This window comes from Psychromonas antarctica (assembly GCF_022267535.1).
In the GTDB taxonomy this organism is placed as follows: Bacteria; Pseudomonadota; Gammaproteobacteria; order Enterobacterales; family Psychromonadaceae; genus Psychromonas; species Psychromonas antarctica.
In genome coordinates this window covers 115,344-173,014 of record NZ_JAHNZV010000001.1, presented here as the reverse complement: position 1 = coordinate 173,014, position 57,671 = coordinate 115,344, and the positions used below count along the sequence as shown (strand labels likewise).

Here is a 57,671-nt window from a genome sequence, read left to right as displayed (position 1 = left end):
GGAGCAGGGACAAAATTACGACGCACTGGTTTAGGCAGGGTTTTAATCAAGGCAATTAATAACTCCTCACGCAACGCAGGTATCTGCCAGTCGAATCCACTGCCTTGTATCTGATTAAGCAGCGCCAGTGGCAAGTCTACGGTCACTCCATCTTGTTTGCTACCGGGTTCAAAGGCATAACTAAGTTTAAGCTTAAACGGCCCCTGCTGCCAAAAATCGGGATGAGCCATTGCTGTTACTACATCTGCGTCATGACTCATTAAATCTGAGCGTCGATAATTGAGTAGATCGGGCTGTATTTTGCGCTGCTTATTCCACCAGCTATCAAACTGCTGACCACTTGCTACATTTTCTGGGATCAGTTGATCGTAAAAATAAAAGAGGGTTTCATCGTCGACTAAAATATCGCGACGACGGGATTTATGTTCCAATTCTTCAATATCATTTAATAATGCCTGATTATCTTTAAAGAACTGATGACGAGTTATAAATTCCCCTTCCACTAGCGCATGGCGAATGAACAGCTCGCGACATAATGGCGGATCAATATGCGTATAGGTGACATTACGTTTGACAACGACAGGCAGGCCATACAAAGTCTGATTCTCAAAAGCACCAACCACAGCCGTTTTTTTCTGCCAATGTGGCTCGCTATAACTGCGTTTAATAAGATGCTGCGCCTGTGCTTCCACCCATTCCGGTTGAATACGCGCGGCAACACGGCCAAACAGTTTAGAGGTTTCCACGAGCTCAGCAACCATGGTCCATTTAGGCTGTTTTTTAAATAAACCCGATCCTGGGAATATAAAGAACTTACTATTACGCGCCCCTAAATACTCTTCTTTATCTTTACAACCAATATGCGATAACAGCCCTGCTAACAAGGCTTGATGAATAGCATCAAACTCAGAAGCCTGGTGATTGATTTTAAGGCCTAATTCATCGGTAACCTGTTTAATCTGAGCGTAAATATCTTGCCATTCACGCACACGCATATAGGCCAAAAAATCTTTTTGGCACATTTTTCTAAAGTGGCTACTGGAGAGATCATTACGCTGCTCTTTAAGATAATTCCAAAGATTAAGATAGCTTATAAAGTCAGAGTTTTTATCTAAAAATCGACGATGTTTTTCATCAGAAGCTTGCTGCTTATCAAGCGGACGTTCACGTGGGTCCTGAATACTTAATGCCGCGCAGATAACCATCACTTCATGCACACAGCCAAACTGACTAGCCGCTAAAATCATGCAGGCCAAACGCGGATCAACGGGCAATTTCGCCAATTGTTTGCCTAATGGCGTGAGTTTTTGACGAGTACTTTTAGCATTGAGGTTAACCGCACCTAATTCTTCTAACAACAACAAACCATCTTTAATATTACGATCTTCAGGCGGCTGCACAAAGGGGAATTTATTTAACTCGCCCAATCCGAGTGATAACATCTGCAGGATAACCGAAGATAAATTAGTACGCAGGATCTCAGGATCAGTAAACTCAGGGCGAGATTGTAGATCATCTTGATCATATAAGCGGATACACACCCCGTCACTGACACGACCACAACGTCCCATGCGCTGATTGGCACTGGCTTGAGAGATAGGCTCAATCGGTAAGCGTTGCACTTTGGTACGGAAACTGTAGCGGCTTATACGCACCGTCCCCGTATCAATTACATATTTAATACCCGGGATAGTCAGTGAGGTTTCCGCCACATTGGTCGCTAAGACAATACGCAAGCCACGATGCGACTGAAAAATACGATTTTGTTCTGCAACACTTAAACGCGCAAACAGAGGTAACACTTCCGTATCTCGCAAGTTACGTCGATTGAGCGCTTCTGCAGTATCGCGAATTTCCCGTTCGCCATTCATAAAGATAAGAATATCGCCTCGACCTAAGCGCTGCAGTTCATCGACCGCATTAAATATCCCTTCTATTTGATCACCGCCCGCGTATTCTTCCAATGGACGATACAGCGTTTCAACGGGAAAAGTACGTCCGGAGACTTCAATAATGGGCGCTTTTTTCCCATGACGATCGCAAAAATGGGTAGCAAAACGTTCCGGATCGATAGTAGCCGAGGTAATAATGACTTTTAAGTCAGGACGACGTGGCAATAATTGTTTAAGGTAACCTAATAAGAAATCGATATTGAGGCTACGTTCATGGGCTTCATCAATAATAATGGTATCGTACTGACTTAAAAAACGATCGTTTTGAATTTCTGCTAATAAAATACCATCGGTCATAAGCTTAATATAAGACTGTTCGCTGACTTTATCCGTAAAACGGACCCGATAGCCAACTGTTTCGCCGAGCTCTGAATTTAACTCTTCGGCAATCCTTGTCGCAACGGTGCGCGCCGCTAACCGCCTTGGTTGTGTATGACCGATCAGCCCACTGACACCACGACCTAACTCTAAACAAATTTTAGGGATCTGCGTGGTTTTGCCGGATCCTGTTTCACCGGCAATAATAACCACTTGGTTATCGCGAATCGCTTCCGCTATTTCATCTTTTTTCTGACTGACCGGTAGATCGGGATAACTGATTTCCGGTAAGTTATCCAAACGGCGTTTACGTAAATCGGCAGAAGCTTGAATATCGCAGGCAATTTTAGTTAAGCTCAGATCTACCTTTTCGGGCGTACTTTGCTTTAGTGCGCCATCAATACGGCGCGCTAAACGGAATTGGTCTTTATATAAAACATGAGCAAGATGTTTTTTTAGAGTAGAAGCGGAAATGGACAAAAGCGATACCTGCAAAAATCAAAAAAACGATCCTAACAAGGCAAACCCCAAAAAGACAGAAGCAGTTCATATTAAAATCAATCAATACCTAAATATTTATGTAGCTGTACAGATAAACGCCAATTGCGCTCAATACACACGCGACTGCACAGTTGCGTTGCATAGGCCTTTTGTGAGATAGGCTGCAGACAGATAGTTTTATTTTCCAGTGAGTTTAGCTGCGCCAACAATGCATCTAATTGTTCAATGTCTTTTTCTCTTGCAACCGGATGCTTGATCTCGTTGGCGCGTTCAAGTGCGCTTTGTAAAATCACTTTGCCGCCACGCATTTCAACTTTAGGCGACAGCGTTACCCAGCTTTTATCATCCACTAAAACAGGATAGGTTCCGCTGGTTTCAATTTGAGTTTGAAATCCAAGAGAGTGCAACAGAGAAGTCAGTTCGCGCAGATCGACCATACACGGCTCACCGCCAGTGATAACTACCAGATTCGCGCTATAACGCAAACGTTTAATTTCATCTACAATCTCAGCGGCGCTAACCTCTGCCCAGTGGCTGGATTGATCGCTATGATCTGAAAGCGCACGCAACGGACTCTGTTTATCAGGATCAATAGTCCACGTATTTTTAGTATCACACCAAGCACAACCTACATCACAGCCTTGCAGACGGATAAAAATGGCGGGTACGCCCGTATAAAATCCTTCTCCTTGAATAGTCTGAAACAGCTCATTTACTTTATAGTTTTGTTGCATTGGCGTATTATACTCTTTGGTAATGGACTTCGGTTTATAAGTGAATAGAGTAGGAAACACAAGTATTATGAGTAAAAAAGTCGTTGTTATATATTCAGGTGGAATGGACTCTTACACAGTTCTGCATAAAGCCTTAGAAGAAGGTTTAATACCTTATGCATTAACATTTGATTATGGACAGCGTCATATCAAAGAGATAGACGTCGCACGCAGCGTTTGCAAATCACTCGGTGTTAATCATAAGGTCATTGATATTTCTGCTATTAATCAATTAATTGGCGGCTCCTCGTTAACCGATAATTCAATTGAAGTAGCACTAGGTCATTACCATAACGAGAATATGAAATCGACTATGGTGCCTAACCGTAATATGATTTTATTATCCTTAGCGATTGGTTATGCAGTTTCAATCAAAGCTGAAAAAGTGTATTACGGTGCCCATTCCGGTGATCACGAGATTTACCCCGATTGTCGCCCTATTTTCGTTGAAAAACTCAACGCAGTCGCTGCTGTGGCGAATTATGAAAAAACCGAAATCGTTTCACCTTATTTACACACAAATAAAATCGGTATTCTAAAAGATGGCATTAGAATGGGGCTGGATTACAGCCAAACTTGGACCTGTTACAACGGCCGTGAAAAAGCCTGTGGTGAATGTGGTTCATGTGTTGAACGCTTGGAAGCCTTTGCGGAAAATGGTGTCGTTGACCCTATTCCTTACGAAGATTGATTTTTAATTTTCATCGACTTTATGAAGCGCTAATTATTTAAATAGTTATCGCTTCTTAAAGTCGATGAAAAGAAATGAGGAATATAAGAAAAAAAGTCGCCCCACCCTACCTTTATTTATAAGGCTAGCAATTCAGCAGACATATTACTTTATCTAAATAAGTGATAGCCTTATAACAGTTCAATTAACAATCTATTTTAATTTTATCTATATGGAGTAATACCCATGGCGAAATGGTTAAACGCAAAAATAGTGAAGCGCACCGATTGGAATGATCACTTATTCAGCCTGTCTTTTGAGTGTGCAGATTTTCCCGATTTTAAAGCTGGGCAATTTACTAAAGTCGGTATAGAGCAAAATGGGCAAATTATATCGCGGCCTTATTCGCTGGTGAATCCCCCACTGGCTAATCATTTAGAAATAATCGCCGTACCGGTACAAGAAGGTCTTCTTTCTACTCAATTACATCAGCTAAACCACGGTGATAATATTAAAGTGATGGCCCCTGCCACTGGTTTTTTAACCCTCGATGAAGTTCCTGCCAGTAACAATCTTTGGTTGCTTGCTACCGGTACTGGAGTCGGCCCATTTATATCCATCTTAGCGGACCCGCTGGTATGGCAGAAATACCAACATATCACCCTCGTTTATGGCGTGCGATATGAGCATGATTTAGCCTATTTACCACTGATTAATAATTGCATGAAGGATAAGGGTAACCAATTTAATTTTGTGCCGGTGGTGAGCCGCGAAAATTCACCGGGGGGACTGAGAGGACGGATTCCTGAGCTACTAGCATCGGGGGTAATTCAGGCCCAAGTTAAACAAAGTTTAAACGCGCAAGACAGCCAAGTGATGTTATGTGGTAACCCGGATATGATCCAAAGCTCGGTTAATGTTTTAACAGCAATGGGGCTACGAAAACATCTGCGCCGTTCACCTGGGAATATTTCTATGGAGCGTTATTGGTAAAATATTCCTTGAAAAAATGCAAAGAAAACATCGAATTAAAAGACCATCAGCGGGACAGCTTGAGCCTGTCCGCTATACGCGCTTCATTAGCTAAATTTTAAAAGCAGAAAAACAAGCAAGAATAAAAAAGCTCATTAACAGAATAGTCAGGCCATGTTTATTAGCACTTTTTTTCTTCGAAACCCAAAACTTCCCCTCACCTGTCGATATTTTTCTAGACTCTAAAATCAGTTTATCAGCTATTGAGCCGGGACAAATAAAACCTTCACGACAAAATATCAAGTGCATTGAATTAGGGGAGATCCCTTTATCCAACATACTAATTGCCATTTTCTTCGCACGAATAAGACCTTCCTCGGTAAAATTTTCAGAATGTTGCAGGCTTAATTTTACTTCTCTATAGATATAACTTTTCATTTTTACAACCGATTCTAATAGCAAATCATCTAATGACTAAAATTGCTATAACGCAAAAGTGAATAACCGCTCCTATGAACTTTTTTGTTAGAAAAAGGGGGGGATAAGAAACAGTTAACTTAATAACGCTTTGTAAGCTTATTTATTTTCTGAATTTTATATGAGCCGAGATCATAAAATCCATTAGAATATTCTTTTTGAGGCAGTTAATGGCATTTAAATCATCACTACCATCAACGCTGTTTGTAATTCAAACATATTTAGAGCAATTAATAAGCACTGCGTTTTTGTATCGCTACGCAATAAAAAATGGGTGTTTTTTGGGGGGATGATATTTTTCAGTGGGAGTTGCACACAGATGCAACTTTATAGAAAGGGCAAGCTATATCCTGATGATACCCAAGACTCAAGATCGAAGACCTGGATAAGACGCAGCATGAGGAATTTTCGAACCCCCTCCCGCTGAACAAACAAACGACTCAACTAATAATCGATCTTTTTACTGCGCATATTTTTGGTCTGTCCATGCTGCGTTTTTTGATCCATACGGCGACGTTGCGAGCCTTTGGTTGGTTTAGTATCACGGCGCGCTTTTTGTACCACCACGGCAGAGAGTATTAACGCTTTTAAACGCGCCAGTGCATCTTCACGATTTTTTTCCTGAGTGCGGTGATTTTGTGCCTTAATAATAATGACCCCGTCGCTGGTGATACGGCTATCCGCTGTTTTTAGCAAGCGCTCTTTATAAAAGGGAGGCAGTGTTGATGCATTGACATCAAAACGCAGGTGAATCGCACTCGACACTTTATTGACGTTCTGTCCACCAGCCCCCTGCGCACGAATTGCACTGAGTTCGATTTGCCAATCGGCAATCTCGACACCGCTTGAAATGGTTAATGCCACATTTAATCCTTTTGTTTATCTAAATTTTCTTTAGCGAGGTAATGATGCTCATAAATTTCAGCTGGCATACTCGCTATTTGATAATTAATCATATGTGAAAAACTATTTAGTAAAGGTTTGAATTTTTCACTGTTATTTTCTAATTGTGAAAGCAGATAATAACCCGCTTCAACGCTTGATAATCCATCGACGCGTGGTGATTTACGAATACGATAGTCGCTTTTCTTATTTATATTAATGGATATCTTCGGCAATGCTTGCAGAAAAGGGTTTATCATTAGTAACTTGTAAGCTTTTTTCCAGCTACCATCGAGTAAGATAAACTGGCTCTTTTGATTGATTTTCCCAGAAGCCAAGAGACTATCGACCGGCATGGCCGATTCATCGGGATACAATAGATAACTATTATTGAGATCAAATAACGAGGCCTCAAACAACTCCCCGACGGTTATTTTTGCCGCAGTTAATGATAAACCGAGAATACGCGCCGTGCCGATCGCTTTTTTTTCTTCACTGGGATCTTGCAATATATGCAAAAAGTGTTGATTATCAATCGATTTAATCGTTGCACAGATGCAAGCAGCTTGTGCTTTTAGGCAGCGCTGACAAACCACTCTTTTTCCCATAAAGCAGACCTTATCCCAAAAGGAAATATATGCGTTCTCTTACTGTCGAAACCGCTGTGATAATATTCATAACACTGGTGATTTACCTATTGCAACCACAAGCGAGTCAATTACTTGGCTATTATCACACAGGTATCAGACAATTTGAACTTTGGCGGCTAATAAGTGCCACTTTCTGCCACACCAATTTTAATCATTTAGCGGTCAATATTGCCGGACTCATCATTACCTTAGGGTTGTTTATTGACACTTTTAAAGGAATTAGAATTTGGCCTATTATTGTCTTTAATAGCCTATTCATTGGTGTGGCGCTGTTTTTATTGCAACCGCAAACAATCTGGTATGTAGGCCTCTCAGGCGTATTACACGGCTTATTTAGTTATGGCATTGCAGCAGATATCCGCAATAAGGATCGCTGGGGATATCTACTCGGGGGCGGTTTTATGGTAAAAATCATACATGAACAAATTTATGGCGCAGCACAAAGTACCATTGATTTGATTGGCGCACCGGTATTGGTAAATGCACACTTATATGGCGCGCTCGCCGGGGTGGTTTTTTATATCGCAAAAATGCAACTAAAAAAACAGCACTTTAGTCTATGAGTTTAAAAACGATTAAAATGAAAAAGACAGCCTAAGCTGTCTTTAAATGGGTGATCCATCGGTGAAAATGAGAGTAAAAACCAAAGAAACTTTCACCCATTTTACCTGCAACAGTCACGCTTTAAAAGCGAACCGTTATCTAATACTTTACTAACCCTGTAGTAAAGATAAGACGTTTTGCGTACTTGCGTTAGCTTGTGCAAGCATAGAGGTACCCGCTTGTTGTAAGATTTGCGCTTTACTCATTTTCGATGTTTCTGCGGCAAAATCGGCATCATAAATACGTGATTTAGCGCCCGATAAGTTTTGTGAAACGTTTTCTAAGTTAGAAATCGTAGAGCCCAAACGGTTTTGAATTGCACCGAGATTGGCACGTGAATCTGATATTTTGTCCAGTGCATCATCGATACGGTCAATCGAGTTACTGGCATTGGCGGCGGTATTAACACTGAGCCCTTTACCGACTGCGCCACTGTTACCACCCATATCGGTGAGGCCGAGTTTTGCAAAGGCAGCTGCTTGATCAGATTGCAAGCTCGCAGTGCTGGTAATAACCACATCGGCACCATTCTCACCCGTTAAGGTGATTTCACCACGGGTTGTAACCCCTGCAGAAGTGTCAACATTAAATGCAGCAGTTCCACCTGTTTTAACCGTTACATCATTACCTGATTGAGAAGTTAACACTAACTTACCTGTTTCTGTGTTTGCCGAGGCAACCACCCCCTGAATACCAGAGCCATTAATGGCGGCAACAACATCATCAAGGCTTGCCGCGGGCGCTGATAATGCAGCGTTACCAGCTGTCATATCGACTGCGGCGCCATTGATGGTAAAATTAGCAGTGCTTTCAGATGCCATATTAGCAATATTGACTGAATATTCAACTATGGTTGTTGCCGATGCTTTTACACCAGATTGGTCTGATATTTCATTAATCGCAAAGGCTTTATCGGCAGCTGATGTGCCGGTTACCGCACCTAATTCAATGCCGTTGATCACAATGCCGTCATTTGCATCAATCGCGTTAGAATCAACACTGCCACCTTTAATCACATCTGAGCCTGTGGATATATTAAACCCCATATTTTGCACATCTGCCGCCGTTGCACCCGAGGTAGAGCCTAAGCCCACTTCAGCAGGAGAACCATCGGCACTGGTTAAGGAAACATATCCTTGATAAGTATCATTAACCAAACCAACTTGTGCACCACCAGCTGCAATTTGAATTGATTTGCCCGTATCATTGCTTAAGACTAGGCCACCTTTGCTATTGAGTGATGCGGTTACGCCACCGACATCGCGGTTAATGGTATCAACAAGATCTTGTGCACTGGCCGTTGCCCCAATAGTGACTGCAGTTCCGCCGTCGACTGCAATTTGCAAGTTACCGTCTGTCGTACCATCAATTCCCGCAGCACCTTCCACAATATTATAAGCTGAGGCAGTCACCCCAGTTAAACCTTGTTGATCATTAATGGCAGTGGCTATAACATCTGCACTGGCAATTGCACCAGCCGTTGCTGCGACCACGTCAATATCCACACCATTTATTGCCACGGTACCAGCAGGGATGGCAGCCGCAGTTCCTGCAACTGCGCCTGCAACACGACCACCATTTAAGTCACCTAAGCCAGAAACAGCATTTAGGTTAAGGTCGGTTGTAGTGACCGCATCAATAGAAAAACTCAGCGTTTCACCTGAATTGGCGCCGATTTGCAGGGTGGTGCTGCCGCCACTGCCATCTAATAAATTCACACCATTAAACTGGGTAACATTGGCAATTCGGTCTAATTCTTCATAAAGTTGGTCAACCTCTTTTTGGATTGACGCTCTGTTTGACGATGAATTAGTATCATTGGATGCTTGAATAGAAAGTTCACGCATACGCTGCAGTATATTGGTCATCTCGTCCATCGCACCCTCTGCAGTTTGCGCCATCGAGATACCATCATTAGAGTTACGTACCGCTTGGTTGATACCACGAATTTGTGATTCCATACCAGTAGCTATCGCCAGACCGGCTGCATCATCTTTTGCACTGTTGATACGCAAGCCGCTGGATAGGCGTTCCATCGCTTCATTTGACGTGAGCTGACTTTTATTTAATTGACGCTGTGCATTTAGCGACATTATATTGGTATTTATCATTTGTGGCATAATTTGCTCCTTTGTTCCTTTTATCCCTTTAGTGGGAAAAATCGGCAATGACTGTTTATTTTGCCGTCAATTTTTACTCTCAACGTTTATAATGCGATTTACATGCCAACTTTCAAAAATTAATATAATCCATTAAATATCAGCAAGTTGAAATCATAATGCGGTTATTCACAGGAGCAGTAAGGTGTTTTTTTTCGTCAAAAAAAATTAGGTAAAAAAAAAGAGGCAATAAATTGCCTCTTTTTTGTCACTTTAAATGGGGAGAAAATAATCTTGCTAGAGTAATTTAAACAGACTTAAGTTTTGCATCTGTACAAAAGTTTGCTGGGTCACTTCTAATAAACTCATTTGCATTTTAAACTCGCTGATTGCCGATGCCATATCCAGATCTTCCATATTTGATAAGGTTTTTTGACTGGTAAGATTAAAATCTTGTGTCGATTCATTCTGATTGTCTATGGTACGCATACGCGCACCGACTGATGTCCTAATACCGGATACATTGGTCATTGCATTGTCAATTTGATGACGGGCCATATCCAGACGCATTTCACGCTGCGCTTTGGAAACATCATCCTCCCCTTGCATGCGTAAGGTATCGATAGTGTCTTGCATCGTGGCAAAAACATCCTTTTTACCACTTTGACGCAAGGTGAAGTTATCTAAATCATCAAGCTTACCTTTCAGTTCCGTTCTGATGCCATTGAATTCAATTGATTGCCCTTCTGTATATAAGGTTGGCTCAATGTATTTACTTAAGCCATATTGATCACCATCACTCGGTATGCCATCAATTTCAACCGAAATGCCATCGATAGTGATTTCTTGCATTTGCGTATTATTTGCATCATAAGTAGTGGGTGATGAGGATTGACCATTAATTTGAATAAAAAACTCGCCCGCCGTGGCTGTTTCCACAAAGTCAATACTGACCTCACTATTGCTTTCTGGATAAGTATTTAACGGATTAACATTGGTAATATTGGCATCGTTTAAATCAATTTTTGAAATTTTAACATTAGCATTGCCAGTCACCGAGGTCTCTTTCAAACCATACACTGAGTATTCAGGAGCGGCACCAGCTGCAGGTGTCGTGACAGAAACGGTATAATCTTCGCTTAAAAAACCATTCGCCTTTTTACTATCAACTACAGATGCTTCATTGATGACACCGGATCCCGTGTTGTTAATGTTGCCCTCAGAAACAAATGTGCCGTTACCTTCGGCAATATCAGTGAAGATCGCATTCCCCGAATCATTGCCCTGTACTAAAACACCCGCGCCAACTTTATAGGATCGATCACCACCGTCACCGTAGTAATCAATAGAGCCAAACTCATTTTGTTGAAAAGGCTTGGTATCGACCTCATAACCAGCAAAAATATACTGGCTATTACCGTCTTTGGTATTCGCAACGCCCATTAGTTCTTCACGTAGTCCTTCTAATTCTTTAGCAATCGCTTCACGGTTTTCAGCATTGTAAGTATCATTACCCGAAGTCACCAGCAACTCACGGGTACGTTGTAATATATTTGTTACCTGAGAAAGAGAGGTTTCTTCCAATGCGTTGGCTGTTTCTGCCATTTCACCATTCTTAATATATTGCGCCCCAACAGAAAGATCCTGTTTTAATCGCTGAATGGTTGAAATAGCAACCGCGTCATCAGATCCATGGATTACCCGTTTTTGAGTAGACAAATGAATATTTTGCTGACTCAATTTTGTTTGTTGGGACATCACACTTTCTGTATTACGCTGATAAAAAACTTGGGTGGAAATGCGCATAGCGACCTCTCTTTTTCTTTTAATGAGTCTATTAACTCAACTAAAGGGATTAATGCAAAAATCATGCCCAATAAAAAAAAAAGAGGGAGCGCACTAACTCAGTTGCCTATAGTGCACTTTTTCATTACGCTCTAGATGCTTGCAGGATAGTATCGAAAAGCTCATTAGCGATTGATATCACACGCGCAGCCGCACTGTAATGTTGTTGGAATTGCAGTAAATTTGCAGCTTCTTCATCCATATTAACACCGCTACTGCTTTGGATCCGTTCATAGGATTGTGTCTGTAAAATAAGGGTCGACTGCATGGAGACATCTGCATTGGCTGTTTTTGCACCAATTTCAGATAACATGCCGCTGTATACGTCCTGGAAAGTTGCTTTGCTATTATTCATAATTTTCTGACTCTGTAAGTCAGCTATTTTCATCATGTTACGGTTATCACCGTCACCCGTTTCATTATAATTCAGCGTAAAGGTGTCTCCTTGATATGCAGGCGGACCAGGAAGTGCACCTTGGAGTGATCCACTGATCATTTCAACTTCAATACCCGCCAGATCAAAAGTCACTTTTCCAGTTAAAAGATCCGGCGTGACGGTTAAACCGGTTAATAGGTCACCAGGTAGTTTTGCTGGTGTATAATTATTGGTTGAGTCAGGGGGAGCGGGTAAAGTAACCGGATTGCCATTTTTGTCTACAATATCAAAAGTAATATCACCACCATCAACAACCCCGGTAATAACAATCTGCAACGGATTATCGGCATCCATATATAACTTATCAAGTGGCTTATTTATCGCGTTTGTACGTAATACTGCGTCACCTTTATTGCTCTCACTCGCAACCGTTTTTATTTCCGCATCGGCAGCGGCAATTTTAGCCGGATCTTGATGTTGTAAACTAACCTGCTGTGCCGCTAATCGCGTAGGCCGCAAGGTAAACTCTTTACCTGCGAGTAGTGGATCGCTAGCAATAATGGCATCTATCCCCAAGCTCAATCCTGAATTAGGGATATCAACACGTTTACTTTTATTTAAATCAATCGGATCCAAATCTTGTGTCACACCTGTTGTTGTATTAGTCACAGTAAACTCTAACGTACCAGCAGGCCCTGGTACAGTTGGCGTGTAGCTCTTGACAACTAATTTATACTCATCAGGTTTCAGCTGGCTAAGATCATCAACACGTAAACTTAGCTGTGCACTGCCCAGCCCGTCGTTATGAGCCAACACACGTCCTTTCATCGTTGCGTCAGAATTAATATCATTAAATAGATCTTCGCCAATTTTTCCCTCGAGGGTTTGCCCTTCTTTTTGCAGTTCATTAATCGAATGCGTTATACCGATAATATTTTGCCCAAGCTGATTAAATGCACGTTCGATATCATTATTACGAGTGTCAAACATAGCGGCTACTTTACCGCCTAATCGACTCGCATCCATTTTAACAATCATGCCGTTGACATTGATTGCCATCTCTTTACGAGAAGGATCTGGATCACCATTAACTGCAACAACATTTAATGACTCCCCGCCCATCACTAATGACTGACCGCTACCAATGTAAATATTGACCATACCGTTATCAGCAGGTACCACAGACACATTTACTAATTCACTGAGCTTAGTGATCGCCTGATCACGTTGATCCATTAAATCATTGGCATTATTTTGGCCGCCACTGCCTAAAATAGAGGAAATTTGTTTATTAATATTACTCAGATTATCTGCAAGCGTGGTGATGGTTTGTGCCGTGTTACTAATATCGTTATTAATACCGTTATATTGAATATCAAGGCTGTCATAAAGGCGATTATACTGATTAACCATATTTGCCGATGATTGCAGAAATACTTGTCGTGACTCAAGCATATTAGGGTGGTCGGAAACACCATTGATAGCTTCAAAGACAGCCAGTACCGGCTTAGTTGCTGCCGTACTTTCATCTGAAAGTAACATATCCAACTGGCTTGATTGCGCGTAGGTTTCTTTGGCGTAAGCATACTGTGACGTGTTCATAATATTTTCAGTGAAAGCGAATTTATCGTACGCGCGTTCAATACCTGATACAACGGCACCGCGTCCAATAAAATAACTACCATAGCGGTCTGCGCCAGCCGTTGCTACTTCAACTGTTTGCCGAGAATAACCAGCAGTATTGACATTGGCAATATTATGTCCGGTCGTTGCCAGGCTCGCTTGTGATGAATAGATGCCCGACAAACCAATTTGAAATAGATCAGCCATTGAAATCTCCCGCTAACACGGCTTTAAATTCTGCGTGCTGCATAATTGCTTTAATTTTATCTGCGTATTGAGGATCCGTTGCATAACCTGCCTGCTGTAATTCTTCAATATAACGATCGTCATCGGTGCCTTGTTGCAGGGCACTCTCATAACGTTTGTTAGATGTGATAAAATCACGGTAATCGTCAAAGCTTTGCGCTAGACTGTTATAACTTCTAAAATTAGAACGACGCTTAACCCCAACGCCCTCTTCCACTTCCAAGCTATCTTTTGCAACTCTATCGCCCTGCCAGCTATTATTTGCTTTGATATTAAAAAGATTAAAACTACTTTTTTGATCTGCTGTCTGTATGATCTTTTTACCCCAACCGGTTTCTAGAGCTGATTGTGCGATTAATACAGCTGGTGAAACCCCTAACAACTGCGCCACTTTTTTGGCGTAGGGCAACACGGTTGTGATAAAGGATTCTTTATCCGTAAATTCAGGCTGTTTATCGAGCACTTCAAGCGGGATTACTGCGGACGTTTTATCGGGTTTATTTAACGTAATGGCGGGCAGCGCTTTTTCTAAATCGAACAGCGATTGTGGTTTATTATTGGCCATCGTTAACTCTTCCATCGGCACCGATTTGGGCGCCGCAATCGAGCTGGGGTCAAGCTGCCTAACCAATGCGTCGGCCAGCCCTAATGAACCATGGCGACTGATGTCTAGTGCGAGCTGCTTATCTTGCATATCGGTATAAAATTTAGTTTGTTTATTATTAAACGGGCTGTCAGTTTCAAAAGCTTCATTGGCTTGGCGCATCGATTTAATCAACATAGTCGCGAACATCGATTCAAATTGGTTGGCCACCTCACGAAGCGATTCTTTACCATTACTTTGAGCTTTTTGACGCAACTGATCCAGACCTTGTAAATCAAAGTAATTACTTGCTTGTGTTACTGTCTGATTAGCCATTGTCAGCCCCGTTTATTATCTATTACAAGTAATAAAGCAAAAACAGTGCCATTACTTCAATAAGCGCGTATTAATATATTACTTAATTGTCTTTATAAAAATGGTCAGTCACGTAAAATGCCCTTTTTTTCCAACAAGGACTCTCTATGATCAACCCCGTTTTACTTTCGGTTTGCGTGATGCTTGCGCTCTCTTTAATACGCATTAATGTGGTGGTGGCCTTAACGCTCAGTGCCTTAATTGGCGGTTTAAGCGCCGGTATGTCGATGAGTGATACGATCAGCGCATTTGAAGGCGGGCTCGGTGGTGGCGCAACTATCGCATTGAGTTACGCAATGTTAGGTGCCTTTGCTGTGGCGATTTCTAAATCAGGTATTACTGACCTGTTAGCACAAACCGTTATTAAAAAAATTCATGGTAGACACCCAGATCATCTCACCAATATGATTAAGTACTCTCTACTCACCTTAATCTTATTAATGGCCGTATCATCACAGAATATTATCCCTGTTCATATCGCTTTTATTCCCATTCTAATACCTCCTTTATTGACAGTATTTGCTAAATTACGCTTAGACAGACGTATGATCGCTTGTGTACTGACGTTTGGTTTGGTTACGCCCTATATGGTATTGCCTATCGGTTTTGGCGGTATCTTTTTAAATGATATTTTATTAAAGAATTTGCATGAGAATGGTTTAGATGTGACAGCAAGCCAAGTTCCCACTGCGATGATTCTACCCGCTTTAGGGATGGTTATCGGCCTGCTCATTGCGGTATTTATCAGTTACCGCAAACCGCGAATTTACAAGCACAAAGAGGTAGTAATCAAGCAAGCTGAATCTAGACAATTCAACATACGCCATATTGGAGTTGCTTTGGTAGCCATTATCGCTACATTAGCAACACAGCTTTTAACCGGCTCAATGATTATTGGTGCATTGGTAGGCTTTGTGGTCTTTACTGTCGGTGGCGTTATCGCATGGAAAGAGACCCATGATGTCTTCACCAAGGGTGTGCACATGATGGCGATGATCGGCTTTATTATGATTGCGGCAGCTGGTTTTGCGGCTGTGATGAAAGCCTCTGGGGGAGTTGAAACCTTAGTTGAAATGCTTTCTGCAAATATCGATCACAATAAACCACTAGCCGCGTTATTAATGCTGGTAGTGGGCCTGCTCGTGACGATGGGAATTGGCTCATCATTTTCCACCATTCCAATTATTGCCACCATTTATGTGCCACTTGCTATCGCATTTGGTTTTTCTCCTATGGCAACAATTGCCTTAGTTGGAACAGCAGCGGCATTGGGTGATGCAGGTTCGCCTGCATCTGATTCAACCTTAGGGCCAACATCGGGGTTAAATGCGGATGAAAATCACGACCATATTTGGGACACTGTCGTACCGACCTTTATCCACTACAATTTACCCTTAATTGTATTTGGTTGGTTAGCGGCTATGACGTTATAAAAAAGGTTGAAAAACTGCAAAAGAGGAGACTAAAAAGGGAAAGCCGAGTGTGACTTTCCCTTTTTATGTACAAAGATGTGTTAGATAATAATTAACTCACCTTGCAATGCACCTGCTTGCTTAAGCGCTTCTAAAATTGCCATTAAATCGCCAGGTGCCAACCCTACCTCATTCACTGCGCGCACTAATTCATTGAGACTGACACCGGTATTGAAGTTAAACATACGCGCATTTTCTTGGGTGACATTAATCATACTGTTATCCACCACTTCTGTATTCCCCCCCGCAAGTGCATTCGGCTGTGACACCGCTTTATTTTCACTAATCGTGACACTCACTCCGCCATGGGTGATCGCTGTTGGTAATAATTTAACATCTTGGCCGATCACAATAGTACCGGTACGTGAATTGACAATAATTTTTGCACTGCCGCGCGCCGGTTCAAATTGAAGGTTTTCTAAGGTTGATAAATAAGAGACCCGCTGCGAAATATCACGAGGGGCAAGCACCTGTACAGAGGTTGCATCTAATAAAGTAGCAGTATCTGGCCCCACTAAGTTATTAATCGTATCCGCCATTCTTTTGGCAGTGGTAAAATCAGACTGGTGTAGATTAAAGGTAATTGTATCACCTTGTGAAAAAGGAGATTTAACTTCACGCTCAACAATCGCGCCATTAGAAATCCGACCGACAGTCGGGGTATTGATTACCACTTTAGATCCATCTGCGCCTTCGGCACCCAAGCCACCGACGACTAAACTACCTTGAGCAAGTGCATAGACATTACCATCCACCCCTTTTAAGAAGGTTTGTAGTAGTTCACCACCACGCAGACTTTTCGCCTCACCAATCGCCGAGACGGTAATGTCAATTTTCTGACCACGCTTAGTAAACGGCTTTAATTCTGCAGTGATCGCAACTGGGGCAACATTTTTTATCTTTAATGTTTCACCAGCCGGAATATTGATGCCAAAATTACGCAACATAGTCGCAAAGGCTTGCTCTGTAAATTTACTGCTTTTTTCACCCGTTCCGGGTAAACCAACGACCAAACCATAACCCACCAGTTGGTTACTGCGCACCCCTTTTACGCTGGCAATATCTTTAATTCGCGCGGCATAACTGGGTGTTAAAAAGGTCATCAGTAAAACAGACAAGAGTAATCGCGATATTGCTTTCATAATCAGTTCCTTGTTTTAACTTTTAAGCTTTGAGTTTAAAATGGCCAATATGGACCATTGAAGAATGCCGTTAACCAGCCCTGTTTTTGGGTATTAGCGAAATCACCTGTGCCACCATACTGGATGCGAGCATTCGCCACGCGCATTGATGAAATCGAATTATCTGCTTGTACATCTTCTGAACGAATCACCCCTTTAATACGCACAAACTCTTCACCATTATTCAACATTAACCATTTTTCACCACGAATTTCTAGATTTCCATTACTTAATACTCGTGTCACATTGACGGTAATACTACCTTTTAAACTATTACTTTGATCAGCATCGGCATCGCCTTCAAACTGACTTGTTTGGCTTGAACCTATGCCAACACCTGTAATTGATATAGGACTTGTGCCCGTGCCGGGTAACGTCACTGGATCAATATCCAGATTGTAACTGTTGCTCTTACCCTGACTGCTGCCTGCTTTTTTCTTCGCAGACGTTGATTCGTCTAAATACACCGTAATAATGTCACCAATACGATGCGCTTTAATATCAGAATAAAGGTTATTAGCATAACTGTCTTGGTACATAGAGCCTGTAGTGGCAACGTCATAATCGGCCTCAACTGGCTCAACAGGCACAAACTCAGGATCATCTTTAACGCGCTCATTGGGCAGTGAGGTACAGCCTGCTAACAAAGCAAGGCTGACTAATAGTGTTAGTTTAAACATAACGCCCCCTATTATAATTGCTGGCTAACGTAAGAGAGCATTTCATCAACCGCTGAAATAACTTTAGAGTTCATTTCATAAACGCGCTGGCTTTCAATTAAGTTGACTAACTCTTCCGTTACATTAACGTTTGATGTTTCCAGCATGCCTTGACGTAAAAATCCCATCCCGTCGCCACCAGGTACACCTTGTAGTGGTGCGCCACTGGATCCCGTTTCGGTATATAAATTCTCACCAATTGGCTCAAGCCCTGATGGATTCACAAAATCATTTACATTTAACTGACCAACCACTTGATTATCCGCTTGCCCAGCCAGACGCACAGAGACTTCACCTTGCGAACCGACACTGATTGATTGCGCATTAGCGGGTATCTGCACTTGCGGTAATAGCGGGTAACCGGATCCAGGCGTTACGATAATCCCCTCTTCATTTAACTGAAACTGGCCATTACGTGTATAACCAGAACTACCATCTGGCATCTCTATTTCAAAAAAACCACTCCCATCAATCATAATATCTAAGGAGTTATTGGTAGTCAGTGCATTCCCCTGCGCAAAATTCTTTTGCACCGCCACTACTTTGGCACCAGAGCCAATCATTAAGCCAGATGGCAGTTTAGTATTTTGTGTCGCATTGGCACCGGGCTGATTAATATTTTGATAGAGCAAATCTTCAAAAACCGCACGACTTTTTTTGAAACCGACGGTACTCGCATTGGCTAGATTATTAGAAATAGTTGCCACGTTGGTCTGTTGGGCGTCTAACCCTGTTTTACTTATCCATAAAGCGGGATGCATAACCTTTCTCCTTTATTAATTGAATGCCGATTGTTTAACAATGCCTTAGGCTTAAGTTACACAACACGCAATAGAGACTCAGAAGCTTTGTCCATCTCTTCCGCTTTGCTCATCATTTTAATTTGCATTTCAAATTGACGTTGTAAATTAATCAAACTGGTTAATTCACTGCTTAAATTCACATTAGAGGCTTCCAGTGTGCCGCTTTGCAGTGATACCTGTTCATCAAATTCAGGTTCTACGCCATCAATACGTCTAAATAAACCATCTTGGCCGCGCATTAAACCTTTCATGCTAGGATTCACTAGCTTCAGCTGGGCAACTTCTTCCATTGCATCAGCAGGGGCGCCTTCAGGACGAATTTCAACCACACCATCTTTACGAATACTAAATTTTTCAACGGGTAACGGAATAAAAACGGGATTACCTTGTCTATCTACCAGCTGATTCCCCTGAGTATCCACGAGGAAACCTTGTTGATTAATATTTAAGCCGCCGGAACGTGTCATCGCTTCACCGCCTAATTGCGAATCAACGACTAACCAACCATCACCTTCAATCGCAACATCTAAATCTCTACCTGTCGTTTGTAATATACCGCTTTCAAAGTTTTGCCCTGGCTCTTCGGTTAAAGAGAAAACACGAGTCGGTAACCCCTCTCCATAAGCCTGCATGCTGCGGGCTTGTTCGAAACTGGATTTAAATCCAGTTTTACTTGCATTTGCGAGGTTATTACCATGAATTGCCAAAGCATTCATACTCTCTTTGGCACCAGACATTGAGATATAAAGAAAGCGATCCATTTGTGTTCCTTAAACGATTGGGTTTTATAATAATAAATATGCAAAATATGCGCCAATAAAACAAAAATGGAAAATAAAAAAACGCACCTAAATAGGTGCGTTGATTAAAGTAGGAGAACCCTGATAGAACAGATTATCTGATCTGTAAAATAGTTTGTTGTAATGTGTTATCTATCTCTAATGCACGTGAGTTAGCTTGGAAGTTTCTTTGTGCTGTGATCAAATCGACTAGCTCCGTCGTTAAATTGACGTTAGATTGTTCAAGTGCTGCCGAGTTAATCGCGCCAAATGAGCCAGAAGCCGCCTCTCCCGCAATAGGATCTCCCGAATTTTGCGAGGCAGTCCAATTTGAACCATTTTGCGAAAGACCTTGCTCATTACGAAAACGGACGATGGCAACGCGTGATAAAGGCTGTGATGTCCCATTACTGTATGTCGCTTTGACCAGACCATCACTGCCAATTTCCACACCAGTTAATCGTCCTACGGTTAACCCGTCTTGCTCTAACGCGGTCACTTGAAATGAAGAAGCAAACTGAGTTGGCTCTTTAAAGTTTAGGGTAAATGCCTGACTACCATCTGCACCAGCGTCTAAAACTTTTGCGCCATTAACACCTAATGGTTCGAAGGCAAGATTTGCAGGAGAACTTCCCGTATAACCACCGACCGCATCAAAGGTTAATACCACACCCGTATGAATCACACCATCAGTATCAGTATAAGATGCATCCAATGGAGTACCATCTGCAGATCCATCACCATCGGCATCAATATCATAGGTAACAGTCGCTTCAGCCCCGGTTGTGGTGTCCCACGCATCGACAGCTTTATTGTCAACAGTAACAAAGGTTATCCACTGGTTAGTATCTGTATAAGATCCATTTTCTGGCTTAATATAAAAAGTGTTAGCAGTATGTGATTGCCCTAACGAATCATAGATAGTTACCGATGTTGCATTATTATAAGTAGCTGGATCATTTGGATTAAAATTAGCGGGATCAAGGGTTGTAGCATCTGAAGGTAAATTCAAAGTAATACCAATTTCTGAAGTCTTGACTGGGGTACCTGCCGTTTCTGGAATGCGAATCGGCTCCGTAGTACTTAAACTCACAGAGGATGAATCTCCATCACTATTAACCGGAAAGGCTTGCAAGTAGTTACCGCTATTATCAACAATATAATTGTCATTATTAAGTTTAAATTCGCCACCGCGTGTATAACTTAAATCGCGCTCACTAATATCAGCCGATGTAGCAAAAAAACCACTGCCTGTAATCGCTAAATCCAACGGGTTTTGCGTAAACTTCAAGCTACCCTGACTAAATTGCTGCGCAACAGCGGCAATAGAAACACCATCGCCAGTTTTTGTTTTGCTGTTAGAAAAGAGTGAGTTGGCATAGACACTATCAAACTCCGCACGCGATTCTTTAAAGCCAACTGTATTAACATTGGCAATATTATTTGCAGTCGTATCCAGATCACTTTGAGCTGCCGATATTCCGCTTAATGCTACATTAAAAGACATAATATTTTCCTTTTATATATTTTCTGCAACTTCAATTGCATCTGTAAGTTTGATACCACCTAAACCTTGTAGATTTAGATTAACCCCTGTTTGTCCGCCACCTAAACTGACACTTTCGACATGCGCATATGATGCAGTCGTTAATTCTTCACCTTGACCGTTAACTAAGCCGTTTGCTTTTAATGTGTATTGACCAGCCTTAACACGATTCCCCTGTGAATCTAAACCATCCCATGAAAAACGTTTATTACCGGCTCCAATATCGCCGAGGCTTATCGAACGGACAACGCTGCCATTAGCATCTTCAACGGTGAGCATCGCACTATAAGCCCCTGTTGTGGTGCTAATTGAGCCTGATACACCGCCAGTTTCCGGCAGATAAGAGATATTGCTGGGGATCAGCACTTTTTTGCCCACGAGCGATGATGCTTCTAAGGCTTGGCTTGAGGTCAGAACTTCTTTCATTCCAGCAAATTCACTGCCCATAGTGGTAATACCCTCGGCAGTGGTAAACGATGCCATTTGCGCAATCATTTCCGAGTTATCAACCGGTTTAAAGGGATCTTGATAAGCAAGTTGTTGTGATAGCAAGGAAAAGAAGTCTTCTTGATTTAACTGCTGCTTGGCATCTATCTCTTTATTAGCAGCAACTTGATCTGCTGTTAATGGCGTAGTTAGATTCAATGCGCTGTAATTACTAATTGTCGTCATAGATTACCCCTTGCCCATCTGCAATGTACGGCTTAACATTTGTTTGGCTGCATCGGCAATCTGCACATTGGTTTGGTAAGCTCGCGACGCACTAATCATATTGGCCATCTCTTCCATCACATTAACGTTTGAATGATATATAAAACCATCGGCATCTGATTTTGGATGGTTTGGTGCATACTCTTTATTTAAAGGCGCATCACTTTCAACAATACCTTGTACTTTCACACCCACGTCACTGCTTAAACCACCTTGAGCACGGTTTAATTCCGCTGCAAAAATAGGTTGGCGAGATCGGTAGGTTTGCTCTGCACTACTGCTGACACTATTCGCATTTGCCAAATTACTGGCAGTGGTATTTAATCGAACAGACTGAGCGCTCATACCGGTTGCTGATATGTCTAATACTCTTAATAAACTCATCATGATTCTCCTAGCGACTGATTATTGACCTTTAATGGCCTTGCGCAAACCTGAAATTTTACTGTTGAGAAAATCTAAACTGGCCTGATATTCCATACTGTTTTTCATAAATAGGTTACGTTCCACTTCTACATCGACGGTATTACCATCACCAGTATCAGGTTGATTACCCGTACGAAACAGTTCGCCAGACTGAGCCAAAGAAAAAGATTGGGCAGATTTATGGCTCTCATTGGTGCGAGTTAAGCTCATGCCAGAACGAGATCGCGCACTTTGCAATGCGTCTTTAAAGTCAATATCTCGTGCTTTGTAATTGGGTGTATCCGCATTGGCGATATTACCCGCCAAAATTTCAGTTCGCTGAGCACGAATACCCAAAGTATGTTGATGAATTCCTAATGCACTTTCAAAGTTAATCGCCATAAATTTCTCCTATGAAAAATATAATGCAAACTTTATGCCATAAAAAAAATTACTCAGTAGAGTTAATAAAAAGAGAGGGATTTATACCCATTATATTACTTAAATGTTCTATTTTAGCCTAGAGAAAATAGGGTAAAACAAGGCATGTATTTCAGTAACTGATTGTTATAATTTAAAAACAAACCAAAAAAGTAAATGTTATGTGTGTTTAACTAGCATCCATTTAAACAAGCATAAATGAAGAGATAATGAGTAGATTTTGTCTTACATAAATAAGCGAGGCACTATTGCGCGGACAATCGCATAAATAATTGATTGTTGGAAAGGTGGTAATGTAAAACAAAGGGGGCTGATTACTTGGGTGGCAAAACTTGCCTCTTTATTGGCAATAAAGAGGCAAGTTTTCATGGTTAATATTTAACTTTTAAGTTTATAAATAATACCAGGGTTACAACGCACCATCTCAAACTTATCGGTTAGCCCTGTTATCGATTCTGATGCGCCCATAATCAAATACCCACCAGGATTTAAAGCCGTTGCGAACTGATTTAGAATTTTAGATTTCACTTCACTTGAAAAATAGATAAGTACATTACGACAAAAAATAATATCAAACTTACCCAATATAGAATAACTGTCTAATAAATTGTAACTTCGAAAGTTAGTCATTTTTTTGACTTCGGTTTTAATTTGCATTTTACCAGAGCCGTCATTGACACGATCAAAGAACTGCCTTTTACGTTCATCAGATAAACCTCTTGATAAAGCAAGCATATCGTACGCTCCAATTTTGCATTGCTCTAACATCGTATTAGAAATATCCGTACCAACGATCTGAACATTCATACCTAAAACAGCTTTTTGTTTTTGATACTCAATTGCCGTCATCGCAATAGAGTAAGCTTCTTGTCCAGAGGAACTCGCTGCCGACCACATTTTAATACTCTTTTTTTTCTCCAATATTTCAGGAAATATTTTTTGAGACAGTAATTCGAAAGGGTATTTATCCCGAAACCATAAAGTTTCATTGGTAGTCATTGCATCAATAACGGCTGTTCTCAATTCTCTATTTTTGTAACTCATTGATTGATGGATTAAATCAGAGAGTTTTTCAATTGAAAACTTAGTCATTAAAGGGATTAATCTACTTTTTACAAGATATTGCTTATTCCCCCCGAGCACGATTCCACACTGTACTTCTAGAAAATCAGAAAATTGTTTATAAATATCATCTGAAAGTGCTCTCACAAATTGTTTCTCACTTATTATTTTTTAGGGCGTCTAGGTGGATAACCCTTTGCACTGCTGTTGCTAATTCATCTGGATTAAATTTAGCAATAAAATCATCCGCACCGACTTTCTCAACCATCGCCTGATTAAAAACACCGCTTAAAGATGTGTGTAAAATAATATGAAGACCCGCCAAATCAGGATTTGCTTTAACGTTAGCAGTCAACGTATAACCATCCATTTCAGGCATTTCCACATCAGAAATCATTAATGCATAACGGTCTGTAACAGGTTGTGTTTTTGCTATATCTTGTAATAGAAGAAGCGCCTCTTTACCGTCTTTAACTAAATCACACTCAATGCCCAATGCCGTTATAGCTCTTTGTATCTGCTTACGCGCAACAGAGGAGTCATCAGCAACAAGAATTTTCTTATTTGCTATTTTTTCTTTTATTCCTTCTTCAATCACATTCGCAGCCACTTCGGTATTCACAGGCGCTATTTCATCAAGAATTTTTTCCACATCAAGAATTTCAACTAATGAACCATCGATCTCGGTTACTGCGGTTAAATAGTTATAACGTCCAACACCACTAGGTGGCGGTAAAATATTTTCCCAGTTGATATTAATGATGCGTTCAACAGAATCCACTAAAAATCCCTGCACCGAGCGATTATATTCGGTGATGATAATAAAACGATCAGCTATATTATCAAGAGCCCGCCCTCCGGTTGCTAAATTCATATCAATAACAGAAATAGTTTTTCCGCGAATATTGGCAATACCCCTAATTGATGGATGAAGTTTAGGGAGACTAGTCAAAGGGGGACATTGCAAAACCTCTTTCACTTTAAATACGTTGATGCCATAGCGTTGAATTCCTCCTAATTTAAAAAGCAGTAGCTCAAGTCTATTTTGTCCAACTAATTGAGTGCGCTTGTTTACTGAATCTAACACGCCAGCCATATTCTCTTCCTTTTATATTCTTATCGGTATTTACAAGCAGTCGTACTATTATGACGACAATCGCGTTAGTATTAATGTATCACTGAAACGGTAATTCATTAACGAATAAGGTCATTATTTTGATATATATTCTCATTATCTTGCTTAGTTTAGGCTCTTCTTGCACTTTTGCTGAAAGCAATTACCGAAAAGAGATCGAAAATTTTGCTGAGTCTCTTATTTTTGCAAAATATGAAGCTTCAAATAAGCACAATAGTGAACAAAAACTACAAATTAAAATAGCACCTCTTGATAAACGACTCACTTTTACCGCCTGCACGGCTGATCTGACAGGGGAAATTATTGGTAACGAGATAAAAAAAAATATATCGATTAAAGTGACCTGCTTAGATGACAAACTATGGTCAACTTATGTGCGTGCCAGAATACATATATTATTACCACGTATTGTTACCAGCCAATCACTCCGAAAAGGACAACGACTTAGTTTAGCAAATATAAAATCTAGTTTCGTTAATAAATTACAAATTAGAAATGGCAGTTTTTCCGATATTGAACTATTAATTGGAACACGCTTAAAACGAAATTTGTCAGCGAATAAAATAATCAAAGATAGAGATGTCTGTTTTGTTTGCAAAGACGACAAAGTAACTATCCTAGCAATTAATAGTGGCTTATCAATTAAAGCTTCAGGAATTGCGCTAAGTGATGCTAATATTGGTGGTACCGTAAGGGTTAAAAATTCACGCACGCAACGCATTATTGTCGGAAGAGTTTCGGCCCTAAAAGAAGTTCAGGTGTCATTCTGATTTTTTGTTATTTATTACTAAAGAAATAATTGTATCCGCCGATATAATTATTACGTGATACTTTTGGAATATTATTATGAGTATAAATATAAACCGACAAGCACCCCAAAAAAACATTGTGATTGAGCAAAATAAAGTTCAAAAACAACAGGATGTCAGTCAGCAAACTCAAACAGCGAGCAGCGGTAGTAGCAAAGATTCAGTGCAACTTACCCCGCAAGCGTTAACCTTAAATAAAATGCAAAAACAATCATCAGAAGAGCCACAGGTGAATCAAAAGCGCATTGAAACACTGAAAGCAGCTATCTTAAATGGTGATTATAAAATCAACACAGAGCGATTAGCAGAAAAGCTTAGTCAATTTGAAGGTGATTTTAGTAAAGCATTTGGTTAGTTGAAACATTAAGAGAATAGATACGAATATGCTATTAGCACAACTGACTCAACAATTAGAATCGGTTCAAGCGTTACAGTTAACACTTGAAGCAGAGACTGCTTGCCTAAAAGAAAAAAACTTTTCACAGCTTAATGAAATTCTGCTGAAGAAGCAGAAATTATTACACGTTATCAATGATCTTGATAAAATTCTTGCTACAAAAATATCACAGAACGAGATAAAAGAAGATAAAGAATTGCGTGCCATAAAAGACAAAATTGAAAATCTACTTCCAATTTGTCAAAAAAACAACGCAGTGAATGGCCAACTAGTTGAGTTAAGCATGAAAAGTAATAAACACTTAATGCAACTGATAAAACAAGCCACAGGAAAAAATTCAGTCACTTACGATCAAAAAGGGGCACTTAATAGTGCGAGTCTACTAGGCAAAGATATTCAAGCTTAACCTACCGCTAACATTGATCCTTCTTAATACTTAACTCCTTAGTAATAAATTTGTTTTTCAACTTGTATTACCTGCATCTCCTTTTCATTAAACTCAGGGGCCTGTATAAAAAAGAGGCTTCTCATATTTAACTCCAACTCGGTGATGTAGATATCTCCCCGATGATAACTCTTTAAAACGCGTGCGCCCCTAACCAGTCCCTGTACACGACTTTCAATCTGATCACTCTGTAAGCTAGCATTAGTAACACTATTTTCGGCATTCAGTAAAACACCATAAATCTGTTCAGCTAACTCTTTATACGCCTCCAACTTCGAGGCTTTAATAGCGTTTAACATCTGCACATCAAAGGTTGCTCCTTTCTGAGCTGCAATTGGCGCATAACCGACAGACGTAAAAGTGTATTGATAACGCTCCATTGCGCTATCATGTTGCTTAATTTGATCATTTGATTTAGCACAGGAGAATAAAGAAAGGGATACGCTAACTAACAGCGTCGATAAAAGAATTGAATTCAACCTATATTGGCATTGCATAATTTATTCCTTGCTTAGTCTAATCGGCGTCAAAAACCCCCACACCTGCAATATCAAGCAAGAAACAAGCCATGACAAACTAAATTTATTTTTTATTTAACTAAACGCACCTGACTTCTACCTTTTTGCGCTAAATCACTATCGCGAGAAAAATATTTCTTATTTTGATAATCATACTCCCCTCCGACGAACATAGTTTCTGGTATAAAAGCACTGCTAGTCGATTCAACTCGCTTTGAGTTTATATTAACAATACGCACGTTAATGATCAGCCCTTCTTCATTACGAGACATTGTCCCCGCTAATATATGCTGAACATCGACACTTTTACTTAATTTTTTCCAGTCTCGTGTTAACGCAAATTCACCTTGTGGAGTGAGCTGAATATCCCCTGTTAGCTTAAAATCAATAATATTCAGATCACGAATGTGAAGTTCATGAATAAATTGCTCTGAAATTGTTTGCCCAACCCAATTGGTTACTTGATGATCTCTTAAATCAACGATAGAGGTTAATGCAATAGCGCCAAAACGGTATTTTTGCGGGAAGTTGGAGAGTAACTGATCTGCCATTTTACTGACAACGTCTGACAATATCAGCGATTTTTCACCATTGAATAAATATAAATGTCCATAACCAGTCGGCTCAATAGCAGTCACTAGCGCATCATGATCTACATCGAGGTTTTCATCGGACTGATTCGTAGAATGAGCAATATAATAATAAAGAGAGTCATCACTGCTTGCTCGTTCTATGTTGGCTACTGGCGTAACGTCTTTTTCAGACTCATCTGACGATAGCTGGGTACACCCCTGTAGCAGTAATAATGTGATGGAGATTACCAATAAATTTCTCATTTAATACCTACCTTGGGCAATGAACTAACTAATAAACAGATCTATAAATTCATCAAAAGGTATCGGCAAAACCGAGAATAACTTTAATAAATATTACCATTATAGGTAATATTTAATTTATGGTGCAAATCTTGCTTAGTTTATAAACGCTAAGAGTATGCGCTAGTATTTTCATATTGAGACTAAAGGTAATCCAATGAGCAAATCTTTTATATTCATATTACTGCTGTTTTGCAGTGTCACAAACGCACAATGGTTCCAATCATCTGGCGAGGCTTTCATTATCGATAATGATCTAGACAGTGCCCGTGAGAAAGCACTTAAACAAGCAGTAAAAAACGCTTTACTCTTCTCAGGCGGAACAATATCAAGTTTGCAACAGGTGAATAACGGCATACTTGTAGAGAACCAATTGCTTCTTAATAGCGAAGGAGAAATAAAAGCTTTAACGATGATCGATGAAACAGAGGAGAACAATAAAATAAGCGTGACAATAAAAGTGGATATAGAAGTACCCAAAGATAACTGCCAAGGCAGCAATTATCCTAAATCAATTTCAATAACACGTTTTAAATTAAATAATCCGGATCAAGCCGTAGATGGTAATTTGCACGCAATTAATCAACAGGTAACCAAAACGCTTTATAACCTACTGGCACTTTCACCGCAAACTTTAAATCTAAGGCAGTTGGTCAATATCCCCGTAAAATTAGGTGAAAAATATAATGACCGTAATCTTGTTGATACCTTACGCGCGCTATCAACACAAACCGACAGTCAATATATTGTTTATGGTGAAATCAATGATCTTTCAGTGGAATTTAAAAGCAAGAACTCAATCAGTTATTGGCTAAGTAATCCCCCCCGCCACTTTTATCTGACAGTGTACCTCTACGACGCACTACAGGGAGAATTACTAGTAACTAAACAGTATAGAGCAGAAGCGTTATGGCAATATAATAAACATGCAACAGCGGATTTACACAGTAAATTGTTTTGGCAGAGAGATTATGGACAAGCGATTATCTCCTTGCTCGATGATGTTAATGTTGACTTAGAAAGGCATCTGCAATGCAAATTGCCAACTGCAAAAGTAATTTCTGTACACAATAATAGTGTACAAATCAACTTAGGGGCACTCAACGGCATTAAGAAAGGGGCTCTGTTAGGCTTATCCTATTCAAGTAATTATAAAGACCAATTTGGTATTGAACGAAGTGCCGAAAGTCACTACCAAGATGCGATGGAAGTTATTGAAGTACATGAAAAAAGTGCTATTCTACGCACAATAGACAAAGCGCCACTGGGTAATATTCAAATTAATGATTTAGCGCGAATTAAACAATAAATTATTGCATAATGTCTTTATAATCAATAGACTTAGCGATATCTCTTTATAGCTCAACAGGATAGAGCACCCGCCTCCTAAGCGGATGATCGGGGTTCGAGTCCCTGTGGAGAGACCAATCATCACAAAATCTGCACAGTTAGCAATTACAACATTTAATCTCACAACCTAAAATCAGGTGTAGATATCTCAGGGCTCCCCATAATGAGTAGACACCATCTATAGTTAGATTATATCTAATATTGAGGTGATTTATGACCAAGAAACAAGAAGAGCATTTAACACCCAAAGATGATCCCGGTCTTCACCTTCTTCTGGAACATGAAGATCCTACCATTCGTTTTTTGCATATAATCATACGCATCGCAGTAAAAATACTTGCCGTGCTCATGGTTCTTGTTATCGTCTGGGGGATTGGTGATGTTATATATGTATTATATCAACGACTCTCCGAACCTCCGTTCTTGCTTTTGCAGATTGATGATATTATTGCAACATTTGGGGCCTTTTTGGCAGTCCTTATTGCGATCGAAATATTTGTTAATATAAGTATGTACCTCAGCAGCAATGTTATACCTGTGCGTTTAGTTATTGCAACAGCGCTTATGGCTGTTGCACGAAAAGTGATTATTTTTGACTTTAATGAAATGCAACCGGAATTTGTATATGGAACGGCAGCCGTTATTTTGGCATTAGGGGTAACGTATTGGCTAATCACAAAAAGAACCTAATAATGCCTATTCAACTCATTGTTGGACATTCAATTAATAGATTTGATATACATTACTGTACTTGGATTTAATGTCGTTGTCGCAGTTGTGCTAGCAGTTAAAAGTTGCAAAGTCAGCATTTACAGCACTCGATAAAGGAGTCACCATTACCCTCATACTGCGCCTAATTATGGTCTCCGATCAGAGTCCTGATAAAGCACCTTGAGGTATCATGGGTATAGGAGGGAATATGAAAATTAGGTTTATGAAAAATACGGATTTAGAAGGTGCTGCTAGTGTCCATCAGTTAGCCTTCGTAAGGCAAAAAAACTCATACCAATGGATGCAATGCAACTTTAACGCCTCCCCCTCGATCTTTAATATTTGTCGCTGAAACTAATGACGAAATTACTGGTTATATAATTTGGCTTCAAAAGAGTGGTTTCCGTCCTGCAGCCGTTCTTGAGCTTGAGCAACTAGCAGTATCACCAAATTTCCAAGGGCAAGGGATTGGTCGAAAGTTGATTAATGAATCACTTCCTTTAGTCAAGAAACAGCTGTTATTACACGGTTCGACTGTAAAGCATATTTGGGTGACAACGCGTGCAGATAATTTTGCACAGGCACTATATAAAAAAACATTGGGCGCTGAAATCGAAACAACCATTAAGAACCTTTATTCCGCCGATGAAGTTCTCATGATAGCGCGCAACGTCAGTGGATAAAAATAAGAGCAAGCAAAAGCAAGCACAGACAGGCGGGGACGAAAGCACCATCGGCCCTCGAGTACTCGTGCGAGCATGCATGCGCCAGTCTGGTTTTGATTTCATGGACAACATCTGAATGCGCTCTGATTTCGACGGCGCCTTCGCCCCGTTTGTCAACGTTCCGGTATTCGCTGTGGACTGCAGTTAGAGCGAGCCTGTATGCCTACGGAACGGCTGAAAACATGGTGCATCGCGGAGAAGTGGGTCGAAGGAGAGCATATGTTGGTCGCCGGAGCCCCCTGTGGTGTCGGCTCTGCCGTCGTGCAGTTGGCGAAACGACGGTGAGTCACTGTAACTGTAATTGCAGTAAAGGCCAAGATGAAGCAAGTGCTTTCCCTCGGAGCCGACGTGTTATCGAACGTGAACAGGATGTTGTTGTCAGCCTCGGGGACTCAGTAGATGTCGTATTGACAATGTTGCGGGGGAGTTTTTGGCGGCCTGTTGAAAGTACGGAATCGCAGTGGAAGATATGTTTCCTCGAAGCCCCCCGACATGCACATTTTTTATCTGAAAGATTTGCAGTTGCTAGGCTGTACGACATGGGGCGAACCCGTTTTCTCAAAGATGATTACTTGCATTGAACGCGGCGAGTTGCGACCACTTGTAGCAAAGACATTTCCGCTCGAAAGGATTGCGGACACACAAAGCGAGTTCCTCGAGAAAAAACATGTCGGCGATTTCGTTTTGATCCCACGACCATTGGGGGCTTGATGCAGGGCAGTTGTTGTAACTGGCGACTGCTTTTATTGTGCGCACAAGGTTCATCAATATGCCATCGATAAGCGGCCGACAAAGTAAATAACCTCAGCTTGGGATAAGCAACTCGATACAGCGCAGCTATTTCAAGTTGAGGTTAAAATAAAAATGGAAATCACCGTCAGGTTATAGCAATTTCATTAAAGGGGGATATTTAGGCGCAAGGGAAATAGTTATACATGCTTATGCACTTAACTCAGGTGAAAATGGGAAAAGATAAAAACTCGTCAAAAAATTGCACCACAGAGTAAAATGAGGGAAAACAGAGAAAAACATAAAAAATAATAATTAGCTTATATTTTAGTCTATTAGTTTTTTCTCTGTATAACGCGCAGCGCCTCTGTTAATGAATGCGAACCGAAACGCAGTTTCGCAGTCGCATGAAGTGTGCGTGGTAGTGGTTTTAATCTTTTTACAAAAAATAACCTGAGTCATCTACATAAGCATGTAGCTATATTGGGTATTACAGCCCCATCGCATAGCGCATCACCTGTTTTTTAAGCGCGCCACTATTCTGCGCCAAGTGCAAAATCCCCTTACGTAATAGACGCAGCGAATCTAATTCACACTTACTACTTTTATAAAAAAGATCCATCGTTGTCTGCATCAGCAGGTTGGCTGGTTTTCTTTTTGCTTCATAACGTTTGAGTAAAACGGGGATAGGCAAGTCAGAGCTATTTTCCAGTAGTTCGACTAAACACTGCACATCTTTAAAACCAAGGTTAACCCCCTGCCCAGCTAATGGGTGAATAGTATGCGCTGCATCACCTAAGAGTACACATGAGCCTTTATAATAGCGCTGCGCATGACGACGCGTTAAGGGAAATGAGCCATTATCTTGCACACTGAAAGCAAACGGCAATACAGGAAACTCTTCAATAATCGCCTTTTTTAATTGCACTTTAGATAAAGAATTTAAGTATTTTATTTTTTGCGGATGATGATACCAAACTAAGCTGGCGTTATTGTCTGCAAGAGGTAAAAAAGCGCATGGTCCGCTTTCACGAAACTCCTGCCAAGTGATATTTTGCTCTGGCGCATCGGTTTTAATATTAATCAGCATGCAGTGTTGGCGATAATCCCATGCCGTAATAGCGATATTTAATAAACCTCGCACTGCCGATTTTGCGCCATCACATGCGATTAACAGCTGCGCATCAATACGCTGATTATTATCCAGATAAACACTAACACCTGAGTCAGCGTTATGAAGAGTGCGCACTTCCCGCCCTTCATAAAAGCGCACATTGGCACAACTTTTTAGAGATTGCCATAACACAGCTTGAATCCAGCGATTTTCGGCAATATAACCTAATGCATCAAGACCTATTTCAGTGCTATCGAAACAGAGTTTTTCGCTGCCCTTTTCCCAAGTTTGTAAGCGTTGATACGCACATAACCGATTTTTCGGAAGTAGATTCCAGACGCCCGCTAATTCAAGTAATTTTTTACTTTGCGCGCTAAAGGCTGAGACTCGCAGATCAAAAGGTGAATTTTCAAGAGGAGAAATCAGGTCTTTGTTTTCAATAAGGTGAATATATTCACCTTTTTGGGCTAATAACAATGCAGTTAAAGCACCAACTAAACCGCCGCCAACCACAATGACTTGCCTATTTTCCATTCCGAATTTCCTTGTTAATATAAACCACAAACATTGTAAGCAAATTATCCTGACTAATGGAGAAAATTTGTTAATTTAATGTACCGTTGCACGAAGCGTTAGGATAGGCAAACAAAAAGTAGCAAGTTAGTCTTGATCTGCGTAAAATGCGACCTCTTCATTTTAGAATAACCGTATGAGCAGTAAATTATGAGTATGAAATTACACGTCAAAACTTGGGGTTGCCAGATGAATGAGTATGATTCATCTAAGATGGCCGATCTTTTAAATTCCACCAACGGTTATATCACAACCGATAATGCAGAAGATGCTGACGTTATTTTATTAAATACCTGCTCAATTCGTGAAAAAGCGCAAGAAAAAGTATTTCACCAACTCGGGCGCTGGAGAAAATTAAAAGATAAAAACCCAAATTTAATTATCGGTGTGGGCGGTTGTGTTGCCTCTCAGGAAGGCAAAGCTATCCGCCGTCGGGCACCCTATGTTGATATTATTTTTGGCCCACAAACTTTGCACCGTTTGCCTGCGATGATCAAGCAGGTTCAACAGGGTACTGGTGCCGTTGTTGATGTCAGTTTCCCTGAAATTGAAAAATTTGATTGCTTACCAGAGCCGAAAGCAGATGGTGCAACTGCGTTTGTATCGATAATGGAAGGCTGTTCCAAATACTGTACCTACTGTATTGTCCCTTATACTCGCGGTGAAGAAGTGAGCCGCCCGCTTGATGATATACTATTGGAAATAGCTCAGTTGGCAGAGCAAGGGGTACGTGAAGTTAACCTGTTAGGTCAAAATGTAAATTCATTTATCGGGGCCACACACGATGGTGGAACCTGCAGTTTTGCTGAGCTATTGCGCTATGTCGCATCTATTGACGGCATCGATCGCCTACGTTACACCACTAGCAACCCGCTCGATTTTACAGATGATATTATTGATGTATACCGAGATACTCCTGAGCTAGTGGATTTTTTGCACCTGCCGGTGCAGGCAGGCTCTGATCGCATTTTAAATCTGATGAAACGTGGACATAGTGTTGCACAATACAAAGATATAATTGCCCGTTTAAAAGCAGTCCGTCCTAATTTAACACTAAGCTCAGACTTTATTGTCGGTTTCCCCAATGAAAGCGAGCAAGATTTTGAGCAGACAATGGGGCTGATCAATTATATCGGTTTTGATACAAGTTACAGCTTTATCTACAGCCAACGCCCAGGCACGCCGGCTGCTGATATGCCTGATGATGTCACACTAGAAACGAAAAAGCAGCGCTTAGCGATACTGCAAGATAGAATTCATCAGCATTCCCAGCAAATTGGCCGCCGCATGGTCGGCTCTGTACAGCGCATTTTAGTGGAGGGGCCTTCACGAAAAAACATTATGGAACTCTTTGGCCGTACTGAAAACAACCGTATAGTTAACTTTGAAGGCGATCATCGCTCTATTGGTGGGTTTGTTGATGTGGAAATTACAGAAGTGCATAGCAACTCGATTCGCGGTAAATTTATCCGTGACGAATCTGAAATGAACTTACGTGCAGCTATTCGCCCTAGCGACATCGTTAATAAACATCAAGACACCTTAGGTGTTTCATCATTTACACCAGAATAAAAAAGGCTCACCATTTTGACTACAAAGCTGACTACAGTTCATCTTGATTTAGTACCTGAAGATACAAGCCGCTTAGCCGTATTATGCGGTGCTTTTGATGACAATCTAAAACAGATTGAACGCCGTTTAGGTGTTGAAATTATTTACCGCAATGCCCACTTTCAAGTTGTCGGAGAGCATCGCTACGCTCAAGCTTGTTCTGACCTATTAAAAGAGCTGTATATTGAAACGCAAACTATAAAAGGTAAAAGCCCATCATTACCTGATAGTAATGTGCATCTTGCGCTGCAAAATTTATTTGCTACTCACCGTTTGCTGGAAGTACTGCCAGCAGAGCAAGAAAATGATTTTCAACATCTTTCTATCAAAACTAAACGTGGCGTAATTAAACCGCGTGGCGAGAACCAAACTAAATATATTAATAATATTTTAAAAAATGATATCAGTTTCGGTGTTGGTCCGGCCGGTACCGGCAAAACCTATTTAGCGGTGGCTTGTGCTATTGAAGCATTAGAACGCCAAGAAGTACGCCGTATTCTGCTCACTCGTCCTGCGGTCGAGGCGGGTGAACGATTAGGTTTTTTACCAGGCGACTTAGCGCAAAAAGTGGATCCTTATTTACGCCCTTTATATGATGCTTTATTTGAGATGTTAGGTTTTGAAAAAGTGGAAAAACTGATTGAACGTAATATCATTGAAATTGCACCGCTTGCTTATATGCGCGGACGCACCTTAAATGATGCTTTTGTGATTCTAGATGAAGCACAAAACACCACGATAGAGCAGATGAAGATGTTTTTAACTCGTATCGGTTTTAATTCCACAGCCGTGATCACCGGTGATATCACGCAAATCGATCTGCCACGCCATCAGAAGTCTGGCCTGCGCCATGCGATTGAAGTACTTAACGGGGTCGAAGAAGGTATCAGCTTTAGTTTCTTTGTTGCCGATGATGTGGTGCGTCATCCGGTTGTTGCTCGTATTGTAAAAGCCTATGAGGCCTTTGAACGTCAAGCTGAAATAGTAGGAAAAAAATAATGGATCTGTTTGTTGATCTTCAAATTGCTAGTGCTAATGAAGATGCATTACCTGAATTAAGCGCAATCGAAGAGTGGATCCACGCGGCGATTATTGCCGGCAGTGAGACAACACCTAAAGAAGCTGAATTAACCGTCCGTATCGTTGATTCAGCGGAAAGCCAACAATTGAATTTTCAATACAGGCACACAGATAAAGCGACTAATGTGTTGTCATTTCCTTTTCAAAATCCACCTGGGATCACGTTGCCTTTACTCGGCGATCTGGTAATCTGTAAACAGGTAGTCGAAAATGAAGCCAAAACACAAGGTAAACCTTTAACTGCGCATTGGGCACATATGCTTATTCATGGCACGCTGCACCTGCTAGGTTATGATCATATCAGTGATCAAGAGGCTAACGAGATGGAAACCCTAGAGACAAAACTGTTAATCGAATTGGGTTTTGCCGATCCATACTTAAGTGAAAAAGAGTAAATAAAATTAATGTCAGATGACAAAGCCCAATCAGTACAAGATAATTCAAAATCCGGACTATTCGATAAAATCGGTAATCTATTCCAAGGCGAGCCGAAAAACCAACAAGAGTTACTGGATATAATTCAAGGCGCAAAACAACGCGAAGTCATAGATCAAAAAACCAAAGAAATGATCAAAGGCGTGTTAGATGTATCTCAATTACGCGTCCGCGATATTATGATCCCGCGTTCACAAATGGTTACTTTAGGTTTGCATCAAACCGTTGACGAATTTCTGCCTGAAATTATTGAATCAACGCACTCACGCTTTCCTGTTATTACTGAAGATAAAGATCATGTTGTCGGCCTATTGCTCGCAAAAGACCTCATTAAATTTGGCTTTACCACAGAAGCCAATGACTTCAAAATTGAAGACATTCTCCGCGAAGCGGTCGTTGTACCTGAAAGTAAGCGCTTAGACTCCTTATTAACAGAGTTTCGCAGCAAACGTTATCATATGGCCATTGTTGTCGATGAATATGGCGGTGTATCGGGACTGGTGACCATTGAGGATATTTTAGAAGTCATTGTCGGTGAGATTGAAGATGAATTTGATGACGAAGAAGCCGATGAAATTCGTAAAATTGGTAAAAGAACCTATGTTGTTAATGCATTAACATCAATAGATGACTTTAATCAATATTTTTCAACTTCATTTAATAGCGAAGATCAAGACACCATCGGCGGTTTAATAGTACATGAGCTTGGCCACTTACCTGATCGTGGAGAGAGCATTTTAATAGACGACTATAAATTCAAAGTAACCAATGCCGATAGCCGCCGTTTGGTACAACTACAACTGCGCATCCCAAAAGAATTAAAAGCGATTAATGAATAAACTACGCCGAACGCTGGCGGCATTTAGCACCCATATTTTAGGACAACTTTTAGTTGCCCTTGCTTTAGGTGCAATGCAAGTATTCGCCTTTTCTCCTTTTGAACATTGGTGGGTACTTTACCCCTCTTTTATCGGCTTTTTTTTATTATTACAACAAGTTCAAAAAAGTACACAACGCTATTTTTTAATCAGTTATACTTTTAGCATCGCCATGTTTATTGCTACTCTGCACTGGATTTATGTCAGTATGGATCTGTTCGGTGGTATGCCCATTGCGGTTAGTGCGCTTTTAATTATTATGTTGTGCGCCTATTTAGCCCTTTTCCCCGCTTCGGCATTGTGGGCAAGCAGTCGCTTTTTATGGTTATCTGATACAACCCGCTATCTATTCCTTATCCCCGTTTTTTGGCTGATTTCAGATTGGCTCAGAGGTTATATATTAACTGGTTTTCCTTGGGCCTATTTAGGTTATAGCCATGCAGATACCCCTTTGGTCGGATTTGCTCCTATATTAGGCGTACAAGGTATCACACTGGCGATAATGATAATTTGTGGGGCGCTCACGTTACTGATCCAAAAACAAAAAATGGTGCTCAATCTCGCGCTCATATGCAGCTTGCTTATCAGTGGCACTATTTTACAAAAACAGCAATACAGCAAACCGCAATCCGCAATAAGGGTTTCCCTCGTACAAGGTAATATAGACCAAAATCAAAAATGGCAAAAGGATCAGCTTTATCCCTCTCTATTTAAATACCTCGATCTGAGTGAGACTGGCTTTGATAAGCAGCCCGAGCTAATTATCTGGCCAGAATCGGCTATTGCGGCACTCGAAATCGATATGCAATTATTTTTACAACCCTTATCAATTAAACTAGCAGAGAAAAATAAAACCTTAATTACGGGTATTATTGGTTATACATTAGACGATAATGCCTACTACAACACCATTATCGCAATAGGTAAATTACCCGTAGGCGATGGCTACGCTTTAACTGGAAAAAATCGCTACCAAAAGCACCATTTGTTACCCATTGGTGAATTTGTTCCCTTTGAAAATCTGTTGCGTCCGCTTGCCCCCTACTTTAATCTACCGATGTCGAGTTTTCAGCGCGGGACTGAAATTCAGTCTAACTTGCAAAGTGGCTCGACCACATTCGCCACGGCTTTATGTTATGAAATAGCCTTTCCCGAATTGTTAAGAAAAAACATGAGCAAAAAAACGGGAATGTTATTAACATTAAGTAATGACGCTTGGTTTGGTGATTCCATCGGCCCAGCTCAGCATTTACAGATTGCCAGAATGCGTGCAATAGAGTTTGCTCGTCCGCTGCTGCGCAGTACAAACAATGGCATAACCGCAATTTTTGATGCCCAAGGAAAAGAGTTAGGCAGACTGCCAGTTAATAGTGCACAGGTCTTAAGCACCATGGTACACCCTGCATTTGGCCAAACTCCCTACCAAATTTATGGCTCATTTCCTCTTTACGTATACTGTTTATTGATACTGATTGGGCTGTTCTTCGGCTGTAAAAAACGAAAAAAAGTCTAAATGGGGAATAAAACACAAGCATTTTCGCTCTGACTTCCCGTGAAAATATGCCAATTAGTACGATCTCTTAACTTTAATCGCGATTATTCCTACGCTCAACTACGTAATCAATCATTCATGTAGAGCGACGACAGTGCATGACGTCTGCTTTGTTGAACATAAAAACAGTCGCTAGTTGGAAGAAATCGCAAAGATAAGTGCTCCTGTACCTATTTTACGGATGAGATGCATAGGAAAAACGCATTTATTGCAATAACCAGTTGTTTTAATTTAAAAAATAAAAAAATTCAACATCTATTCTAAGCTAATGAAATGGACAGTTAATTAATATACTTACTTTTAACAGGTGAAATAAAAATGCGGTAAATCCAGCTATTTATAGTGCAAACTGCTAAAATCATTTTTTATATTTTTCAAAATAATGGTTAGGATTTTTTATGTTTTCAAATAAGACACTACTTATTAGTGCATTCGTTCTTTTTACCAGCACAGGCTGTGCGAACTTAGAAAATGAAGCACAACAAAAGCAGATAATTAATCTTCAAGGTGATCTTGTGCAAGCACAAGAAACCAATCAAAAAACACAAGCTGAATTAACCAAAGTGAGAGAAACATTAGCTACCTGTGAGAATAAAAATAGCGACTTAGATATCCTTCTGATGGCAGCTAAAACGCAATTACAGGAGCCGAAGCCTCAATTACAAGAGCAAAAACCTAAAGTAAAAGCGGTTAAGCATAAACATAAAAATATTACCCGATTCCAAGACAAAACTATGCTCGGCCAGACAGAGTGGGTTTATATTTCAACACTTAAGATGAGCTATAGAGGCAGAATAGATACTGGTGCCGAAAGTTCTTCAATTAATGCTATTGATCTGGAAGAGTTTGAGCGTGATGGTGAGAAATGGTTGCGTTTTAAGTTGCTCGGTGAAACGGGAGATAATCCGCAACCGATAGAAGCCAAAATAAAACGTTTTGTTAAAATAATACAAGCCAGTAAACCGGGAGAAACCACAAGACGCCCAGTGATTTTATTACATGTACGTATTGGTGATATAGAGCATCTGACAGAATTCACCCTAACGGATCGCCAGCATATGGAATATCCGGTGCTCATTGGCAGAACATTTATACAAGATGTGATACTGGTTGATGTCAGTAAAGAATATATCCACCCTAAATATCATCCTAAAACTAACTAATAGGCTTCGCCATGAACGCTCGTATTTTCTTTTTCGTCTTAGTTGCGGCTTTATTTCTGCTCGGCATATCACAAACGGTTCAACGCCACTTAGCGTTCGACATTCCTTGGATGCCGGGTGAAACACGCACAATATGGAATATTGATGCAAAAATTGATTTTAATGCGTTAGGCAAACCCGTAATAGCCTCATTAACGACACCCAAAATGCAAGCTGGTTATACACAACTCAGTCAAAATGCCGCTTCTCCTGGATATGGCCTTTCCTTTTTAGAGGGTGGCATCGCACCACAAGCACAATGGACAATCAGAAAGGCGCTAGGGGAGCAAACTCTTTATTATAACATCCAACTACTTGCGGATAATAAAAGTAAAGATCAGCAATACACTGAGATGCCTGCATTATTCGATAAGGAATATGATCCCGCGACGTTAGCCGCAGGTACTGAAATTATCCGTGAGGCATTTAAAACCAGTGCCGATCCCTTTAGTTTTACACGCGAACTGTTAAAGGTACTGAATGCGCAACAACCTAGCCAAAATACTAGCTTATTACTCACCAGTAAAATAAACAAAACAGATCTTTTAATCGCACTCTTAAATAAAGCCAAAATTGCAACCAAAAAAATTGGTGCGCTACATTTAGAAGATGGGCGCCGCCGTCAACATTTACAACCATTAGTGGAAGTATTCCAAGAAAAAGATGGAGGGATCACTTCTCAACTATTTGATGCCAATAGCACTTCCGCTGTAAATCGACAGAACTTATTGCTTTGGGATCAAAGCGATAAAGCTTTGCTTGAACTTGTCGGAGGAGAAAATTCCAAAGTGAGTTTCTCTATGATCAAGCAGGAGCAAGCCGCCTTAGCCGCTATTCTACAAAAAGCCGATAATGAACATCTGTTTAACTTCTCTATCCATAGTCTACCCGTTGAAGATCAATCACTATTTAAAGGAATCTTAATGATTCCTTTAGGCGTGATGATTGTGGTGATGATGCGCGTCTTGGTTGGCCTTAAAACATCAGGTACTTTTATGCCGGTTTTAATCGCCATGGCCTTTATTCAAACTAGCCTCGTTACCGGATTAGTCGGTTTTATTCTGCTTGTTGCAGTGGGATTAGTTATTCGTTCATATCTATCACACCTTAACTTATTACTGGTGGCGCGAATATCGACAGTGATCATTATGGTTATTTTACTGATCACTCTGTTTGGTGTCTTAGCATACAAACTAGGGCTTACCGAAGGGCTTAAAATCACTTTCTTCCCTATGATCATCCTCTCTTGGACAATAGAGCGCATGTCAGTATTATGGGAGGAGGAAGGTGCTAAAGAGGTGATGTTACAGGGTGGTGGCAGTTTAATCGTAGCGGTGCTTGCCTATTTTGTTATGAGTAATCCAATTGCACGCCATCTAATGTTTAATTTTATCGGCCTGCAATTTGTGGTAATGGCATTGGTACTGCTACTTGGTAGTTACACTGGTTACAGACTGTCTGAATTACGTCGTTTTAAACCCTTAGTGGATAAGGAATAGACGATGTATTTTTGTAACCCGTTTAAGTTAAAACGCAAAGGTATTATGGGGATGAACCAGCGTAATAGTGGCTATATTGGCCGCTATAACCCGCGTAAACTCTACCCATTGGTTGATAACAAGTTAAAAACCAAAATCATCGCCCGTAATGCAAAGGTCACCACACCGGCTTTATTAGGGGTGATATCAATTCAAGCTGAAGTTCAAAATGTTGAATCATTTATCAAAGAGACCACCGGCTTTGTTATTAAACCCGCTAAAGGCAGTGGGGGTAAAGGTATTCTGGTAATCACTAAAATTGAAAATGGTCGTTATTTTAAAGCAAATGGAGAAGAAGAGAGCCTCCCTGAAATTAAGCGTCATGTTACCGACATCCTTGCTGGTCTGTTTAGCTTGGGTGGAAGCGCTGATGTTGCTGTAGTGGAAGCGTTAATTCAGTTTGATAATGCCTTTGATGGTTTTAGTTTTGAAGGTGTACCCGATGTACGCGTGATTGTATTTAAAGGTTTTCCAGTGATGGCAATGATGCGCCTTTCCACGGCTGCGTCTGATGGTAAAGCTAATTTGCACCAAGGAGCTGTTGGCGTTGGCCTTGACATCGCAACAGGTAAAGCCTTACATGCAGTGCAGTTCGATAGGCCAATTGAATATCATCCAGACACTAATAAAGAGTTAAAAACATTAGAAGTTCCGAAATGGGAGCGACTTATCTATTTAGCTGCGAGTTGTTATGAGATGACGGGCATGGGGTATCTGGGAACAGATATGGTACTGGATCGCTACTTGGGGCCGATGTTACTGGAGTTAAATGCCCGCCCAGGCTTGGCAATTCAAATAGCAAATGGTCAAGGTATTTTGCCGCGTTTAAAGCTTATTGAAAGTTTGCAGAATACAGAGAGAATGGATGCCGAGGCACGCGTCGCTTTTTGCCAAAAACACTTCTCTCAATCATAATTTTCTGGATATATCACGCCATTTAATCACGGAAACAGAATAAATGGCGCTGTTCAGACATATTTGATGAATACTACTTTAATTTAAATTTACTCACTAGCACATTTAGCTGGTTATTAGCAGTCGCTAAATTTTGCGTACTATCAACGCTAGCTTGTCCATTTTTTGTCAGTTCCTGCACCATTGCATGAATATTACTCATATTACGACTAACCTCTTCACTGACGCTGCTTTGCTCTTCAGAGGCGGTCGCAATTTGCGCACTAAGGTCATTAATCTCCACAATAAAGTTGGTCATTGCATCTAAACTTTCTGTAACACGTTCAGTGTTTTCCGCTGTTTCTTCGCAACTTGCTTTGGTGACATCCATCGCGCCAACCGCATCAGCAGCATCTTTACGCAGCTTTGTCAGTATAGTGTTAATTTCAGCAGTGCTACTTTGCGTACGCGCGGCCAGTGAGCGAACTTCATCGGCAACCACGGCAAAACCTCGCCCTTGCTCGCCAGCCCGTGCAGCCTCAATAGCAGCATTTAACGCGAGTAGGTTTGTTTGCTCGGCAATCGCACCGATCACACCTAATACACTGATAATCTCGAGGGTATTGGTGTTCATCGTATTGATGCTTGAGGAAGCAGAGTCAACCTGATCGACTAATGCAATCACGCTATTGGAAGCCTCCATCACAATAGCTTTCGACAATCGCGCCTGATCGTTTGCTTTTTGCGTATTTGTCGCGGTTTCACTTGCTCCTTGTGCAACCGTATCGGAGGTTGCACTCATCTCGACAATCGCACTGACAACTTGCTCAGTTTCTGCTGCGTGTGCAATAAGCGCTTTATTATTTTGCTCGGATTGAATGTTGAGTTGATTTATATTGTCCGTAATATGGATAGAGGCTTGTGAAATATCGAGCAGCATCGACTGAAGGTAAACAATAAAATTGTTAACTGATTGTCCAATATCCCCCAATTCATCATTCGCAACAATCGCGATTCGTGATGTTAAATCTGCTTCGCCGGTTGATAACGTATCGATACGTTCTTTTAATACCACTAGTCCTTTGACAATCGCACTGACAATCCAAATTACGATAATAAAAGAAAGCACAATTAAAACAACTGACAGCGTGATCGCAAAGTCAACTTGTTCACCAAAAATAACTTCAGTGGCCTTTGTTAAGCTCGTTTGTACGGCAACAATATCACTCTCGTAAGCACCCGTTACAATTGTCCACCCCCACTCAGGGAAAATATTTCGCGCATAATTAAGTTTATTTTCAATTTCCCCAGTTGTTGGGTTCTTATAGGTTGTTGTAATATAAACTTCAGGTTTGTTTTTAATTGCAGCTGCAATTGCTGGGGTAGTAGAGCCCAATTTTCCAATTAGTTTCTCATTGGGATGAGCAAGGATCTTACCTTCATCATCCTGAATTAGGAAATAACCGTTTTGACCATATTTGGCAATACTCACAGCATGTAATGCAGCAGCAATATTATCTTGTTTAAGCGTACTAATATATTCACCCGTTGCTATCACCAGGTTTAAAGGCTGAAAATAGAAAGACGCTGTCAGCTTATCTTCCACTTTTTGCGTGGTCGGATTCATAAAAGGATACCGACTAAAACCGATAGGGTTATTTTTAGCTGCAGCAACGACCGCTCGTACAAAATAGTTACCATCGGCATCCTTTTTATCGTAGCCGTTTGTACCAACCCAGTCTGGATGTCCCCCGTAAGCTCGGCTAATCCATGAATCTGCATCGTAGGCAAAGAAATAACGCCCATTATTCCAGCGATAATGATTAAGAAAAGCATCAATACTGGTTGCAGCCTCGCTATCTGACTCACTTTCTTTATATATATTTTCAACCGTGTCTCTAAAATTCGCCATTTCAGCGGACAGCCTTTTTTTGATATCATCTAACTTAGATTGCTCATAAAAGGTGGAGATAGAGAGGGTTAGTGTGTCAACTTGTCCTTTTAAGTTGTCATCAACAACAGCTGATAATTTGCTCTTTACATTACTTTCTTCTGCTTTAAGCACTGCATTTTCGGTACTTATTAACGAAATGATAAAAAAGCCCCCCATTAATAAGAGTGGGATACATAAGGTAATAATTAGCTTTACTTTTATTGTCCATTTCACAATACAAATCCTTTTTTTATCGCTTAATGCGTGCGCCAATGAGCTGATAGTATACATAGAAAGTCAATTTTCGATATATGATTTACATCAAACATATTATTGAAGATCAGATAGTTAGTAAAAAAAAATATAAATTAATATGTTAAGTTGACAAAATTATTCTTATATAGATGATAATGAGATGGCTCTGGTGTTGTACAATATCAACCTGCAAACCTTGCTCTTACACTATTAGGAGCACCACTTCATTTCAGAGGCGACTATGTTTAACTGGGATAATATTGACACAGTGCTGTTAGATATGGACGGAACGCTATTAGACTTGCGTTTCGATAATCAATTTTGGTCACACAGTGTGCCCCATGAAATTGCACGGCAAAAGCAAATTTCAGTGGCTCAAGCAAAACTGGAAATGGCACTGCAATACGATGCCGTAAAAGGCACGCTAAATTGGTACTGCATTGATTATTGGAGCGAACAAACTCAATTAGACATACGCCAGTTAAAAGCTGACTATGCGCATGACATCGTAATGCGCTCGGATACGGTGCCTTTTCTACAGGCACTAAAAAAATGCAATATCCAACGCGTCTTATTAACGAATGCCCACCCAGACAGTTTAGCGATAAAGATAGCACAGACAGGGCTAGACCAGCATTTGGATCACATCTACTCAACGCATACGTTTGGGCATTGCAAAGAGTCAGTGAAACTGTGGCAAGCCTTACACGTTCATCACCCATTCGATCCAGAACGAACACTCTTTATAGATGACAACGAACAGTTGTTACTTGTCGCACAACAATTTGGTATCCGTTATCTGCTTGGCATTGAAAATCCAGATTCAAGTGTACCCGCTCAAGTATTTAAACATTGCCCTGCAATTAATGACTATGATCGACTAACAGAAACGCTTGTGACAGTTAACAATTAAGGACGCTAGCTAATAGCAAATTGACTAATTATCTATTCCTTTAGTGAGTGAAATTGCGACACAGTTGGCTAATTTAACAAAATATGTTCTAAAAAAAAGGTTAACCAATTACTTGATTAACCTTTTTAGATTCATAAATAAGTAATACAAAATCTGCTAATTATCTATTCATTAATACTTGCTAAACGCTATTTTACTACAGTTAAGCTTGGTTTTTTACCCGCTTTGGGTTTATCTGCAGTATCTGCTACAGTCTCATCCGCTTTATCTAATGCTTGATAAGCCGCCTCTTCGGGGAAGATGGTACCTGCGCCATTTTCTCGTGCATAAATACCTTCTATCGCATATAAAGGAACATACACTTGCATCGGCTTGCCGGAAAAACGGGCATTAAACGTAACAGCATCATCATTCATTGAAAACTGCACTACTGACAGTGGCGCAATATTAAGAACAATCTTTCCATTTTCAACAAATTGTAAAGGCACTTCAACACCATGCTGAGTTGCATCGACAATAATATGCGGTGTGCATTCGCTATCAACTATCCAATCATAAAAAGCACGTAACAGGTATGGACGTTGCACTAACATGGCATTCATTACGCACCTACTCGAATTTCACGTTCTGTTTCTGTCATTGATGCTTGGAAAGATTCGCGTTCAAAGACTTTAACCATATAGCTTTTTAGTCCACCAATATTTTCAATGCCTAAATCAATTTTCAATTCAGGTAAACGCCATAATAGTGGCGCCATATAACAATCAGCCAAGGTAAACTCTTCAGACATAAAATAAGCAAAGTGATCAAATACCGGGGCAATCAGTAAAATCGCTTCACGTAGTTTTTTACGCGCAGTCTCAGCAGCCTGTAGATTATCACCCATAATAAGTTCAACCAATGGGTACCAATCACTTTCAACACGCTGCATCATTAAGCGACTTTTACCACGTTCGACCGGATAAACAGGCATCAGGGGTGGATGTGGGAAACGTTCATCTAAATATTCCATAATGATACGCGAATTATATAAAACCAGTTCACGATCAACTAGGGTTGGGACGTTATTATAAGGGTTTAATTCGGCTAACTCTTCAGGCCAATTGTCTTCATCAACAAAAGTAATCTCTACATTAACGCCTTTTTCAGCCAATACAATACGTGTTTGGTGACTATATAGATCTGAAACACCCGAAAAAAGTGTCATTACAGAACGTTTATTTGCGGCTACTGCCATGAAAATCCCCTAATATGTAAATAAAAATTTGATTGAAAAAAAAGAAAACGGCAATGATAGTAAATACCACCATTGCCGTTAATTGACAGCCAGTATAAAATTGCCGATTAATGAACGTCTCGCCAATATTCCTTTTTAAGTAAATAACTAAGAATAAATAAGATGATTAAGAAAGCAATCACCCAAACGCCTAAGCTTTGACGCTCTAATTTGTTTGGCTCACCTGCATATACAAGGAAGTTTACCAGATCGAGTACTGCATTGTCATACTCATCCGATGACATCTCCCCTTGTCCATTACTTTTCAAAGCAATAATCGTTTTATGCTCAACACCATCAATCATTGTCGTTTCAAAAATCGCCGTTGGAATACCTTGCAACTCTTCAAGTACATGCGGCATAGCGACATCAGGAAAAACAACATTATTAACTGAAAAAGGTCGTGTTTCATCTTTATAAAAAGATCGCAAGTAAGTATAAATCCAATCTGCACCACGTAAACGGGCCTCCAATGTTAAATCAGGCGGCGCATTACCAAACCATTTTGCACTCTCTTTTTTATCCATGCTATTTATCATTAAATCACCAATCTTACTATCAGTGAAAATCAGATTGTCTTTCATTAACTCATCAGGAATTTCTAAATCAGTTGCAACACGTTGATAACGTTGGTACCCCGTGGAATGACAAGCTAAACAGTAATTACTAAACAGCTTTGCACCACGTTGTAATGACACTTTATCGCTTAAATCATATCGCGCTTTATCAAGATGTATATTGCCAGTGGATGCAAAAACGACCGCAGGCAAGAATGTAATCAAGGCTATCATTAATTTTTTCATTTGAATGTTAACCTCGTTGGAAGGGGTTTAGTTTTTTCATTTTTACTGTATATCCACAGCGCAATAAAAAAAGAAAAGTAACCAATTGTACCCACTTGTGCAATTTTAGTTAATAACGGCGTGGTTGGTAAGGCACCGAGTACACCTAACACGATAAAGCAGATGGTAAACTGGGCAATATTGAGTTTGTGCTTCCAGCTACGGTAGCGAATCGATTTAACTTTACAACGGTCTAGCCATGGCAAAAAGAACAGAATAACAATCGAACCACCAAAGAATGCAACACCGATAAGCTTATCAGGGATAGCACGTAAAATGGCATAGAAAGGCGTATAATACCAAACGGGGGCAATATGAGTCGGTGTTTTTAGACCATTAGCAGGTTCAAAATTTGGCGCCTCAAGGAAATACCCTCCCCCTTCGGGCATAAAGAAAATAACCGCACAGAAGAAGATCAAGAACCCCGCTACCCCCATAATGTCTTTGACGGTAAAGTAAGGATGGAACGGGATGGCATCGATAATATCTTTCTTAGCACTGTATTGCTTATGGAATGTGAATTTACTTTTTTCGTGTTCCGCTATAGACCCTTTTTTCCTTTTTATCTCAATACCATCTGGATTATTTGAACCGACTTCATGAAGCGCGACAATATGTAAAAATACCAATACAACCAGCGCTAAAGGTATAGCAATAACATGTAATGCAAAAAAACGGTTTAAGGTAGCGCCAGAGATAACATAATCGCCCCGGATCCACAGCGTCAAATCATCACCGACAATCGGAATCGCACCAAATAACGAGATAATAACCTGAGCGCCCCAGAAAGACATTTGCCCCCAAGGCAGTAAATAACCCATAAAGGCTTCTGCCATCAAAGCAAGAAATATAAACATGCCAAAGATCCAGATAAGCTCACGTGGTTTTTGATATGAGCCATAAATTAAACCTCTGAACATATGCAGATATATAACGACAAAGAATGCGGAGGCGCCAGTTGAATGCATATAACGTAATAACCAGCCGTAAGGAACATCACGCATAATGTATTCGATAGATGCAAATGCCCCCTCTGCAGAGGGGTTGTAATGCATCGTTAACCAGATACCCGTTAATATTTGATTCACTAAAATAAGCATCGCTAACGAGCCAAAGAAGTACCAAAAATTAAAGTTAACTGGCGTGGGATATTGTGCAAGATGTTTATTCCATGTTTCCGTCATTGGAATACGGGCATCAATCCAATCTACAGTGCCTAGAAGCAGTTTTTTAAGCATTTAAGCATCTCCTTTGTCTAAGCCGATGAGAATAGTCGTATCACTCACATAATAATGCGGCGGGATCACCAAGTTTAATGGCGCAGGCACGTTTTGAAAAACCCGTCCTGCCAGATCAAATTTAGAGCCATGGCATGGGCAGAAGAACCCAGATTCGACACCTTCAACTTGCTCTGAGAAAGAGTCAGGGAGGTAGGTTGGAGAACAACCTAAGTGGGTGCATATGCCGACGGCCACAAAAATATCAGGCTTTAATGAACGTCCTGTATTTAACGCATATTCTGGCTGTTGCGGCTCTTGCGAATTAGGATCCCGCAGTTGGTCATTAAGTGTTGCTAATTCATCAAGGATTTTTTGTGTGCGGGATACAATCCAAACCGGTTTTCCACGCCATTCTACGCGTATTAATTGACCTGGCTTAATTTTACTAATATCAACAGTAACCGGTGCTCCGGCTGCTTTTGCTTTTTCACTTGGGCTCCAAGACTTCACGAAAGGTACAGCAACAACTGCGGCCCCTACTCCACCAACGACAGCCGTCGTTAGTGTCAGAAACTTGCGGCGACCAGAATTAACAGGCGCATTGCTCATTTAACCATCTCCATTGTGAGCCACTTATACCAAAGGTAAAAAGCAGTTCTTAATATATATAACAGGGGTGCACTCAAGTCCGTTAAATTAAAACTTAGCGGGATGCATAAACTGCTTGAATTTTAAAGAAACAGTCATAAATTTACAAGCTATTAACATTATATTCACCAACCCAGTCAAACAAAAGCATGGCATAATTGACCATGCTCTCATTAACTAGCAAATTGTCACCAATATTTATAAGAGAATAGGCTATAAAAGTATTTAGTTATCAGAATTATTTAGGAGCCCCCATAACTGAATTACCATTATTATTCGTTAAAACATGCAAATATGGATCAATCCAGCAGAATGTATTGTCATCTTCAGCCGCTAATTGATTCACTCTAAAATAGCTTGGAGCAATTTTTAATCAGGGTATTTTTAGCCTATTGGGCGCCATCAGCTTAATGGATTACGGGCTATTTAAAAAAAAGATAAAAAAAAACCCAGTATAAACTGGGTTTTTGCAATTCTTGAAACGAATATTAACGTTTTGAGAACTGTGGACGTTTACGTGCTTTATGTAGACCCACTTTCTTACGCTCAACTTTACGCGCATCACGGGTAACAAAACCTGCGCCACGTAACTCAGAACGAAGAGTTTCGTCATATTGCATAAGTGCACGAGTAATACCTAGACGGATTGCACCAGATTGACCCGTAGTACCACCACCTTTAACAGTGATGTTCAGGTCAAACTTATCAGTAACACTAACAAGTTCTAATGGCTGACGAACAACCATACATGCAGTTTCACGACCAAAATATTCGTCGATATTGCGTTTATTGATAGTGATTTGACCACTACCGGCTTTCATAAATACGCGAGCTGTTGAGCTTTTGCGACGACCTGTGCCGTAATATTGATTTGCCATTGTTTTAATCCTATTAGATGTCTAAAACTTGTGGTTGCTGTGCAGAATGTTGATGCTCAGTACCAGCATAAACTTTCAACTTGCGGTACATTGCACGTCCCAAAGGACCTTTTGGCAACATACCTTTAACAGCTTTCTCAATAACACGTTCAGGCGCACGAACAATAAGATCTTCAAAGCTAATTGATTTAATACCACCGATGAAACCTGTGTGGTGATAGTAAATTTTACCTTTAGCTTTATTACCTGTTACAGTAATTTTCTCTGCATTGATAACGATAATGTAATCGCCAGTATCAACATGCGGAGTGTATTCAGCTTTATGTTTACCACGTAAACGTATAGCAATTTCAGTAGCCAGACGGCCTAAAGTTTTACCTTCAGCATCGACTACATACCAGTCGCGTTTGACTTCAGCTGGTTTAGCAACAAAAGTTTTCATTAAGTTATACCCAAATTAATGATTTAAAAAATATAATTGTCAAATTTGACAATTAAAAATGTATTTGCCATTCCGTATCCCTTCGAATACGTCAAGCGTAAACAACAGATCCACCATAACTATTTTGGGGGGTGGATAACGTGGGCGGCGATATTATACAGAAAAAAGCAGCAGAGATCACCCTAATATTGCAATAAATAAGATTAAATATTTATCCCCCTATTACCTCAAGATACAAAATCAGCAAACCAAATAACGCTTGGGTGCGAGCCATAAGATTAAAGTGTAGTCGTTCTGCGTTGATATTTTATAACAGCGCAGATGAGTGCAGTTTCGCTTACCTGCAGGGACTCACGGCAGGCTGTTAAGCTGATTTGCGCCTATATGTTCGACTTTTTGTAGATAGGCTTGACTCTGCATCTCCAGTAAGCGAGAAACACAGCGTTTAAATTCAAAACTGAGTTTATTGCCCCTGTAAAGTTGTTGGATTTCCACTTCAGCAGAAATAATCAACACCACATGGCGCTCATAAAATTCGTCAACCATAACAACAAAACGCCGCACCCGATCATTTTCTGCATCATCCATCTGTTTGATATTCACCAAAAAAATGGTGCGATATAAAATCGCGATAGCAATATAATCGACGACACTTCTAGGGTCTCCACAGAGTGTTGAAAACTCTATTAGTAATGAATCGGCGCTGAACGCTATGGTTTTCATTTGCCGTTGATTGATAGCAATTTCCTGACCGTATATTCGCTCACCTTGCGCTAAGCTTTCAAAACTTATTTCAATACGAGTGCTAGCCTCATTACTTAACGGGTAATGATAAATCTCAGTTTTAATTAAACGGTGTAATCGATAATCGCTCTGCCCATCCAGGTGGACAATATCACAATGATTTTTGAGCAGCTCAATAGCAGGTAGAAAACGAGCCCGTTGCAGTCCATTTCGATACAGGTCCTCAGGGTGGCTATTAGATGTCGCAACCAATATCACCCCTTCATCAAAAAGTGCAGTTAATATGCCCGCAATTATCATTGCATCAGCAATATCATCCACATAAAACTCATCGAAGCACAGTAAATCTGTTTCAGCTGCAAACATTTTAGCAATCTGCTGGAGAGGGTTTATTTGCCCCTCCAACAAAGCGAGTTGTTGATGTACTCTTAACATAAAATGATTAAAATGCAGGCGTAACTTGCGCTCAGTCGTTAGACTATGAAAAAAAAGATCCATTAAATAAGTTTTTCCGCGGCCAACACCACCATAAAAATACAAACCAGTTAAACGCGTTTTTTTTCTTTCTTATTTAACATTTTTTGCACAAAATAAGCGAAATGCTTCTTTTGCGGCGCGGCCGACTGCAGTGCTTGTAATTGTTCATATAAACGTTGCACATGCTCAATTGCCGCAGCTTGAGCCGGATCGGCAAAGAAATTGGGTTTTGCTAAGTCAGCTTGATACAATAAAGTAGGCGCCACAAATAACTCAATATATATTAAAATGAATAATAAATACCTTAACAATAAAGGCTATGCAACACTATTTATAATTCTGATTTAACAGTGATGCGGTTACTCATGTGACTTCAAATAGATTTCAATATTCTATTTTAATCGTATCGCCGATGCATTGAATGATGACCACTGAGAAGGAAAATGCTTTTGAGAAAATTAAGTTGTTCTATTATTTTTACATGCTATTTATTGTTATTTACAATAAATAGCATGGCTGCACTGCCAGATATGCTTAACGGTCAAAGGATGCCTAGCCTTGCACCTCTAGTCGATAGGGCTAGCCCTGCCGTGGTTAATATTGCAATATCAGGTAATTTTTCTACACAAACAACATTTACCCCGTTTGCAGATCCAGACAATGAAGCACAAATTTACTCTCAACCGTTTGTCGGTATCGGTTCTGGGGTTATCATTGACAATCAAAATGGCTACATTATCACCAATTTCCATGTGATTGAGAATGCAACCGAAATTAAGATCACTTTAAAATCTGGGCTGGAATTTACAGCCCAAGTTATTGGCCATGATAAACACAGTGATCTCGCCCTTCTGCAGATAAAAACCGATAAAGCACTAACGCAAATCGAATTTGCCAATTCAGATGACATACGTGTTGGCGATTTTGTACTTGCCATCGGCAATCCATTTGGCCTAGGACAAACGGTTACCTCGGGCATTATCAGCGCGCTGGGTCGCAGTGGACTTAATCTTGGAAATCTAGAAAACTTCATTCAAACCGATGCCGCGATCAATGAAGGGAATTCTGGTGGTGCATTAATTGATCTGAAAGGTCAATTGGTAGGCATTAATAGCGCTATTTTTGGTTCTGATAATGGTAATATCGGCATCGGATTCGCCATTCCTGCGAATATGGTCAAGAACATTGCCCAACAATTACGACAATATGGACAAGTTCGTCGTGGAATATTAGGCATAAAAGGGCAAGAGTTAACACCTGAACTTGCGGATGCTTTTGCTTTAGACTCACCCCATGGTGCCTTTATAAAGCAGGTGACGCCTTACTCTGCGGCAGAAAAAGCAGGGCTTAAAGCCGGTGATGTGATTATTTCCATCGGTGGCAGCACAATTAAGACTTTTGCCGAATTACGCGCAAAAATAGGTTCACTGCGTGCAGGCACACGAGTTGAATTGGGCGTTATACAGAATGGTAAAGCTGTTATTTTAGTTGCCACATTACAACTGTCACAGCTAAATAAAACTAAAGCACACTTATTACATCCTTTTTTAGCAGGGGCAATATTAGCTGATGCCGACGAAAACACTGGAGTAAAAGTAACAAGCGTAGCAAAAGACTCACTCGCACAGCATTACGGGTTACAACAAGGCGATCTTATTATCGGGATAAATCGCAGACGAATTAACAATTTAAGTGAGCTAGCCCAGATGATAAAAACCGCACCTGAAATATTAGTCCTTAATATTCAACGTGATAAACGTGGTTTGTATTTGATATTGAATTGAAAAAGCGAGTTCAGAATTACAAAACGTTACAATAAATTACAAAAAAATAAAAAAACAGAAAAAAAATTGATTAGAAATCATTTTTTTTAAAGTTTTTTCTTGTAAAATGCCGCCCATCAGTAATATGGGTAACAAAAGTTTCTATAACCTTGTAATAATAAAACACAATAACATTTGGAGAATAACGGTGAGAAAAACAAAAATAGTTTGTACGATTGGTCCAAAATCAGAATCAAAAGAGATGTTAACAAAATTAGTTAATAACGGCATGAATGTAATGCGTCTTAACTTTTCTCATGGTGATTTTAATGAGCATGGTGGTCGAATCACAACTATTCGTGAAATTTGCCAAGAAACAGGCAAAAACGTAGCTATATTACTAGATACTAAAGGCCCTGAGATCCGCACGGTTAAACTTGAAAATGGCAATGACGTAATGTTAACGGCTGGTCAAGAGTTTACACTAAGCACAGATCAAACAATCGTAGGCAACAACACTATCGTTGCTGTAACTTACGAAAACTTAACCAAAGATCTTGTTGTAGGTAACACAGTTTTATTGGATGACGGTTTAATCGAAATGACGGTAAAACGCATTACTGATGTAGATGTTATCTGTGAAGTGATGAATACTGGTGAGTTAGGCGAAAACAAAGGTGTTAATCTTCCTGGTGTGAAAGTGCAACTCCCAGCGCTTTCTACTAAAGATAAAGGCGATTTAATATTCGGCTGCGAACAAAACGTAGACTTTATTGCGGCTTCATTTATCCGTAAGAAAGAAGACGTTTTAGAAATCCGTGAACTATTAAAAGCGAACGGCGGCGAAAAGATTCAAATCATCTCTAAAATTGAAAATCAAGAAGGTGTTGATAATTTTGATGAGATTCTAGCGGTTTCTGATGCAATCATGGTTGCACGTGGTGACTTAGGTGTAGAAATTGCTGTTGAAGAAGTTATTTTTGCACAAAAAATGATGATTCAAAAAGCTAATGCTGCGCGTAAACCAGTTATTACCGCAACACAAATGCTTGATTCAATGATCAAAAACCCTCGTCCAACACGCGCAGAAGCGGGTGACGTTGCCAATGCTATCTTAGACGGTACTGATGCGGTAATGCTTTCAGGTGAAAGTGCTAAAGGTAAATACCCTGCAGAAGCAGTTGCAATTATGGCAACTATCTGTGAGCGTACTGATACCGTTATGCCTGCAAAAGCTGATATTAAGCAAACAAATCTACAAATCACAGAAGCGATCTGTAGTGGCGCGGTTAAAAATGCTGAGCAACTTGCTGCAAAACTTATCATTGTTGCAACTGATGGCGGAAAGTCTGCACGTTCTTTACGTAAATACTTCCCAACAGCAAAAATCCTTGCGTTAACAAGCAATCAAAAAACGGCACAACAGCTTTCATTAACCAAAGGTGTTTCAGCGAAGGTAATTGCAAAGCAAGATACAATGGAAGCTTTCTATCAACTTGGTATGGACATGGCTAAAGAACTTGGCTTGGTTGTTGCCGGTGATCGTGTAGTAATGGTTTCTGGTGCGCTTGTTGATTCAGGTACTACAAATACTTCTTCTGTACATGTTATTGTTTAATAGCTAATAATGCTAATTTCAGTAATTAACTGCTCGATTTAGACGCAGTAACATTAGTCAATTTGTGAACAATAAAGCACCGTTATATACGGTGCTTTTTTTGATGCATTTTTCCACACAAATAAAATCCCCTCCCGCACACTATTTTGTATATAATCCCCACTCTTCTTTTCAATGGCATCTAAGAATATGAATTTTAAAACCTCCTTTTTATATTTCTTTAAACCTATTTTTTGGGGCCTAATCATTGCATTGTTCATTATTTATGGTTCTAAATTAGGTGTCAATTTAACGCATTTATCCGGCGATGATAACGTATCCAGCTACAGTATAGCGGTCAAAAAAGCTTCCCCGGCAGTAGTAAACATTTACTCTCAGCAATACATCGATTCGAGTATTGATAATAAGCAACACTTACAACCGACCGGATTGGGCTCTGGTATTATTATTGACAGTAAAGGTTATGTGCTAACCAATTTTCACGTTATATCCAGCGCCGACCAAATTTTGATTGCCCTACAAGATGGACGCTTTTTTACTGCATCTGTTGTCGGTAGTGATATCGTCACCGACTTAGCGGTGCTAAAAATTAGTGGCGCGAATCTGCCGGTTATCCCACAAAATACGAACTACCAGCCACAAGTAGGCGATATTGTACTTGCCATAGGTAATCCCTACAATTTAGGCCAGACCGTCACTCAGGGCATTATCAGTGCCACGGGTAGAAACGGAATGAGCTCTTCAGGGCGGCAGGATTTTTTACAAACAGATGCCGCCATTAATGAGGGTAACTCTGGTGGTGCGCTGATTAATAGTCGAGGAGAATTAGTTGGTATTAATACTTCTGAATTTTACAGTAACAACCAAAATTCAAGCAGCGGCATTAGCTTCGCTATTCCCTATCAACTTTCACAGCGGATAATGAAAAGCCTTATCATGCACGGTCGCGTAATACGAGGTTCATTAGGCATTATTGCTGAAAATTTAGATCCGCTGATTGCCCGTCTTTGGGGGTTAAAAGCACAAAATAGTATCGTGATAACAAAAGTACATAAAGGCGGCCCTGCTGCACTTGCTGGTGTTAAAGAGAATGATATTCTGCTGAAAATTGATGCTATTGGATTCGATACGCTAATTGCGGCAATGGATAAAGTGGCAGAAATAAAGCCAGGAACCAAAGCCAATCTTACTTTATTACGTAAAGGGAAGAAAATAGAAGTGGAAGTGGAGATCGGGGAGTTAAGTAATATACAAACTATGCCTGAAAATTAAAAAGCAGCGAAAGGAGAGGCGTTAAGCTCCTCCTCTCTGGAATATCACTAATCTTCGATACGTTTCATAGTTGCACCAAGTGGGATTAATTTATCTTCAATCGCCTCATAACCACGGTCAATATGGTAAATCTCATCAACAATTGTCTCCCCTTCTGCAATGAGTCCAGCAATGACTAGGCTGGCCGAAGCACGCAAATCGGTCGCCATCACTTTGGCTCCGGTTAATTTATCATGGTCACCACAAATTGCTAGATTACCTTCCAGCTCAATATTTGCGCCCATACGCTGTAGTTCAGGAACATGCATAAAGCGGTTTTCAAAGATATTCTCTTTAATGCGTCCAGTTCCGGGTGCTACGGTATTTAAAACCGTAAATTGAGCCTGCATATCTGTTGGGAAAGCAGGAAAGGGTGCAGTAGTAATATTGACTGACTTTAATTGTCGGCCAATCATATCCACTTCAATCCAATCTTTACCCGTGGTCACTAATGCGCCAGCCTCTTCAAGTTTCATCAGTACTGCGGATAATAAATTAGGATCTGTATTAAGGCACTTAACCTTACCACCACTAACCACGCCCGCTACCAAAAATGTTCCCGTTTCTATACGATCAGGTTGCACTTGATAGCTACAATCACCTAAAGATTCAACGCCTTCAATAGTGATAGTATCTTTACCGGCTCCTGATATTTTACCGCCCATACCATTAATGAAATTCGCTAAGTCAACAATTTCAGGTTCTTTAGCTGCATT

The 57,671-nt window shown here is 40.4% G+C and carries 53 protein-coding genes, 1 tRNA gene and 1 pseudogene (2 of these 55 cut by a window edge); 23 read left to right on the top strand and 32 right to left on the bottom strand.

What is annotated here, in order from left to right; translation table 11 throughout:
* Positions 1-2,750 carry the 5' portion of an ATP-dependent RNA helicase HrpA gene (gene hrpA / locus KSO91_RS00755; RefSeq protein ID WP_238740331.1) on the bottom strand. 1,135 nt of this gene lie to the left of the window's left edge, so the window shows 2,750 of its 3,885 coding nt (coding positions 1-2,750); it begins with the start codon at positions 2,748-2,750; its stop codon lies off the left edge, out of view.
* A gap of 77 nt (positions 2,751-2,827) precedes the next feature.
* Positions 2,828-3,505: a 7-carboxy-7-deazaguanine synthase QueE gene (gene queE / locus KSO91_RS00750; RefSeq protein ID WP_238740329.1), complete on the bottom strand. Its 678-nt coding sequence runs from the start codon at positions 3,503-3,505 to the stop codon at positions 2,828-2,830.
* 67 nt (positions 3,506-3,572) lie between these two features.
* Here queE and queC point away from each other — a divergent pair, with 67 nt between their 5' ends.
* A complete protein-coding gene (queC, locus tag KSO91_RS00745; RefSeq protein WP_238740327.1) occupies positions 3,573-4,235 on the top strand; it encodes a 7-cyano-7-deazaguanine synthase QueC in 663 nt (220 codons plus the stop codon).
* A gap of 225 nt (positions 4,236-4,460) precedes the next feature.
* Positions 4,461-5,207: a ferredoxin--NADP reductase gene (locus tag KSO91_RS00740; protein ID WP_238740325.1), complete on the top strand. Its 747-nt coding sequence runs from the start codon at positions 4,461-4,463 to the stop codon at positions 5,205-5,207.
* Between the two features lie 90 nt (positions 5,208-5,297).
* Here KSO91_RS00740 and KSO91_RS00735 read toward each other — a convergent pair whose 3' ends face one another.
* The 3 genes from KSO91_RS00735 to KSO91_RS00725 form a co-directional block, all read right to left on the bottom strand.
* Positions 5,298-5,624 carry a hypothetical protein gene (locus KSO91_RS00735; RefSeq protein WP_238740323.1) on the bottom strand — a complete coding sequence of 109 codons (327 nt, stop codon included), beginning with the start codon at positions 5,622-5,624 and terminating at the stop codon, positions 5,298-5,300.
* Positions 5,625-6,107: 483 nt separating this feature from the next.
* Positions 6,108-6,527 carry an alternative ribosome rescue aminoacyl-tRNA hydrolase ArfB gene (arfB, locus tag KSO91_RS00730; protein ID WP_238740321.1) on the bottom strand — a complete coding sequence of 140 codons (420 nt, stop codon included), beginning with the start codon at positions 6,525-6,527 and terminating at the stop codon, positions 6,108-6,110.
* A gap of 2 nt (positions 6,528-6,529) precedes the next feature.
* On the bottom strand, positions 6,530-7,153 hold the full coding sequence (locus tag KSO91_RS00725; RefSeq protein ID WP_238740319.1) for a tRNA-uridine aminocarboxypropyltransferase: 624 nt from the start codon (positions 7,151-7,153) through the stop codon (positions 6,530-6,532).
* Between the two features lie 29 nt (positions 7,154-7,182).
* On the opposite strand from KSO91_RS00725, the gene rrtA reads away from it, so the two are divergent.
* Complete coding sequence (gene rrtA, locus KSO91_RS00720) at positions 7,183-7,758, top strand: rhombosortase (protein ID WP_238740316.1); 576 nt, start codon at positions 7,183-7,185, stop codon at positions 7,756-7,758.
* Between the two features lie 150 nt (positions 7,759-7,908).
* Here the strand turns inward: rrtA and KSO91_RS00710 are convergent, their stop codons facing one another.
* The 4 genes from KSO91_RS00710 to flgJ form a co-directional block, all read right to left on the bottom strand.
* Positions 7,909-9,918: a flagellin N-terminal helical domain-containing protein gene (locus KSO91_RS00710; protein ID WP_275113861.1), complete on the bottom strand. Its 2,010-nt coding sequence runs from the start codon at positions 9,916-9,918 to the stop codon at positions 7,909-7,911.
* A 276-nt stretch (positions 9,919-10,194) separates the two neighbouring features.
* Positions 10,195-11,703 carry a flagellar hook-associated protein FlgL gene (gene flgL / locus KSO91_RS00705; RefSeq protein ID WP_238740314.1) on the bottom strand — a complete coding sequence of 503 codons (1,509 nt, stop codon included), beginning with the start codon at positions 11,701-11,703 and terminating at the stop codon, positions 10,195-10,197.
* A 124-nt stretch (positions 11,704-11,827) separates the two neighbouring features.
* Positions 11,828-13,948, bottom strand: coding sequence for a flagellar hook-associated protein FlgK (flgK, locus tag KSO91_RS00700; protein ID WP_238740312.1), 2,121 nt, complete (start codon positions 13,946-13,948; stop codon positions 11,828-11,830).
* Entirely contained in the window at positions 13,941-14,906 is a 966-nt protein-coding gene (gene flgJ, locus KSO91_RS00695) for a flagellar assembly peptidoglycan hydrolase FlgJ (RefSeq protein WP_238740310.1), read from the bottom strand. The genes flgK and flgJ overlap by 8 nt, the downstream gene beginning before the upstream one ends.
* Before the next feature lie 149 nt (positions 14,907-15,055).
* On the opposite strand from flgJ, the gene KSO91_RS00690 reads away from it, so the two are divergent.
* Entirely contained in the window at positions 15,056-16,378 is a 1,323-nt protein-coding gene (locus KSO91_RS00690; RefSeq protein ID WP_238740361.1) for a Na+/H+ antiporter family protein, read from the top strand.
* 80 nt (positions 16,379-16,458) lie between these two features.
* Here the strand turns inward: KSO91_RS00690 and KSO91_RS00685 are convergent, their stop codons facing one another.
* The 10 genes from KSO91_RS00685 to KSO91_RS00640 all read right to left on the bottom strand — a co-directional run bounded on the left by KSO91_RS00685 (position 16,459) and on the right by KSO91_RS00640 (position 25,160).
* Positions 16,459-17,559, bottom strand: a complete 1,101-nt coding sequence (locus KSO91_RS00685; RefSeq protein WP_238740308.1) for a flagellar basal body P-ring protein FlgI — start codon at positions 17,557-17,559, stop codon at positions 16,459-16,461.
* Between the two features lie 35 nt (positions 17,560-17,594).
* Entirely contained in the window at positions 17,595-18,278 is a 684-nt protein-coding gene (gene flgH, locus KSO91_RS00680) for a flagellar basal body L-ring protein FlgH (RefSeq protein ID WP_238740306.1), read from the bottom strand.
* 11 nt (positions 18,279-18,289) lie between these two features.
* Positions 18,290-19,078: a flagellar basal-body rod protein FlgG gene (gene flgG / locus KSO91_RS00675; RefSeq protein ID WP_238740304.1), complete on the bottom strand. Its 789-nt coding sequence runs from the start codon at positions 19,076-19,078 to the stop codon at positions 18,290-18,292.
* Between the two features lie 56 nt (positions 19,079-19,134).
* Positions 19,135-19,881, bottom strand: a complete 747-nt coding sequence (locus KSO91_RS00670) for a flagellar basal body rod protein FlgF (protein ID WP_238740302.1) — start codon at positions 19,879-19,881, stop codon at positions 19,135-19,137.
* Positions 19,882-20,014: 133 nt separating this feature from the next.
* Positions 20,015-21,406: a flagellar hook protein FlgE gene (gene flgE, locus KSO91_RS00665; RefSeq protein WP_238740300.1), complete on the bottom strand. Its 1,392-nt coding sequence runs from the start codon at positions 21,404-21,406 to the stop codon at positions 20,015-20,017.
* A gap of 12 nt (positions 21,407-21,418) precedes the next feature.
* Positions 21,419-22,117 carry a flagellar hook assembly protein FlgD gene (locus tag KSO91_RS00660; RefSeq protein WP_238740298.1) on the bottom strand — a complete coding sequence of 233 codons (699 nt, stop codon included), beginning with the start codon at positions 22,115-22,117 and terminating at the stop codon, positions 21,419-21,421.
* 3 nt (positions 22,118-22,120) lie between these two features.
* Positions 22,121-22,540: a flagellar basal body rod protein FlgC gene (gene flgC, locus KSO91_RS00655; protein ID WP_238740359.1), complete on the bottom strand. Its 420-nt coding sequence runs from the start codon at positions 22,538-22,540 to the stop codon at positions 22,121-22,123.
* A gap of 21 nt (positions 22,541-22,561) precedes the next feature.
* Positions 22,562-22,963, bottom strand: a complete 402-nt coding sequence (flgB, locus tag KSO91_RS00650) for a flagellar basal body rod protein FlgB (RefSeq protein ID WP_238740296.1) — start codon at positions 22,961-22,963, stop codon at positions 22,562-22,564.
* A gap of 417 nt (positions 22,964-23,380) precedes the next feature.
* Positions 23,381-24,211, bottom strand: a complete 831-nt coding sequence (locus tag KSO91_RS00645; RefSeq protein WP_238740294.1) for a CheR family methyltransferase — start codon at positions 24,209-24,211, stop codon at positions 23,381-23,383.
* Positions 24,212-24,221: 10 nt separating this feature from the next.
* The gene (locus tag KSO91_RS00640) at positions 24,222-25,160 is read right to left on the bottom strand and encodes a chemotaxis protein (protein ID WP_238740292.1); all 939 of its coding nucleotides are present in this window, start codon (positions 25,158-25,160) and stop codon (positions 24,222-24,224) included.
* Positions 25,161-25,279: 119 nt separating this feature from the next.
* On the opposite strand from KSO91_RS00640, the gene flgA reads away from it, so the two are divergent.
* From flgA to KSO91_RS00625, 3 genes are all read left to right on the top strand, one after another.
* The gene (flgA, locus tag KSO91_RS00635; RefSeq protein WP_238740290.1) at positions 25,280-25,969 is read left to right on the top strand and encodes a flagellar basal body P-ring formation chaperone FlgA; all 690 of its coding nucleotides are present in this window, start codon (positions 25,280-25,282) and stop codon (positions 25,967-25,969) included.
* A 76-nt stretch (positions 25,970-26,045) separates the two neighbouring features.
* Positions 26,046-26,363, top strand: a complete 318-nt coding sequence (flgM, locus tag KSO91_RS00630; RefSeq protein ID WP_238740288.1) for a flagellar biosynthesis anti-sigma factor FlgM — start codon at positions 26,046-26,048, stop codon at positions 26,361-26,363.
* A gap of 28 nt (positions 26,364-26,391) precedes the next feature.
* The gene (locus tag KSO91_RS00625) at positions 26,392-26,811 is read left to right on the top strand and encodes a flagella synthesis protein FlgN (protein WP_238740286.1); all 420 of its coding nucleotides are present in this window, start codon (positions 26,392-26,394) and stop codon (positions 26,809-26,811) included.
* 38 nt (positions 26,812-26,849) lie between these two features.
* Here the strand turns inward: KSO91_RS00625 and KSO91_RS00620 are convergent, their stop codons facing one another.
* Both KSO91_RS00620 and KSO91_RS00615 read right to left on the bottom strand, forming a co-directional pair.
* The gene (locus KSO91_RS00620; RefSeq protein ID WP_238740284.1) at positions 26,850-27,347 is read right to left on the bottom strand and encodes an LPP20 family lipoprotein; all 498 of its coding nucleotides are present in this window, start codon (positions 27,345-27,347) and stop codon (positions 26,850-26,852) included.
* Positions 27,348-27,439: 92 nt separating this feature from the next.
* Positions 27,440-28,204, bottom strand: a complete 765-nt coding sequence (locus tag KSO91_RS00615; protein WP_238740282.1) for a FlgO family outer membrane protein — start codon at positions 28,202-28,204, stop codon at positions 27,440-27,442.
* A gap of 196 nt (positions 28,205-28,400) precedes the next feature.
* Between KSO91_RS00615 and KSO91_RS00610 the strand changes: the two genes are divergently transcribed.
* The 4 genes from KSO91_RS00610 (at position 28,401) to KSO91_RS00595 (ending at position 30,987) form a co-directional block, all read left to right on the top strand.
* Positions 28,401-29,552, top strand: coding sequence for a flagellar assembly protein T N-terminal domain-containing protein (locus tag KSO91_RS00610; RefSeq protein WP_238740280.1), 1,152 nt, complete (start codon positions 28,401-28,403; stop codon positions 29,550-29,552).
* A gap of 42 nt (positions 29,553-29,594) precedes the next feature.
* Positions 29,595-29,670: transfer RNA gene (locus KSO91_RS00605), tRNA-Arg, on the top strand.
* A 136-nt stretch (positions 29,671-29,806) separates the two neighbouring features.
* Positions 29,807-30,283 (top strand): phosphate-starvation-inducible PsiE family protein, encoded by a 477-nt coding sequence (locus tag KSO91_RS00600; protein WP_238740278.1) that lies wholly within the window; start codon positions 29,807-29,809, stop codon positions 30,281-30,283.
* A gap of 359 nt (positions 30,284-30,642) precedes the next feature.
* A complete protein-coding gene (locus KSO91_RS00595) occupies positions 30,643-30,987 on the top strand; it encodes a GNAT family N-acetyltransferase (RefSeq protein ID WP_338049718.1) in 345 nt (114 codons plus the stop codon).
* 1,261 nt (positions 30,988-32,248) lie between these two features.
* Here KSO91_RS00595 and KSO91_RS00590 read toward each other — a convergent pair.
* On the bottom strand, positions 32,249-33,406 hold the full coding sequence (locus KSO91_RS00590; protein ID WP_238740276.1) for an FAD-dependent monooxygenase: 1,158 nt from the start codon (positions 33,404-33,406) through the stop codon (positions 32,249-32,251).
* 189 nt (positions 33,407-33,595) lie between these two features.
* On the opposite strand from KSO91_RS00590, the gene miaB reads away from it, so the two are divergent.
* The 8 genes from miaB to KSO91_RS00550 all read left to right on the top strand — a co-directional run bounded on the left by miaB (position 33,596) and on the right by KSO91_RS00550 (position 42,656).
* Complete coding sequence (gene miaB, locus KSO91_RS00585; RefSeq protein WP_238740274.1) at positions 33,596-35,017, top strand: tRNA (N6-isopentenyl adenosine(37)-C2)-methylthiotransferase MiaB; 1,422 nt, start codon at positions 33,596-33,598, stop codon at positions 35,015-35,017.
* A 15-nt stretch (positions 35,018-35,032) separates the two neighbouring features.
* Positions 35,033-36,055, top strand: coding sequence for a PhoH family protein (locus KSO91_RS00580; protein ID WP_238740272.1), 1,023 nt, complete (start codon positions 35,033-35,035; stop codon positions 36,053-36,055).
* Entirely contained in the window at positions 36,055-36,531 is a 477-nt protein-coding gene (gene ybeY, locus KSO91_RS00575) for an rRNA maturation RNase YbeY (RefSeq protein WP_238740270.1), read from the top strand. Before KSO91_RS00580 ends, ybeY begins: the two co-directional genes overlap by 1 nt.
* 9 nt (positions 36,532-36,540) lie before the next feature.
* The gene (corC, locus tag KSO91_RS00570; protein ID WP_238740268.1) at positions 36,541-37,410 is read left to right on the top strand and encodes a CNNM family magnesium/cobalt transport protein CorC; all 870 of its coding nucleotides are present in this window, start codon (positions 36,541-36,543) and stop codon (positions 37,408-37,410) included.
* On the top strand, positions 37,403-38,962 hold the full coding sequence (gene lnt / locus KSO91_RS00565) for an apolipoprotein N-acyltransferase (protein ID WP_238740266.1): 1,560 nt from the start codon (positions 37,403-37,405) through the stop codon (positions 38,960-38,962). The genes corC and lnt overlap by 8 nt, the downstream gene beginning before the upstream one ends.
* Positions 38,963-39,399: 437 nt before the next feature.
* Positions 39,400-40,164 (top strand): ATP-dependent zinc protease family protein, encoded by a 765-nt coding sequence (locus tag KSO91_RS00560; RefSeq protein WP_238740264.1) that lies wholly within the window; start codon positions 39,400-39,402, stop codon positions 40,162-40,164.
* An 11-nt stretch (positions 40,165-40,175) separates the two neighbouring features.
* Positions 40,176-41,702: an inactive transglutaminase family protein gene (locus KSO91_RS00555; RefSeq protein WP_238740261.1), complete on the top strand. Its 1,527-nt coding sequence runs from the start codon at positions 40,176-40,178 to the stop codon at positions 41,700-41,702.
* Positions 41,703-41,705: 3 nt separating this feature from the next.
* Positions 41,706-42,656, top strand: coding sequence for an alpha-L-glutamate ligase-like protein (locus tag KSO91_RS00550; protein WP_238740259.1), 951 nt, complete (start codon positions 41,706-41,708; stop codon positions 42,654-42,656).
* Positions 42,657-42,729: 73 nt separating this feature from the next.
* Here KSO91_RS00550 and KSO91_RS00545 read toward each other — a convergent pair whose 3' ends face one another.
* Positions 42,730-44,802 carry a methyl-accepting chemotaxis protein gene (locus KSO91_RS00545; protein WP_238740257.1) on the bottom strand — a complete coding sequence of 691 codons (2,073 nt, stop codon included), beginning with the start codon at positions 44,800-44,802 and terminating at the stop codon, positions 42,730-42,732.
* A 262-nt stretch (positions 44,803-45,064) separates the two neighbouring features.
* On the opposite strand from KSO91_RS00545, the gene yrfG reads away from it, so the two are divergent.
* Positions 45,065-45,736, top strand: coding sequence for a GMP/IMP nucleotidase (gene yrfG, locus KSO91_RS00540; RefSeq protein WP_238740255.1), 672 nt, complete (start codon positions 45,065-45,067; stop codon positions 45,734-45,736).
* Positions 45,737-45,924: 188 nt separating this feature from the next.
* Here yrfG and KSO91_RS00535 read toward each other — a convergent pair whose 3' ends face one another.
* The 8 genes and pseudogenes from KSO91_RS00535 to zapE all read right to left on the bottom strand — a co-directional run bounded on the left by KSO91_RS00535 (position 45,925) and on the right by zapE (position 52,529).
* Positions 45,925-46,338: a ClpXP protease specificity-enhancing factor gene (locus KSO91_RS00535; protein WP_420830890.1), complete on the bottom strand. Its 414-nt coding sequence runs from the start codon at positions 46,336-46,338 to the stop codon at positions 45,925-45,927.
* Positions 46,338-46,973: a stringent starvation protein SspA gene (gene sspA / locus KSO91_RS00530; protein ID WP_238740253.1), complete on the bottom strand. Its 636-nt coding sequence runs from the start codon at positions 46,971-46,973 to the stop codon at positions 46,338-46,340. The genes KSO91_RS00535 and sspA overlap by 1 nt, the downstream gene beginning before the upstream one ends.
* Before the next feature lie 107 nt (positions 46,974-47,080).
* Complete coding sequence (locus tag KSO91_RS00525; protein ID WP_238740251.1) at positions 47,081-47,815, bottom strand: cytochrome c1; 735 nt, start codon at positions 47,813-47,815, stop codon at positions 47,081-47,083.
* Positions 47,812-49,092 (bottom strand): cytochrome b, encoded by a 1,281-nt coding sequence (locus tag KSO91_RS00520; protein ID WP_238740249.1) that lies wholly within the window; start codon positions 49,090-49,092, stop codon positions 47,812-47,814. Before KSO91_RS00520 ends, KSO91_RS00525 begins: the two co-directional genes overlap by 4 nt.
* Positions 49,093-49,683 (bottom strand): ubiquinol-cytochrome c reductase iron-sulfur subunit, encoded by a 591-nt coding sequence (petA, locus tag KSO91_RS00515; protein WP_238740247.1) that lies wholly within the window; start codon positions 49,681-49,683, stop codon positions 49,093-49,095.
* A gap of 527 nt (positions 49,684-50,210) precedes the next feature.
* Positions 50,211-50,600, bottom strand: coding sequence for a 30S ribosomal protein S9 (gene rpsI, locus KSO91_RS00510; RefSeq protein ID WP_238740245.1), 390 nt, complete (start codon positions 50,598-50,600; stop codon positions 50,211-50,213).
* Between the two features lie 13 nt (positions 50,601-50,613).
* Entirely contained in the window at positions 50,614-51,042 is a 429-nt protein-coding gene (rplM, locus tag KSO91_RS00505; RefSeq protein WP_238740243.1) for a 50S ribosomal protein L13, read from the bottom strand.
* Positions 51,043-51,393: 351 nt separating this feature from the next.
* Positions 51,394-52,529: pseudogene (gene zapE / locus KSO91_RS00500) on the bottom strand (cell division protein ZapE).
* Between the two features lie 177 nt (positions 52,530-52,706).
* Between zapE and KSO91_RS00495 the strand changes: the two are divergent.
* The 3 genes from KSO91_RS00495 to degS all read left to right on the top strand — a co-directional run bounded on the left by KSO91_RS00495 (position 52,707) and on the right by degS (position 56,916).
* Entirely contained in the window at positions 52,707-54,047 is a 1,341-nt protein-coding gene (locus KSO91_RS00495) for a DegQ family serine endoprotease (protein ID WP_238740241.1), read from the top strand.
* 187 nt (positions 54,048-54,234) lie between these two features.
* Positions 54,235-55,644, top strand: a complete 1,410-nt coding sequence (pykF, locus tag KSO91_RS00490) for a pyruvate kinase PykF (protein ID WP_238740239.1) — start codon at positions 54,235-54,237, stop codon at positions 55,642-55,644.
* Between the two features lie 189 nt (positions 55,645-55,833).
* The gene (gene degS, locus KSO91_RS00485) at positions 55,834-56,916 is read left to right on the top strand and encodes an outer membrane-stress sensor serine endopeptidase DegS (protein WP_238740237.1); all 1,083 of its coding nucleotides are present in this window, start codon (positions 55,834-55,836) and stop codon (positions 56,914-56,916) included.
* A 47-nt stretch (positions 56,917-56,963) separates the two neighbouring features.
* On the opposite strand, the gene murA is transcribed toward degS, so the two are convergent.
* Positions 56,964-57,671 carry the 3' portion of a UDP-N-acetylglucosamine 1-carboxyvinyltransferase gene (gene murA / locus KSO91_RS00480; RefSeq protein ID WP_238740235.1) on the bottom strand. The gene runs 552 nt beyond the window's last position, so 708 of the gene's 1,260 nt are visible here — the last part of the coding sequence; the start codon falls outside the window, past its right edge; its stop codon occupies positions 56,964-56,966.

What these genes read in the sequence shown, in the direction of transcription:
- queE (WP_238740329.1), bottom strand. Translation starts at nt 3,505, where the DNA reads ATGCAACAAAACTATAAAGTAAATGAGCTGTTTCAGACTATTCAAGGA.
- queC (WP_238740327.1), top strand. Translation starts at nt 3,573, where the DNA reads ATGAGTAAAAAAGTCGTTGTTATATATTCAGGTGGAATGGACTCTTAC.
- KSO91_RS00740 (WP_238740325.1), top strand. Translation starts at nt 4,461, where the DNA reads ATGGCGAAATGGTTAAACGCAAAAATAGTGAAGCGCACCGATTGGAAT.
- KSO91_RS00735 (WP_238740323.1), bottom strand. Translation starts at nt 5,624, where the DNA reads ATGAAAAGTTATATCTATAGAGAAGTAAAATTAAGCCTGCAACATTCT.
- KSO91_RS00725 (WP_238740319.1), bottom strand. Translation starts at nt 7,153, where the DNA reads ATGGGAAAAAGAGTGGTTTGTCAGCGCTGCCTAAAAGCACAAGCTGCT.
- rrtA (WP_238740316.1), top strand. Translation starts at nt 7,183, where the DNA reads ATGCGTTCTCTTACTGTCGAAACCGCTGTGATAATATTCATAACACTG.
- KSO91_RS00710 (WP_275113861.1), bottom strand. Translation starts at nt 9,918, where the DNA reads ATGCCACAAATGATAAATACCAATATAATGTCGCTAAATGCACAGCGT.
- flgL (WP_238740314.1), bottom strand. Translation starts at nt 11,703, where the DNA reads ATGCGCATTTCCACCCAAGTTTTTTATCAGCGTAATACAGAAAGTGTG.
- flgK (WP_238740312.1), bottom strand. Translation starts at nt 13,948, where the DNA reads ATGGCTGATCTATTTCAAATTGGTTTGTCGGGCATCTATTCATCACAA.
- flgJ (WP_238740310.1), bottom strand. Translation starts at nt 14,906, where the DNA reads ATGGCTAATCAGACAGTAACACAAGCAAGTAATTACTTTGATTTACAA.
- KSO91_RS00685 (WP_238740308.1), bottom strand. Translation starts at nt 17,559, where the DNA reads ATGAAAGCAATATCGCGATTACTCTTGTCTGTTTTACTGATGACCTTT.
- flgH (WP_238740306.1), bottom strand. Translation starts at nt 18,278, where the DNA reads ATGTTTAAACTAACACTATTAGTCAGCCTTGCTTTGTTAGCAGGCTGT.
- flgG (WP_238740304.1), bottom strand. Translation starts at nt 19,078, where the DNA reads ATGCATCCCGCTTTATGGATAAGTAAAACAGGGTTAGACGCCCAACAG.
- KSO91_RS00670 (WP_238740302.1), bottom strand. Translation starts at nt 19,881, where the DNA reads ATGGATCGCTTTCTTTATATCTCAATGTCTGGTGCCAAAGAGAGTATG.
- flgE (WP_238740300.1), bottom strand. Translation starts at nt 21,406, where the DNA reads ATGTCTTTTAATGTAGCATTAAGCGGAATATCGGCAGCTCAAAGTGAT.
- KSO91_RS00660 (WP_238740298.1), bottom strand. Translation starts at nt 22,117, where the DNA reads ATGACGACAATTAGTAATTACAGCGCATTGAATCTAACTACGCCATTA.
- flgC (WP_238740359.1), bottom strand. Translation starts at nt 22,540, where the DNA reads ATGAGTTTATTAAGAGTATTAGACATATCAGCAACCGGTATGAGCGCT.
- flgB (WP_238740296.1), bottom strand. Translation starts at nt 22,963, where the DNA reads ATGGCGATTAACTTTGAAAGTGCATTAGGAATTCATCAACATACTTTG.
- KSO91_RS00640 (WP_238740292.1), bottom strand. Translation starts at nt 25,160, where the DNA reads ATGGCTGGCGTGTTAGATTCAGTAAACAAGCGCACTCAATTAGTTGGA.
- flgM (WP_238740288.1), top strand. Translation starts at nt 26,046, where the DNA reads ATGAGTATAAATATAAACCGACAAGCACCCCAAAAAAACATTGTGATT.
- KSO91_RS00625 (WP_238740286.1), top strand. Translation starts at nt 26,392, where the DNA reads ATGCTATTAGCACAACTGACTCAACAATTAGAATCGGTTCAAGCGTTA.
- KSO91_RS00620 (WP_238740284.1), bottom strand. Translation starts at nt 27,347, where the DNA reads ATGCAATGCCAATATAGGTTGAATTCAATTCTTTTATCGACGCTGTTA.
- KSO91_RS00615 (WP_238740282.1), bottom strand. Translation starts at nt 28,204, where the DNA reads ATGAGAAATTTATTGGTAATCTCCATCACATTATTACTGCTACAGGGG.
- KSO91_RS00610 (WP_238740280.1), top strand. Translation starts at nt 28,401, where the DNA reads ATGAGCAAATCTTTTATATTCATATTACTGCTGTTTTGCAGTGTCACA.
- KSO91_RS00600 (WP_238740278.1), top strand. Translation starts at nt 29,807, where the DNA reads ATGACCAAGAAACAAGAAGAGCATTTAACACCCAAAGATGATCCCGGT.
- KSO91_RS00590 (WP_238740276.1), bottom strand. Translation starts at nt 33,406, where the DNA reads ATGGAAAATAGGCAAGTCATTGTGGTTGGCGGCGGTTTAGTTGGTGCT.
- miaB (WP_238740274.1), top strand. Translation starts at nt 33,596, where the DNA reads ATGAGTATGAAATTACACGTCAAAACTTGGGGTTGCCAGATGAATGAG.
- ybeY (WP_238740270.1), top strand. Translation starts at nt 36,055, where the DNA reads ATGGATCTGTTTGTTGATCTTCAAATTGCTAGTGCTAATGAAGATGCA.
- corC (WP_238740268.1), top strand. Translation starts at nt 36,541, where the DNA reads ATGTCAGATGACAAAGCCCAATCAGTACAAGATAATTCAAAATCCGGA.
- lnt (WP_238740266.1), top strand. Translation starts at nt 37,403, where the DNA reads ATGAATAAACTACGCCGAACGCTGGCGGCATTTAGCACCCATATTTTA.
- KSO91_RS00560 (WP_238740264.1), top strand. Translation starts at nt 39,400, where the DNA reads ATGTTTTCAAATAAGACACTACTTATTAGTGCATTCGTTCTTTTTACC.
- KSO91_RS00555 (WP_238740261.1), top strand. Translation starts at nt 40,176, where the DNA reads ATGAACGCTCGTATTTTCTTTTTCGTCTTAGTTGCGGCTTTATTTCTG.
- KSO91_RS00550 (WP_238740259.1), top strand. Translation starts at nt 41,706, where the DNA reads ATGTATTTTTGTAACCCGTTTAAGTTAAAACGCAAAGGTATTATGGGG.
- yrfG (WP_238740255.1), top strand. Translation starts at nt 45,065, where the DNA reads ATGTTTAACTGGGATAATATTGACACAGTGCTGTTAGATATGGACGGA.
- KSO91_RS00535 (WP_420830890.1), bottom strand. Translation starts at nt 46,338, where the DNA reads ATGAATGCCATGTTAGTGCAACGTCCATACCTGTTACGTGCTTTTTAT.
- sspA (WP_238740253.1), bottom strand. Translation starts at nt 46,973, where the DNA reads ATGGCAGTAGCCGCAAATAAACGTTCTGTAATGACACTTTTTTCGGGT.
- KSO91_RS00525 (WP_238740251.1), bottom strand. Translation starts at nt 47,815, where the DNA reads ATGAAAAAATTAATGATAGCCTTGATTACATTCTTGCCTGCGGTCGTT.
- KSO91_RS00520 (WP_238740249.1), bottom strand. Translation starts at nt 49,092, where the DNA reads ATGCTTAAAAAACTGCTTCTAGGCACTGTAGATTGGATTGATGCCCGT.
- petA (WP_238740247.1), bottom strand. Translation starts at nt 49,683, where the DNA reads ATGAGCAATGCGCCTGTTAATTCTGGTCGCCGCAAGTTTCTGACACTA.
- rpsI (WP_238740245.1), bottom strand. Translation starts at nt 50,600, where the DNA reads ATGGCAAATCAATATTACGGCACAGGTCGTCGCAAAAGCTCAACAGCT.
- rplM (WP_238740243.1), bottom strand. Translation starts at nt 51,042, where the DNA reads ATGAAAACTTTTGTTGCTAAACCAGCTGAAGTCAAACGCGACTGGTAT.
- KSO91_RS00495 (WP_238740241.1), top strand. Translation starts at nt 52,707, where the DNA reads ATGCTTTTGAGAAAATTAAGTTGTTCTATTATTTTTACATGCTATTTA.
- degS (WP_238740237.1), top strand. Translation starts at nt 55,834, where the DNA reads ATGAATTTTAAAACCTCCTTTTTATATTTCTTTAAACCTATTTTTTGG.